Origin of the sequence: Cellulomonas hominis (assembly GCF_901521055.1) — a bacterium.
In the GTDB taxonomy this organism is placed as follows: Bacteria; Actinomycetota; Actinomycetes; order Actinomycetales; family Cellulomonadaceae; genus Cellulomonas; species Cellulomonas endometrii.
On record NZ_CABEGA010000084.1, the window covers coordinates 1 to 57,438 of the forward strand.

Below are 57,438 nucleotides of genomic sequence, written 5' to 3' on the forward strand. Positions count from 1 at the left end.
CCGCACAGAGCCGACGCCGGCGGCGTAAGATGTGAAAAAGAGACGGGGCCGGGGCGACGCCCGCCACCCCGACCGGCGCCGACCAGCGCCGCGGGCTGCTGCGTGAGGGGGAGCGCGTCCAGCTGACGGACCCCCGCGGCCGCCTGCACACGATCACGCTGGCGCCGGGCGCGACGTTCCACACCCACAAGGGCTACTTCCGGCACGACGAGCTGATCGGCGCGCCCGAGGGCACCGTCGTGACGAGCAACGGCGGCGTCGAGTACCTCGCCCTGCGTCCCCTGCTCAGCGACTACACCCTCTCGATGCCGCGCGGCGCCGCGGTGGTCTACCCGAAGGACGCGGGCCAGATCGTCGCGATGGCCGACATCTACCCGGGCGCCCGGGTCGTCGAGGCCGGGGTCGGCTCCGGCGCGCTGACCCTGTCCCTGCTGCGCGCGGTCGGCGACGGCGGCCGGCTGCACTCCATCGAGCGCCGCGAGGACTTCGCCGCGATCGCCCGCGGCAACGTCGAGACGTTCTTCGGCGGCCCCCACCCCGCCTGGCGGCTGTCCGTGGGCGACCTGTCCGACGTGCTGCCCGTCGCGGAGGCCGCCGGCGAGGTCGACCGGGTCGTGCTCGACATGCTGGCGCCGTGGGAGAACCTCGACGCCGTCGCCGCGGCCCTCGCACCGGGCGGCGTGCTCATCGCGTACGTGGCGACCGCCACGCAGCTGTCCCGCCTCGCGGAGGACGTCCGGGCCGACGGCCGGTACACCGAGCCGCAGGCGTGGGAGTCGATGGTGCGCGGCTGGCACCTGGAGGGCCTGGCCGTGCGGCCGCAGCACCGGATGATCGGCCACACCGGGTTCCTGCTCACCACCCGGCGCCTCGCGGACGGCGTCGAGCCGCCGCTGCGCAAGCGCCGCCCCGCCAAGGGGTCGCAGCCGGGGGAGGCCGCGCTGGTCGACGACGCGGGCGACGTCGTCAGCAGCCGCTCGTTCCAGGACGTCCCCGACGCGGAGTGGACGCCGGAGGCCCTCGGCGAGCGCGCCGTGTCCGACAAGAAGGTCCGCCGGGTGCGCCGCGACGTGGGTCAGGGCCCCGAGCAGGTCGGACCGCAGGACTGACCGCAGGAGGAGCCGCGCGCCCGGCGAGGCGCCCGTCCTGCGATTGACACGTGTGGTTAGGGTTCCCCCACGAACACCGCACACCGCCGTGAGGTCGACCCGCGATCGGAGGTACCGCGATGACGGAACCGACAGCACGCGACCTGCAGCGCGAGCTCGCGCTCCTGGCCGCCAAGAACGAGCGCATGTCCGACGCGCTCGTGGCGGCGCGTGACCAGATCATCGAGCTCAAGCGCCAGATCGACGACCTCGCGAAGCCCCCGGGCACGTTCGCCACGTTCCTGACCGCCCGCGAGGACGGCACCGTCGAGGTCGTCTCCTCGGGCCGCAAGATGCACGTCGGTACCAGCCCCGCGATCGACGTCCACCGGCTCCGGCCGGGCCAGGAGGTCATGCTCAACGAGGCCCTGACCGTGGTCGAGGCCGGCGGGTACGAGCAGGTCGGCGAGCTCGTCACCGTCAAGGAGCTCCTGGGGCACGACCGCGCCCTGGTCGTCGGCCGCGGCGACGAGGAGCGGGTGGTCCGCCTCGCGGGGCAGGTGCGCGACGGTTCCGTGCGGGTCGGCGACGCGCTGACCGTCGAGGCCCGCAGCGGGTTCGTGTTCGAGCGGGTGCCGCGCGCCGAGGTCGAGGACCTCGTGCTCGAGGAGGTCCCCGACATCGACTACCGGGACATCGGTGGCCTGGGCCCGCAGATCGAGGCCATCCGGGACGCCGTGGAGCTCCCGTTCCTGCACCCGGAGCTGTTCCGCGAGCACGGGCTCAAGCCGCCGAAGGGCGTCCTGCTGTACGGCCCGCCCGGCTGCGGCAAGACGCTGATCGCCAAGGCGGTCGCGAACTCGCTCGCCGCCACGTCGGCCGCCGCGCGGGGCGAGGAGCTCACCGAGGCGAAGTCGTACTTCCTCAACGTCAAGGGCCCGGAGCTGCTGAACAAGTACGTCGGCGAGACCGAGCGGCACATCCGGCTGATCTTCTCCCGGGCGCGCGAGAAGGCGTCGCAGGGTCACCCCGTGGTCGTGTTCTTCGACGAGATGGAGTCCCTGTTCCGCACCCGCGGCACCGGCGTGTCCAGCGACGTGGAGACGACGATCGTCCCGCAGCTGCTCGCCGAGATCGACGGCGTGGAGCGCCTGGAGAACGTCATCGTCATCGGCGCGTCCAACCGCGAGGACATGATCGACCCCGCGATCCTGCGGCCCGGCCGCCTGGACGTGAAGATCAAGATCGAGCGCCCCGACGCCGAGGGCGCCCGCGAGATCTTCGCGAAGTACCTGACCCCGGACCTGCCGATCCACGCCGACGACCTCGCCGAGCACCACGGTTCCGCGCGCGCGGCCGTCGAGGCGATGATCTCCCGCGCCGTCGAACGGATGTACTCGGAGAACGACGAGAACCGGTTCCTCGAGGTCACCTACGCCAGCGGCGACAAGGAGGTCCTGTTCTTCAAGGACTTCAACTCCGGCGCCATGATCCAGAACGTCGTGGACCGTGCGAAGAAGTCCGCGATCAAGGACCTGCTCGCCACCGGCCAGCGTGGCTTGCGCGTCGAGCACCTGCTGACGGCGTGCGTCGACGAGTTCAAGGAGAACGAGGACCTGCCGAACACCACCAACCCCGACGACTGGGCGCGCATCTCCGGCAAGAAGGGGGAGCGCATCGTGTTCATCCGCACGATCGTCCAGGACAAGAAGGGCGAGGAGGCCTCGCGCCGGATCGAGAACGTCACGAGCACGGGGCAGTACCTCTAGGTCGCCGATCCACACGCGGCCCTGACGCCCCGCACAGGGGCGGCACAGCAGCAGGCGGCTGGATGGTCGTACCCGGTTCACCGGGCGTTCATCCCCGACCCGCGAGGTGCCCATGCCTGCCCCTGCCCTGTTCGCCGCCGACCTCGTCGCCATCGGCGTCCTGACGTTCGCCCTGTACTTCCCGCGCCACCGGAGGCGTGACCTCGTCGTCGCCTTCCTGGGGGTGAACGTCGGCGTCCTGGCCGTCGCGGGGGCGCTGTCGTCCAGCACCGTCGGCGCGGGGCTCGGGCTCGGGCTGTTCGGCGTGCTGTCGATCATCCGGCTGCGGTCCTCCGAGATCGACCAGCGGGAGGTCGCGTACTACTTCGCGGCGCTGGCGCTCGGGCTGATCGGCGGGCTCGGCGGCTCGCTGGGCGTGACCGCCCTGGTGCTGATGGCGCTCGTCCTCGTGGCGCTGCTGGTCGGCGACCACCCGCGGCTGCTGCACCGGTACCGGCAGCAGGTGGTCGTGGTGGACCGGGCGTTCGGCGACCACGCCGCGCTCGTCGCGCACCTGGAGCGGCTGCTCGGCGCCCGGGTGCACAGCGCGACCGTGCAGCGCCTCGACCTGGTGGACGACACGACGGTCGTCGACGTCCGGTACGCCGAGCTGCCGCGCAGCGCCCCGGTCGAGGAGCTCGTCGTCGTGACGCCGTCCGCGCTGTCGGCGGTGTCCCGGTGACCGGCGTGGCCCTCACGCACCTGCGCCCGATCGACCTCGCCGAGCTGCAGGAGACCGCAGCCCTGCAGACCCGCGTCGACCGCAAGTACGTGCTCCCGCTCGCGGCCCTCCCCGCCGTGCTCGACTCCCTCCCGGACGGCACGCGCCGCCTCGTCATCGACGGCCGGGACACCTTCGGGTACGAGTCGGTCTACTTCGACACCCCGGACCTCGACGCCTTCCGCCTCGCCGCCGGACGACGCCGGCGCCGGTTCAAGGTGCGTACCCGCACGTACCGGGACACCGGCGGCTGCTGGCTCGAGGTGAAGACCCGCGGCGCCCGCGGGACCACGGTCAAGGACCGGCGCGAGCACGACCCCGCCTCCCGAGCCAGCGTGGGCGACGCCCTCGGCTTCGTGCTCGACACGCTGCGCCGGCAGGGCGTCGGCCTGCCGGAGATCGACGGTGGGACCGTGCTCCGGCCGACCCTCACCACGCAGTACCGGCGCCGCACCCTGCACCTGCCCGACGGTGCCCGCCTGACCGTCGACACGGGCCTCGAGTGGCTCGGGCCCGACCCGTCCGGGCCGAGCGCCGCCGTCCCCGCGCACGCCGTCGTCGAGACGAAGAGCGTCGCGGGTGCGTCGAGCGCCGACCGGGCGCTGTGGGCGCTCGGGCACCGCCCGTCCCGCATCTCGAAGTACGCGACCGGGCTCGTGGTCCTCGACCCGGCGCTCGGCGGCCGGCCCTGGCGGCGCACGGTGCGCCGCACCCTGGCCGGCTGACCGCCCGCCTCACCCGACTCACCCGCCTCGACCACCCCTGGAGATCCCCGTGCGCCGTCCCCGTCCCGTCCTCGCCGTCCCCGCCGTCCTGCTGAGCCTCCTGCTGACCGGCTGCGCCGCCGACGCAGTCGCCGACACCGTCTCCGGGTCGGGCAGCGCCGGCACCACCGTGGCCGCTGTCCCCGCCGGCACCACCGCCGAGGAGGTGCTCGCCGCGAACACCGACGTGCACGACGTGCAGGACGCGGGCAGCACCACCGCCATCATCTCGCTCGAGGGCGACACCGCCACGACCGACGCGGACGGCGTGACGGTGGACGGCTCGGTCGTCACCATCACCGCCGGCGGCACGTACACGCTCAGCGGCACCCTCGACGACGGGCAGGTCGTGGTCGACGCCGGGGAAGCCGTCGTGCACCTCGTCCTCGACGGGGTCGACCTCACGTCGTCGACCAGCGCGCCGCTGGTGATCAGCAGCGCGGGCTCCGCGGTCGTCGAGCTCGCAGACGGCTCGCAGAACGCCCTCACCGACGCCACCGAGTACGCGTACGCCGAGGGGGAGGACGAGCCGAACGCGGCCCTGTTCAGCGCGGCGGACCTCACGATCACCGGCACGGGGGCGCTCACCGTCACCGGGAACGCGAACGACGGCATCGCGAGCAAGGACGGCCTGGTGGTCGAGTCCGGAGACCTCACGGTCGACGCCGTGGACGACGGGATCCGCGGCAAGGACTACCTGGTGGTCGACGGCGGCACGGTCCGCGTCACCGCCGGCGGCGACGGGCTGAAGTCCGACGACACCGAGGACGCCACCGCGGGCTTCGTCGCCGTCGCGGGCGGTGACGTCACGGTGACCGCGGGCGGCGACGGCGTCGACGCGGCGACCGACGCGGTCGTCACGGGCGGCACGCTGGGCGTCGAGTCGGGCGGTGGCAGCGGCGCGACGGTCGCGGACGACGTCTCCGCGAAGGGGGTGAAGGGCACGGTCGTGGTCGTCGTCGGCGGCGGCACGATCACCGTGGACGCCGCGGACGACGCGATCCACTCCAACGGCGCCGTGTCCGTCACCGACGGGGACCTGACGGTGTCGAGCGGCGACGACGGCCTGCACGGCGACGCGTCCCTCGACATCAGCGGTGGCACCGTCGACGTCGCCACCTCGTACGAGGGGCTCGAGGCCGAGGCGATCACCCTGGCCGGCGGCGAGGTCACCGTGGTCGCGTCCGACGACGGCGTGAACGCCGCGAGCAGCGCGACCGGCTCCACCGAGGACGCCCAGGGCGACTGGGCCGGCCCGCAGGGCGAGTCGGCCGGGACGGCGAGCCTCGCCATCACCGGCGGGACCCTCGACGTCGACGCGGGTGGTGACGGCCTCGACGCCAACGGCACGCTGACGATGAGCGGCGGCACCGTCGTGGTGAACGGCCCGACGAACGACGGCAACGGCGCGATCGACGTCGACGCCACGCCGTCGGTCACCGGCGGCACGCTGGTCGCCGCGGGGTCCTCGGGCATGGCCATGGCGCCGGGCACCGACGGGCAGGGCTGGGTCGCCGCGACCTTCGACGCCACGCAGGCCGCCGGGACGACGCTCGCCGTCGTCGACGCCGACGGCACGGTGGTCGCGACGTTCACGCCGACAAAGGACATCAGCTCGCTGGTCGTCTCGGCGGCCGGCCTCACCCTCGGCGAGACGTACACCGTCGTCGCGGGGGCGACCGACGCGGGCGACGCGTTCGCGGGGTACACCGCGGGCGGCGACGCCTCCGGGGGGACCGAGGTGGCGAGCGTGACCGCGGGTGAGCTCACCGGCGGCGGCACGGGCGGCGGGATGCCGGGCGGCGGCGGGGGCGACCGCGCCCCGGGTGCCCGCCCGGGCGCGGACGCCTGACCCCGCGCGGAGTGGAGCGTCCCGCCGGGCACGCCGGTGCGTGTCCGGCAGGGCGCTCCACTCCGGCGCGCGCCGGCCCGGGGTGCCGGCCGTCGCCCGCCGTAGGGTGGCCCGTGTGACCGTGCGCCGCGTGATGGGGATCGAGACCGAGTACGGCGTGCTGCAGCCCGGCCGCCCGAACGCCAACCCGATGCTGCTGTCCAGCCACGTCGTCGCCGTGCACGCCGCCGCCCGGCAGGGCGGCCGGGCGAAGGCGCGGTGGGACTACGACGACGAGGACCCGCTGCAGGACGCGCGCGGCTTCCACCTCCAGCGCGCCGCGGCCCACCCGTCGCTGCTCACGGACGACCCGCAGCGCCCCGCGCCGTCGGGTGACGCCCCGGGCGGTGCCTCGGCGGACGACCCGGCCGCCGACGGCCCGCAGGAGGTCGCGCGGTCGCTGGTCGAGGAGTACGAGGACCCGGGCGCCGCGAACGTCATCCTGACCAACGGCGCCCGGCTCTACGTGGACCACGCGCACCCCGAGTACTCGTCGCCGGAGGTCACGAACCCCCTCGACGCGGTGCGGTGGGACCGGGCGGGCGAGCTCGTCATGCTGGCGTCCGTCCGCGCGCTGGCGTCCACGCCCGCGATGCCGGACGCCGTGCTCTACAAGAACAACGTCGACGGCAAGGGCGCCACCTACGGCACGCACGAGAACTTCCTCGTCGACCGCGCCGTCCCCTTCGTCGACCTCGCGGCGCGGCTGATGCCGTTCCTGGTCACGCGCCAGGTGTTCACGGGCGCCGGGCGGGTGGGTCTCGGGCAGCGCGGGGAGGAGCCCGGGTTCCAGCTGTCCCAGCGCGCGGACTACATCGAGGCGGAGGTGGGCCTGGAGACCACGCTGCGCCGGCCGATCGTCAACACGCGCGACGAGCCGCACGCCGACCCGGACCGCTGGCGCCGGCTGCACGTCATCATCGGCGACGCGAACCTGCTCGAGGTGCCGACGTACCTCAAGCTCGGCACCACGTCCCTGGTGCTGTGGCTGATCGAGCGCGTCGCGTCGGGGGAGGCCAAGGACCTCGGCGCCACCCTCGACCGGCTGTCGCTCGCCGATCCCGTGCGTGCCGTGCACACCGTCAGCCACGACCTCACGCTCACCGAGCGGCTGCCGCTCGCCGACGGCCGCCGGCTCACCGCGATCGAGGTGCAGCGCGAGTACCTGGCGGCCGTCCGCACGGCGCTCGGCCGCGGAGCCGCCGGCGTCGACCCGCAGACCGCCGACGTGCTGGCCCGGTGGGGATCGCTGCTCGAGCGGCTGGCGACCGACCCGGCGTCCTGCGCGCGGGAGGTCGAGTGGCTCGCGAAGCTGCGCCTGCTGGAGGGCCTGCGCCGCCGGGACCACCTCGAGTGGGACCACCCGCGCCTGGCCGCCGTCGACCTGCAGTGGTCCGACGTCCGCCCCGAGCGGGGGCTCTACCACCGCCTGGTCGGTGCGGGCGCGGTCGAGCGGCTGGTCACGGACGCCGACGTGGCCGCCGCCGTCACCGACCCGCCGGAGGACACCCGGGCGTACTTCCGGGGCCGCACCATCGCCCGGTTCGGCGCGCACGTCTCCGCGGCCAGCTGGGACTCCGTGGTCTTCGACGTCCCCGGGGCGCCCACCCTGCAGCGCGTCCCGATGCGCGACCCCCTGCGCGGCACGAAGGCGCACGTCGCGGGCCTGCTCGACTCCTCGCCCGACGTCCGCAGCCTCCTGGCGGCCCTCGGCTCCTGAGCGGTGGCGGCGCTCCGCCGGCCCGTCAATGGCCGGGCGCCCCGCCGTGCACGCGCGCTCCCGTGATGCGGCGCCGACCAGGGCCTAGGGTGGTGCCACTGCGGGCCGCTGCAGCAGCGGCGGCCCGTGCCCGATCTACCGGCGGAGGTGCACATGGCTGGTCAGGAACGCGCTCGGGACCGTCGCGAGGACGACGAGCCCGTCGACGGGCCGGACGTCGAGCAGGCGACCGCCGCCGCCCAGCAGCGCGACGCCGAGGTCGACGCCCTCCTGGAGGAGATCGACGACGTGCTGGAGACCAACGCGGAGCAGTTCGTCCGCGGCTTCGTGCAGAAGGGCGGTCAGTGACGCGTGCCGACGGATCCGCTGACCTCGGCGGGGCGGCTGCCCGGAGCGTTCACCACGCCCGGGTCGTCGTCCTTCGTCGACTTCCTCGCCCAGCACGCCCCCGACCTGCTGCCCGGTCGGCGGAGCCCGCTCCCCGCGGGTGACGTGACCCGCGCGCCCGCCGCCCCGCACGCGACGACCATCGTCGCGCTCACGTTCGCCGGCGGCGTCGTCATGGCCGGCGACCGGCGGGCGACCATGGGCTCGCAGATCGCGTCCCGGGACATCGAGAAGGTCTTCCCGGCGGACGACTACTCCGCCGTCGGCATCGCCGGGACCGCCGGCCTCGCCGTCGAGCTCGTGCGGCTGTTCCAGCTGGAGCTCGAGCACTACGAGAAGATCGAGGGCACCCTGCTGTCCCTCGACGGCAAGGCGAACCGCCTGTCGACGATGATCCGCGGCAACCTCGGGCTCGCGATGCAGGGCCTGGCCGTCGTGCCGCTGTTCGCGGGGTACGACCTGGATCGCGGCACCGGGCGGATCTTCTCGTACGACGTGACCGGCGGCCGGTACGAGGAGCACCAGCACCACAGCGTCGGGTCCGGCTCGGTGTTCGCGCGCGGCTCGCTGAAGAAGCTCTGGCAGCCCGGCCTCGACGCCGACGCCGCGGTGCGGGTGGCCGTCGAGGCCCTCGTCGACGCCGCCGACGACGACTCCGCGACCGGCGGCCCCGACCAGTCGCGGCAGATCTGGCCGGTCGTCGCGACCGTCACCGGCGCGGGCTACCTCCGCGTCGGGCACGAGGCCCTCGGCGAGGTCGTCGCCGCCGTGGCCGCCGACCGCGCCGCGCAGCACGCCCGCGCCCGGCAGGAGGACACCCCCCGATGAGCATGCCGTTCTACGTCTCGCCCGAGCAGCTGATGAAGGACCGGGCGGACTACGCGCGCAAGGGCATCGCCCGGGGCCGGTCCGTCGTCGTCCTCACCTACGACGACGGCATCGCCTTCGCCACGGAGAACCCGTCCCGCGCCCTGCACAAGGTGTCCGAGATCTACGACCGCATCGCGTTCGCCGCGGTCGGCAAGTACAACGAGTTCGAGAACCTGCGCGTCGCCGGCGTGCGGTACGCGGACCTGCGCGGCTACTCCTACGACCGCCGCGACGTGAACGCGCGCGGCCTCGCGAACGCGTACGCGCAGACCCTCGGCACGGTGTTCACCACGGAGTCCAAGCCCCTGGAGGTCGAGCTCGTCGTCGCCGAGGTCGGCGAGGACGCCGCGACCGACCAGCTCTACCGGCTGTCGTACGACGGCTCGGTGGCGGACGAGCGCGGCTTCGTCGTGATGGGCGGCCAGTCCGACCGGCTCCGCGAGGAGATCGTCGACGGCTGGGTGCCCGGCATGCCGCTCGCCGACGTGCTCGCTCTCGCCGTGCGCGTGCTCGGCGCTCCCGCTCCCGGTGCCGACGAGGACGACCGCCGCGTCATCCCCGCCGCGCAGCTCGAGGTCGCGGTCCTCGACCGCACACGCCCACGCCGGGCGTTCCGACGCCTCTCCGGCGTCGTCCTGGAGGACCTGCTGGGGTCGGCGCACACGTCCGACCTGCCCTAGGGAGAAGCTCATGGACCGACGGATCTTCGGCCTGGAGACCGAGTACGGCGTGACCTGCGCCGCGGACGACGGGCGTGGCCTGTCGGCCGACGAGGTCGCGCGCTACCTGTTCCGCAAGGTCGTGGCGTGGGGCCGGTCGTCCAACGTCTTCCTGCGCAACGGCTCCCGGCTGTACCTCGACGTCGGCTCCCACCCGGAGTACGCCACCGCCGAGTGCGACGACTGGCGCCAGCTCGTCACCCACGACCGGGCGGGGGAGCGGATCCTCGAGGGGCTGGTCGCCGACGCCCAGCAGCGGCTCGAGCACGAGGGGCTGTCCGGCCGGATCCACCTGTTCAAGAACAACACCGACTCGGCGGGCAACTCCTACGGCTGCCACGAGAACTACCTCGTGCGCCGGCAGGGCGACTTCTCGCGGCTGTCCGACGTGCTGGTGCCGTTCCTCATCACCCGGCAGGTGCTCACGGGCGCGGGCAAGGTCCTCGCGACCCCGCGCGGCGCCGTGTTCTGCCTGTCGCAGCGCGCCGACCACATCTGGGAGTCCGTGTCGTCCGCGACCACGCGCTCCCGCCCCATCATCAACACCCGCGACGAGCCGCACGCCGACGCCGAGCACTACCGCCGGCTGCACGTCATCGTCGGCGACTCGTCCATGTCCGAGACCACCACGATGCTCAAGGTCGGCTCCACCGACCTCGTCCTGCGCCTCGTCGAGGCCGGGCTGCCGATGCGGGACCTCACCCTCGAGAACCCCATCCGGGCCATCCGCGAGATCAGCCACGACGTCACCGGCACCCACCCGGTCACCCTGGCGAGCGGCCGGACCGTCACCGCTGTCGACCTGCAGGAGGAGTACCTGGGCCGGGTCCAGGACTGGGTCGCCGCCGAGACCGACACCGGGCCCGACGTCAAGCAGGTCCTGGACCTGTGGGAGCGCGGGCTGCGGGCGCTGCGCACCGGCGACCTGTCCCTCGTCGAGCGGGAGCTCGACTGGGTCATCAAGTACCGGCTCATCGAGCGGTACCGCGCGAAGCACGGCCTCGAGCTCGGGGACGTCCGCGTCGCCCGGATGGACCTGGCGTACCACGACATCTCGCGGACCGAGGGCCTGTACAACCTCATGGCCCAGCGGGGGCTCGTCGAGCGTGTCACCACCGACGTCGAGGTCTTCGAGGCCACCTCCGTGCCGCCGCAGACCACCCGGGCCAAGCTGCGCGGCGAGTTCGTGCAGGCGGCGCAGGACGCCCGCCGCGACTACACCGTCGACTGGGTTCACCTCAAGCTCAACGACCAGGCGCAGCGCACGGTCCTGTGCAAGGACCCGTTCCGGAACGTCGACGACCGCGTCGAGCGGCTCATCGAGTCCATGTGACGACGGCCCCCCGACACCTTCACGAGGCCCGACCGGCCTGACCCGGACGGTCGTCCCGGGGGCGCCCGCGCGCCCCGTACAGTGGGCGCCGACCGTGCAGGACCCTCGGAAGGAACGACGTGCGACGTCTCGTGGCCGCGTGCGCCGCAGCGGCGCTGCTGCTGGTGGGGTGCTCCACCCCGGACCCCGCGCCCCCCGAGGTCGTGGTCTCCGGAGAGGCCGGGCAGGCGCCCACCGTGACCTACCGGACCCCGCTGCGGGTGCCCGAGGCCATGCACGAGACCGTGTGGGAGGGCACCGGTCCCGAGCTCGTCGACGGGCGGCCCGTGCTGCTCGACTTCTGGCTCGAGAACGCCTCCGACGCCTCGCTCGTCAAGGAGTCGTACTCCACCAGCCCCACGCCCCGGCTCCTCACCGAGGAGGACCTCGGCAAGGACCTCTACGCGACCCTCTCCGGGGAGAACGTCGGCGCCCGGCTGCTGCAGATGACCCCCGCGTCCGACGCCAGCGCCTCGTCCTACCCGACCGTCACCGTGCTCGACGTCCTGCCGATCCGTGCCGACGGCGAGCCCGTGGCCCCGCGAGAGGGCATGCCCGCCGTCGCCCTCGACGACGACGGCGCACCGAGCATCACGCCGACCGGCACCGAGCCGCCCGCGGACCTCGTCGTCCAGCCGCTGATCCGCGGCACCGGCGACCAGGTGGCCGAGGGCGACGTCATCACCGTCCAGTACACCGGCTTCGTGTGGGAGACCGGCGCCGCGTTCGAGTCCACCTGGACCAACGGCACCCCCGCCACCTTCTCCCTCGACGACGTCCCCGCCTGGTCCGAGGCGCTCGTCGAGCAGGCCGTCGGGAGCCAGGTGATGGTCGTCGTCCCGCCGTCGTACGCCCTCGGTGCGACGCAGAGCGAGGAGCTCGCCGGGCAGACCATCGTGTTCGTCATCGACCTGCTCGCGACCCGTGCGCCCGTGCGCGAGGACGTCGCCGACCCGGGCGCGACCGCAGCGCCGGAAGGGGAGTGACCCGTGTCCGTCGCGCTGCGGGTGATCCCGTGCCTGGACGTCGACGCCGGCCGCGTCGTCAAGGGCGTGAACTTCGAGAACCTCCGCGACGCCGGTGACCCGGTCGAGCTCGCCCGCCGCTACGACCACGAGGGCGCCGACGAGGTCACGTTCCTCGACGTGTCCGCGTCCTCCGGCGACCGGGAGACGACCTACGACGTGGTGCGGCGCACCGCGGAGCAGGTGTTCGTGCCCCTGACCGTCGGTGGTGGCGTGCGCACCGCCGACGACGTCGACCGCCTGCTGCGCGCCGGCGCCGACAAGGTCGGGGTGAACACCGCGGCGATCGCCCGGCCGGAGCTCATCGCCGAGATCGCCCACCGGTTCGGGAGCCAGGTCCTCACCCTCTCCGTCGACGCCCGGCGCGTCACCGGCGACACCCGCACCGACTCGGGCTACGAGGTCACCACCCACGGCGGCCGCCGCGGCACGGGGCTCGACGCCGTCGCCTGGGCCGCGCGCGCCGCCGAGCTCGGCGCCGGCGAGATCCTGCTCAACTCCATGGACGCCGACGGCACCGAGGGCGGCTTCGACCTCGAGATGCTGCGCGACGTGCGCCGGGAGGTGCGCATCCCGCTGATCGCCAGCGGCGGCGCCGGGACCGTCGAGCACTTCGCGGAGGCCGCCGACGCCGGGGCCGACGCCGTGCTCGCCGCCAGCGTCTTCCACTTCGGCCAGCTCACCGTCGGCCAGGTCAAGGACCACCTGCGCGCCACCGGGCACGTCGTCCGCTGACGCGTGCGCCCGGCCGCGCCGCACGGCACGATGGGGCGATGCAGCGCATCGGACTGACCGGGGGCATCGCGGCGGGCAAGTCCGTCGCCGGGGCACGACTCGCGGAGCGCGGGGCGGTGCTCGTCGACTACGACGTCCTGTCCCGGGAGGCCGTCGCGCCCGGTACCGCAGGGCTCGCCGACGTGGTGGACGCCTTCGGTCCCGGCGTCCTCGCGGCCGACGGCACGCTCGACCGCCCCGGGCTCGCCGCCGTCGTGTTCGCCGACCCCGCCGCCCGGGAGCGGCTGAACGGGATCGTCCACCCCGTGGTGCGTCGCCTCGCCGCCGAGCGCGAGGCCGCGGCAGCCGCCGCCGACCCCGGTGCGGTCGTGGTGCACGACATCCCCCTGCTCGTGGAGTCCGGGTACGCCGACTCGTTCCACCTCGTCGTCGTCGTGCACGCTCCCGCCGTCCTGAGGGTCGAGCGGCTCGTCCGCACCCGCGGCATGGACCGCGCGGAGGCCGAGCGGCGCATCGCCGCGCAGGTGCCCGACGACGACCGGCTGGCCGTCGCCGACGTCCTGCTCGACGGGTCCGGCGACCCCGACGAGCTGCGGGAGCAGGTGGACGAGCTCTGGGACCGGCTCGCAGCCGAGCGGCGCGACGAGCAGGACGTGGACGCATGACGACCACCGACGCGCAGGCACCGACCGCCGGCCCCGCCGCCCACGCCTCCCGTCCCCTGACCGTGCTGCTGACGGGGTTCGAGCCGTTCGAGCAGCAGGAGGTCAACGCGTCGTGGGCGGCCGTGCGCGCGGTGGCGGAGGACTGGGACGAGCCTGCGGAGGGCGCGTCGCTCGTCACCGCCCTGCTGCCCGTCTCGTTCGCCCGGGCGCCGCGCCGGCTCGCCGAGCTGCTGGTGGACACGCGACCGGACCTCGTGGTCTGCGTCGGCGAGGCGGGTGGCAGGTCGGCCGTGGGCGTCGAGCGGGTGGCGGTCAACGTGCAGGACGCGCGGATCGCCGACGAGGACGGCGTCCAGCCGGTCGACGCGCCCGTCGTCCCCGGGGGCGACGTCGCGCACTTCTCGTCGTTGCCGGTGAAGGCGTGCTTCGCGGCGATGGCGACGGCCGGTGTCCCGGCGGAGGTGTCGAACACGGCCGGGACCTTCGTCTGCAACACGGTCGCGTACGCGTTGGCCGACCACCTCGCCGCCGGGCACGCGCCCGGGGCGAGGGGCGGGTTCGTCCACGTGCCGCGACTGCCGGAGCAGGTCCCGGACGGCGCACCGGCGCTCGGCGCGCGGGAGTCCGCGGCGGGACTGCGTGCAATCGTGCGGACGGCGCTGCGGACCACGGAGGACGTGCCCCTGGCCGCCGGCACGCTCGCCTGAGGTCGCCGGCGCGCGGGCCGCGGGTCGTCCCGCTCCTCAGAAGGGTGGTCCGTCGTCCTGGTGCGGCGGGACGGTCAGCTCCCGCACCGCACCGTCCAGACCGGGGACCACGAGGTACTGGTGCCCGGTGGGATCGGTCCAGGCGAAGGTGCCGGGGCTGGTCTGGTGCAGGGTGAAGCCGGTCTCGCTCTTGAGCCGGTGGTGGTACCGGCACACGGGCCCGAGGTTGTCGTGGCTCGTGCCGCCCGGCGGCGTCCCGGTGTCGTCCCCGGGCAGACGGTGGAACTCCCGGGTGTGGTCGAGGTCCGCGCGGTCGGCGGGGACGTGGCAGCCGGGTGCGGAGCAGGTCCTGTCGCGGATGCGGACGTGCTCGTCCAGGGCTGCGGGTGGTCGGTAGCGCGTGCGTCCCACGTCCAGGACGGTGCCGGAGAGGTCGTCCGTGACCAGGCGGCGCCACGTACCCTCCCACGCGAGCGCCCGAGCCTGCACCGCGTCGAGCGGCCCGTACCCGGCGAGCTCGGCGGGGTCGTCGTCCAGGCCCATCAGGGTCGACAGCGGGACGGTCACCAGCACCTGCGTGCGCGGACGCTGCGGCGCTGTCGGGGTGTCGGGCAGCGCGTCATCCGCCGCGCCGACGGCGTCGTCATCGCCGCCCAGCGCCCGCCCGCGGCCCGGGCCCTCAGCGGTCGCCGGAGTCGCGGGGCGTCCGCCGGGTGCGGCGCCGAGCACCAGGTCGCACATCCCGTCGGCGCGGAGCTGGGCGAGGGTGCGGGTGTCACCCGCCGCGCGGGCGGTCCGTGCGGCGGCCTCCAGGACGCAGTCGATCTGCACGGCCTGCACGGCGGGCAGCAGCACCCACAGCCCGGCCATCCCGTCGGGCCGTGCCAGCGGACGGCTCACGTACCGGCCGTCCCGGGCCGCGCGGTGCCGGTCGGTCGCTTCGTCCGGCGCGACCTCGACGAGGGCACGCTCGACGTCGCGGCGGACCTGGTGGGCGGTGCGTCCGCCGGCGCGGGGGAGGACCTCGGCCTGGACGTGTGCCGCGATCTGCGGCATCTGGCCCCACAGCCGGTCGACGACGGCCCGGGCTCGCGGGACGTCGATCGTGCCGGAGGCGAGCGCCGCGCCGGTGTCGGCGAGCGCACCGCCGTAGCTCACGCCCTCTCGCACCAGCGTGTCGGCCTCGCGGGGGGAGCACCTCAGCCGCATCGCGATGGACGCCGCGGTGATGTTCCGCGACACGAGCGCCGTCCCCGGGCGGGGACGCTCGCGGGGCGGGCGCATCGACGCGTGGCGGTCGAGCGCCGCTGCCGCCCGGGCCTTGACGGCGTGCGCCCACGCCTCGAGCCGTGCCGCTGCTGCGACGACCTCCAGCCGTTCGTGGTCGCCGAGGGCGTCGAACCCGTCGCGCTCCAGCGACTCCAGCGCGCCGACCAACGGCGACCCCGTGGGCGTCGCCTCGAGCCGGTCCCGGAAGTCCGCGGCGCGCTCACGGCGCCCCACCTCGGCCCACGGCGCGGTGAGGTGGGTGGGTGGCGAGGCGGGGTGCTCGTCGAGGTCGGCCGGCATGTCGGCACCGTACGAGCCCACACCGGCACCGGGCGTCCCCGGGTGCTGCTCCCTGGGGACGACGCAGCTCGCCGCGACCTGTGGACGACTCGGAGCGCCCCCCCGCTCGCCCTCGGCGAACCCGCGCCCCCGGCCGGCGCGTGTGTCGGACCCTCGTCGTACCGTGGACGCATGCGTCCCGTCACCGATCTGCAGCGCACCGTCGCCCCGTTCGAGGTGGTGTCCGAGTACACCCCCTCGGGCGACCAGCCGACGGCGATCGCCGAGCTCAAGAAGCGCATCCAGGCGGGGGAGAAGGACGTCACCCTGTTGGGCGCGACCGGTACGGGCAAGTCCGCGACCACCGCCTGGCTCATCGAGCAGCTGCAGCGACCGACGCTGGTGATGGCGCCGAACAAGACGCTCGCCGCGCAGCTCGCCAACGAGTTCCGCGAGCTGCTGCCGAACAACGCGGTCGAGTACTTCGTCTCGTACTACGACTACTACCAGCCCGAGGCGTACATCGCGCAGACGGACACGTACATCGAGAAGGACTCGTCGATCAACGACGAGGTCGAGCGCCTGCGGCACTCGGCGACGTCGTCGCTGCTCACCCGGCGCGACGTCGTGGTGGTCGCGTCGGTGTCCTGCATCTACGGCCTGGGGACCCCGCAGGAGTACGTCGACCGCATGGTGACGCTCGACGTCGGGGACCAGGTCGACCGTGACCAGCTGCTCCGGCAGTTCGTGTCGATGCAGTACAGCCGCAACGACATGGCGTTCACCCGCGGCACGTTCCGCGTGCGCGGCGACACCGTCGAGATCATCCCGGTGTACGAGGAGCTCGCCATCCGCATCGAGTTCTTCGGCGACGAGATCGAGGCGATCCAGACGCTGCACCCGCTGACGGGTGAGGTCGTGCGCAACGAGCAGCAGGTGCACGTGTTCCCGGCGACCCACTACGTCGCGGGGCCGGAGCGGATGGAGCGCGCGATCGCCGGCATCGAGCACGAGCTCGAGGAGCGCCTGAAGGACCTGGAGCGCCAGAACAAGCTCCTCGAGGCGCAGCGCCTGCGCATGCGCACCACCTACGACATCGAGATGATGCGGCAGATCGGCTCGTGCTCGGGGATCGAGAACTACTCGCGGCACATCGACGGCCGCGCGCCCGGCACGGCGCCGAACACGCTGCTCGACTACTTCCCCGAGGACTTCCTGCTCGTCATCGACGAGTCGCACGTGACGGTCCCGCAGATCGGCGCGATGTTCGAGGGCGACATGTCCCGCAAGCGGAACCTCGTCGACTTCGGGTTCCGCCTGCCGAGCGCGATGGACAACCGGCCGCTGCGCTGGGAGGAGTTCGTCGACCGCATCGGCCAGACGGTGTACCTGTCCGCGACGCCGGGCGACTACGAGCTCGCGATGTCGGACGGCGTGGTCGAGCAGATCATCCGCCCGACCGGCCTCGTCGACCCGGAGGTCGTCGTGAAGCCGACGAAGGGCCAGATCGACGACCTGTTGGACGAGATCCGCACCCGTGTCGAGAAGGACGAGCGCGTCCTGGTCACGACCCTGACGAAGAAGATGGCGGAGGACCTGACGGACTACTTCCTCGAGAAGGGCGTCCGGGTCCGCTACCTGCACTCGGAGGTCGACACGCTGCGCCGCGTGGAGCTGCTGCGCGAGCTGCGGCTGGGCGAGTACGACGTGCTGGTCGGCATCAACCTGCTCCGTGAGGGCCTCGACCTGCCGGAGGTGTCGCTCGTCGCGATCCTGGACGCCGACAAGGAGGGCTTCCTGCGGTCCGGGAAGTCGCTGATCCAGACGATCGGCCGCGCGGCCCGCAACGTGTCGGGCCAGGTGCACATGTACGCCGACAAGATCACCGCCGCGATGGAGATGGCGATCGAGGAGACCAACCGTCGCCGCGAGAAGCAGGTGGCGTACAACCTGGAGCACGGCGTGGACCCGCAGCCGCTGCGCAAGAAGATCGGTGACATCACCGACCTGCTGGCCCGGGAGGACGCCGACACCGCGGAGCTGCTCGGCGGCGCGGGACGGCAGTCCAGCCGCGGCAAGGCGCCGGTGCCCGGTCTCAGCTCGAAGGCCGGCCCGGCCTCGGAGCGCACCAAGCTGGCCGGTGCGGCGGCGGGGGAGCTGGCCGGGCTCATCCAGGAGCTCAGCGACCAGATGCACGCGGCCGCCGCGGAGCTGCAGTTCGAGCTCGCCGCCCGGCTGCGCGACGAGATCTCGGGGTTGAAGAAGGAGCTGCGGCAGATGCACGCCGCGACGGCCTGACCCGTCGAGGTCCCGACCACTCCCGACCACCCACGACGACGGAGGCCAGCATGGGGCACGGGTTCCAGGTCACGTTCGACGCAGGCTCGCCGCGCGCCCTCGGCGCGTTCTGGGCGGTCGCCCTGGGCTACGTGGAGGAGCCGCCCCCGCCGGGCTTCGACTCGTGGGAGGCGGCCCTGGACGCGTGGGGCGTCGACCCGGGGGACCGCGACGTGGCGTACGCGTTGGTGGACCCGGAGGGCACGGGGCCGCGGGTGTACTTCCAGCGGGTCCCGGAGGGGAAGACCGCGAAGAACCGGGTGCACCTCGACGTGACCTCGCCCGGGGGCGCCGGCGTCGACCGCGAGGACCGCCCGGCGAAGCTCGCCGCCGCCCGGGAGCACGCACGCACCCTGGTCGCGGCGGGTGCCACGGTGCTCCGTGAGTTCGACGACCCCCGTGAGGGCGCGTGGGTGGTCCTGGCGGACCCCGAGGGCAACGAGTTCTGCGTGGTGTGACCGGCCGTCCGCGCGGCCGAGGTCCCTGACGTGTCGTGGGTCATGCTGCCGACCTGGGACTGATGACCTATGCTTGCGCACGCAGTGGAGGGGAGTATCCCGACACGACGCCCCCGTCATCACGGTCGCCTCTGACGCCGGCCCGGGACGTCGGCCCGGTCCACCGGGTGGGAGAGACCTCCGGTACTTCGTCGTCTGTACCGGAGGGTGATCTATGTCTGTCGACCTGTGGGTCTGGATCGTGACGGGTGTCGCGATCGTCGGTCTGATCGTGTTCGACTTCTTCGCGCACGTCCGCACGCCCCACGCGCCGTCGTTCCGTGAGGCCGCGATCTGGTCCACGGTGTACATCGCCCTGGCGATCGTCTTCGGCGTGGGCCTGGGGATGGTGTGGGGCTGGGGCCACGGCACCGAGTACTTCGCCGGGTACGTGACCGAGAAGAGCCTCTCGGTCGACAACCTCTTCGTCTTCCTCATCATCATGACGAAGTTCGCGGTACCCCGGGAGTTCCAGCAAAAGGTGCTCCTGGTCGGCGTCGTGATCGCGCTGGTCCTGCGCACGGTGTTCATCCTCGCGGGGGCCGCGGCCATCGAGCGCTGGTCCTGGGTGTTCTACATCTTCGGCGCGTTCCTGGTGTACACCGGCATCAAGCTCGCCCGGGAGAAGCACGAGCCGGACGAGCTGGAGCACGCGAGCGAGGAGAAGGACGGTCTCGCGGTCCGGCTGCTGAAGAAGGTCGTCCCGACGACGAACGAGTACCACGGCGACCGCCTCACCACGCGCATCGACGGCAAGCGGTTCATCACCCCGATGCTCGTCGTGATGGTGGCGATCGGCTCGACCGACCTGCTCTTCGCGCTCGACTCCATCCCCGCGATCTACGGCCTGACGCAGGAGCCGTACATCGTGTTCACGGCGAACGCCTTCGCGCTGCTCGGGCTGCGCCAGCTGTACTTCCTGATCGGCGGGCTGCTGGAGCGCCTGGTGTACCTGAACAAGGGCCTCGCGTTCATCCTGGCGTTCATCGGCGTGAAGCTGGTGCTGCACGCGATGCACGAGAACGAGCTGCCGTTCATCAACGGCGGCGAGCACATCGAGTGGGCCCCGGAGATCCCGACGTGGCTCTCGCTGCTCGTCATCCTCGGTACGCTGACCGTCGCCACGATCGCGAGCCTGGCCAAGACCCGGCGCGACGACCGCGACGCCGCCCCGGCCGTGACCGCCGCCGAGGAGCCCGCCGTCACCAAGGAGCACTGACCCGCGCATGGACGTCTCGCCGCTCGTCTGGTGCGTGTCCCTCGGCCTCGCCGCCGCCGTCCTGATCGTGGACGTCGCGGTGGTGGGCCGGCGGCCGCACATCCCGTCGACGGCGGAGTGCCTGCGGTACCTCGGTGTGTACATCGGCCTGGCGCTCGCCTTCGCCGTGGTCGTCGCCCTGGTCTGGGGCGCCGACCCGGCGGGGGAGTTCGTCGCCGGGTGGCTGACGGAGTACTCGCTGTCGGTCGACAACCTGTTCGTGTTCCTGCTGATCATGTCCCGGTTCGCCGTGCCGCGGCAGTACCAGCAGACGGCGCTGCTGATCGGCATCATCCTGGCGCTGGTGTTCCGCGGGGTGTTCATCGGGATCGGCGCCGCGGCGATCGCGTCGTTCTCGTGGGTGTTCTACCTGTTCGGCGCGTTCCTGGTGTGGACGGCCGTGAAGGTCGCCCGCGAGGGGGTCGGCGAGGACGCGGACGAGGCGGCCGACGACTACAAGGCGCCGGCGCTGGTCCGGGTGGTGCAGCGGTTCCTGCCCACGACCGACGGGTACCACGGCGTCCGGCTCACGACGCGGGTCGAGGGCCGGCGGCACGTCACCCCGATGCTGCTCGTGCTGGTGGCGATCGGTGCGACGGACCTGCTGTTCGCGTTCGACTCGATCCCCGCGGTGTTCGGCCTCACGCAGGAGCCGTACCTCGTCCTCATGGCGAACGTGTTCGCGCTGATGGGCCTGCGCCAGCTGTACTTCCTGCTCGGCGGGCTGCTCACGCGGCTGCGCTACCTGAACATCGGGCTGGGCGTGCTGCTCGGGTTCATCGGCGTGAAGCTCGTGCTGCAGGCGCTGCACGAGAACACGCTGCCGTTCGTCAACGGCGGCGAGTCCGTCGGGTGGGCGCCCGAGCTGCCGTCGTGGGTGTCGCTCGCGGTGATCGTCGTGACGCTGGCCGTCACCGCGGCCACGAGCGTCGCCGCGTCCCGGCGCGACGAGCGGCGCGCGACGGCCGAGGTCGACGCGCGCTGACGCCGCGCCCGGGCGGCGGGACCGGGGCGTCAGCCCGCCAGGCCGGCCGCCCAGGGGCCGATGACGAGCTTCCACTCGCGGATCTCGACGTCCGCGATGACGCCGGCCCGGGCGAACGGGTCGTCGGCCAGCAGCACCTCGAGCGCGGCGCGGTCGGTCGTCTCGAACGCCAGGAGCGCTCCGGGAGCGCCGTCGGTGAACGGCCCGGAGCCGTGCAGCAGCCCGCGCCCGGCGAGCTCGCCGAGGTACGCGCGGTGCTCGGGGCGGACCTGGTCCTGCAGGTCGGCGCGCTGGTCGTAGGTGTACCGGACGGCGAAGGTGGTCATGCGGTCATCCTGCCGCACGCGCCCGGCCACCCGCGCGGGGGTGCGAGAGTAGCCGTATGAGCCTCACCCCTCCCCAGGTCCCGGTCGTCCCGCTGCGGGACGGCACCTCCATCCCGCAGGTCGGCTTCGGCGTGTTCAAGGTCGACGACGCCGGGGCGGAGGCCGCGGTCGGCCACGCGCTCGCCGCCGGCTACCGCCTGGTCGACACCGCGAAGCTGTACGGCAACGAGGCGGGCGTGGGCCGCGCGGTGCGCGCCTCGGGCCTGCCCCGCGACGAGGTCTACGTCACCACGAAGCTGTGGAACGACGACCAAGGCCGGGACCGCACCCTCGCGGCCTTCGAGGCGTCGGTGGCCCGGCTCGACCTCGGTGTGCCGGACCTGTACCTCATCCACTGGCCGTTCCCGGGGCAGGACCTCTACTCGGAGACCTGGCGCACGCTGGTGGAGCTGCGGGACGCCGGCCGGGTGCGGTCGGTGGGGGTCTCGAACTTCACGCCCGCGCACCTGCGGCGGGTGATCGACGACTCCGGGGAGGTGCCGGTCCTCAACCAGGTCGAGCTGCACCCGTACCTGCAGCAGCGTGAGCTGCGCGCCTTCCACGCGGAGCACGGCATCGCGACGGAGGCCTGGTCGCCGCTGGGCCGGGACACCGGGCTCCTGGACGACCCGGTGATCGTCGACGTGGCCCGCGCGCACGGGGTGACGCCCGCGCAGGCCGTGCTGCGCTGGCACCTGGACCTCGGCACCGTGGTGATCCCGAAGTCGGTGACGCCGGAGCGGATCCGCGCGAACCTCGACGTCCTCGGCTTCTCGCTGACCGCGGAGGACCACGAGCGGATCGCCGGTCTCGACCGGGGCGGACGCATCGGTCCCGACCCCGACGTGCTGGGGGCGTGACGATGACCCGGCCGGCCCCCCGGACGCTGCTGACCGACGACTTGCTCGCCCGGATCGCGGAGCGGGCGCCCGTGCACGACCGCGAGAACACGTTCCCGCACGAGGACCTCGCGGACCTGCGGGCCGCCGGCTACCTCGCGGCGTTCGTCCCGGCCGAGCTCGGGGGCGCCGGCCTCACGCTGGAGGAGGTGGCACGCGAGCAGGCGCGGCTGTCGGGTGCCGCGCCGGCGACGGCCCTGGCCGTGAACATGCACCTCGTGGTGACCGGCATGGCCGCGGTGCTCGCGGCGCGCGGCGACGACTCCCTGGCGTTCGTCCTGCGGGACGCGGCCGAGGGGGAGGTGTTCGCGTTCGGGAACTCGGAGGCCGGCAACGACCTCGTCATGTTCGGCTCCCGGACGCGGGCCGAGCGGCAGGCGGACGGCGGCTACCGGTTCACCGGGACGAAGATCTTCACGTCGCTGTCGCCGGTGTGGACGCGGCTCGCGACGTTCGGGCTGGACGAGGACCACCCGGACGGCCCGCGCCTCGTGCACGCCGTCGTGTCCCGGGAGGACGGCGGCATCCGGACGAAGGACGACTGGGACACGCTCGGCATGCGCGCGACCCAGAGCTGCACCACGGTGCTCGACGCCGCGCCGGCGCGGGCCGAGCGCGTGTTCCGCGCGCTGCCGCCGGGGCCGAGCGCCGACCCGTACGTCTTCGCGCTGTTCGCGGTGTTCGAGGTCCTGCTCGCCGCTGTGTACACGGGGATCGGCCGCCGCGCGCTCGAGCTCGCGGTCGCGGCCGCGCACCGGCGCACGTCCATGAAGAACGACGGCCGCAGCTACGCGCAGGACCCGGACATCCGGTGGCGGGTGGCGGACGCCGCCATCAACCAGGACGGCATCGAGCCGCAGGTGTGGGCGCTCGCGCGGGACGTCGACGAGCAGGTGGACCACGGCGCGCTGTGGTTCGCCCGGCTGGTCGGCCTGAAGGTCCGGGCCACCGAGACGGCTCGCGTGGTGGTGGACCAGGCGATCCGCGTGTCCGGCGGCGGCTCGTACTTCAGCGGCAGCGAGCTCGGGCGGCTGTACCGCGACGTGCTCGCCGGGATCTTCCACCCGTCGGACGACGAGTCGGCGCACGGGACCGTCGCGAACGCGTGGCTCGGGCCGCTCGACCGATAGCGGGACCCCCCCGCACGACGACGGCCCCGGGCGTGCTGCCCGGGGCCGTCGTCGTGCGGGGAGCGGCTGCGTCAGCCGCCGATCTCCGTGGCGCAGCTGGCCGCGAACTCGACGCGGTTGCCGCAGGTGGTCCCGAACTCCTCGTACGCGGAGCCGGACTCCGACTCCCAGTACAGGTCGTCGCACGCGGTGCCGCTGCCGGCCTCGCAGGCGTCCCACAGGGCGTCGAGCGCCGGGTCGTCGCCGTAGGTCTGCGCACCGGAGGTGGTCTCCTCCTCGGGCACGGCCTCCTCGGCGGTGTCGCAGAACTCGGTTCCGTCGGTCAGCCCGCCGCAGGTCGCGCCGAACTCCTCGTAGTCGGACCCCGAGGGGGCGGAGCTGTAGAGCTCGTCGCACGCGGCCGCGTCACCCGACTCGCAGGCGTCCCACAGGGCGTCGAGCGCCTCGTCGTCGCCGTAGGTGAACCGCGTCGGGTCGATCGCCGTGCAGCCCGCGCCGCCCTCGGTGCGGTCGCCGCAGGTCCAGCCGAAGTCCTCGTCGTCGGAGCCGGGGGTCGACTCCTGGTAGAGGTCGTCGCACGCCGCCATCTCGCCGGACTCGCAGTCGGAGCGCAGGTCGTCCATGCGCTCGTTGTGCGCCGAGATGCCGAGGAAGATCGCGACACCGATGGCGATCGACGCGAGGATCGCGAGCGAGCCGAGGACGATGCCCGCGATCGCGAGGCCCTTGCCCTGGGTGCCCTTCTGCTTGGTGCGGCGCAGGCCGATCACGCCGAGGACGATCGGGATGACGCCCAGGCCGAAGATGCCGGTGACCAGGGCGGCGATCGACACGCCGTCGGTGCTGGCGCCCTGCGGGGGGCCGGGGTACTGGCCGGGGGAGTACGGGGACGGGGCCCCCGGGTAGCCGCCACCGGGATAACCGCCGCCGGGGTAGCCGCCCTGCTGCTGGTCGCCCTGCGGGGAACCGGACTGGGGATAACCGCCCTGCGGGTAGCCAGCCTGGGGGTAGCCGCCCTGCTGCTCACCGCCCGGTGCGGACGGACCCTGCGCGGACGAGCCCTGCGGGTACGGCGCCTGCGGGTAGCCCGGCTGGGGGTAGCCGCCCGCGGCGGGGTACGCCTGCGTGGGGCTGGCCGCGGGGTACGCCTGCGTCGGGTCGGCGGCCGGGTAGGCCTGCGTGGGGTCGGCGGCGGGGTACGCCTGCGTCGGGTCGGCGTGACCGGGCGTCTCGCCGGCGCCGGACGTCGCCTCGTAGCCGGACGGGGCCGGCGCGGCCGGCGGTTCGGCGCCCGTACCGGGGCTGGGCCAGCCGCTGCTGTCGGGCTGCTTGCCCGGTTCCGGCGTGGAGGTGCCGTCGTTGGACATGGATATCCCCTCGTTCCTTGTGATGATGCTGTGCGCCACTATGGCAGAACCGGGGGAGACCAGGACGAACGCGTCCGGAAGTTCCGTCGAACGCGGCGGGATCGGACTGCCGCCGCACGGTCACCAGCCGCGCGACCGCCACACGCCCAGCGAGGGCCGCTCCGCGCCGAGCGTCGTGCCGCGCCCGTGCCCGGGGTGCACGCACGTGTCGTCGCCGAACCGCGCGAACACCCGCTGCTCCAGGTCGTCCATCAGCGAGGTGAAGTCCGCCGGGCTCGTGGTCCGGCCCGGCCCGCCCGGGAACAGCGAGTCGCCGGTGAGCAGGTGGACGCGACCGGCGACGGCCCCCTCGTGCCGCGAGACGCCGGGCTCCCGGTAGGCGAGGGCGATCGCGCCGGGCGTGTGCCCGCGCAGGGCGATCACCTCGAGCCGGAGGTCGCCCACGGCCAGGACGTCCCCGTGCCGCAGGGCGCGCGGCGTCGTCGTCCCGGCGGCCGCCGCCACCGCGTGCGCGTCCGCCGCACCCGCGGCGTGCGGCGCCCCGGTGGCCGCGAGCATCGCCGCCAGCGCGCCGAGGTGGTCGGCGTGCCGGTGCGTGGTGACGACCAGGTCGAGCCGCCCGGGCGATCCCGTGCGGACGAGCTCGAGCAGGCGGTCGGGCTCGGCAGCGGCGTCGACCAGCAGCTGCGCGCCGGTCCGCCGGCAGGTGAGGAGGTACGCCTGGTTCTCCATCGGGCCCACGCAGACGGTCCGCAGGACGAGGTCGTCGAGCACGAGCTCGTCCGCCGCGGTCACGGGCGGCCCACCGTCTCGGCGGTGGGCTCGGGGGTCCCCGCCCGGGCCACGGCCTCCTCGTGGCTGTGCACCGCCCGCACGAGCGCGAGGTGCGACAGCGCCTGCGGCAGGTTCCCCGCCATCCGCCCGGTCGCGGGGTCGTGCTGCTCGGCGAGCAGGCCGACGTCCGTCAGCACCCCCGTCAGCACGTCGAGCACGGCCGCCGCCCCCGCGACGTCCCCCTGCCGGGCGAGCGCGTCGGCGAGCCAGCCGGAGCACGCGAGGAACGCGTGCTCCCCGCCGCGCACGCCGTCGTCGGTGCGCTCGGGGCGGTACCGGTGCAGGAGCCCGGGAGCCACCTCGAGCTCGGCGCGCACGGCGGCGATCGTGCCGGCCAGCCGCGGGTCGCCCGGGGGCAGGAAGCCCACCTGCACGAGCTGCAGCAGCGACGCGTCGGTGTGCGTGGCGCCGTAGTACTGCACGAACGTGCCCCGGCCGGCGTCCCAGCCGTGCGCGAGCACGTCGGCGTGCACGGCGTCGCGCTCCTGCCGCCAGCGCCCGACGGGGCCGGGCAGACCGTGGTCCTCGACGGCGCGCACGGCACGGTCGAGCGCGGCCCACGCCATCACCTTCGAGTGCGTGAAGTGCCGGGGCTCGCCGCGGACCTCCCAGATGCCGCTGTCGGGCTGCCGCCACGTCCGGCACAGGTGGTCGACCAGGTGCACCTGGAGCGACCACGAGTCGGTGCTCTCGGCGACGCCCACGGACCGGGCGAGGTGCAGGGCGCACATCACCTCGCCGAGCACGTCGTTCTGCACCTGCCCGACCGCGGCGTTCCCGACACGCACCGGCCGGGAGCCCGCGTACCCGGGCAGGTGGTCGAGGGTCCGCTCCGGCAGCTCCCGGCTGCCGTCCACCGCGTACATGATCTGGACGTCGGCCGGGTCGCCCGCCACGGCGCGCAGCAGCCACTGCCGCCACGCCTGGGCCTCCTCCCGGTAGCCGTGCTCGAGCAGCGCCTCCAGGGTCATCGCCGCGTCCCGCAGCCAGCAGAACCGGTAGTCCCAGTTCCGCTCGCCGCCGAAGTCCTCGGGCAGCGACGTGGTCACCGCGGCGACGATCCCGCCGGTCTCGGAGTCGCTCAGCAGGCGCAGCACGAGCAGCGACCGCACGACGGCGTCCCGGTAGGCGCCGGTGTACCGGCAGGCCTGCGCCCAGCGTCCCCACCGGTGCTCCGTGGCCTCGATGCGGTGCTCCAGGCGCGGGGCGCGCGGGACCGGGAGCCAGGACGGCACCCACGTCGACGACACCTCGACGGACTCCCCGGCCGCGAGCGGGAACTCGTCGACGTGCGCGCGGCGCTCGCCCCGGCCCCGCGGTCGCGGCAGCCGCTCGCCGCGCAGCACCAGGCTGTCCGGTCCGGCGACCGCCTGGATCACCTCGGCGCCGTCCGGGTCGGTCACGCGGTGCACCCAGGGCTCGACCTTGCCGTAGCCGAACCGCACGACCCACTCGTGCCGGACGTCGACCGTCCCGGCGGTCGCGGTGATCCGGCGGACGACGTCGCAGCGCCCGTCCCCGAGCGGCATGGCGTCGAGCATGACCGCCGTGCCCGTCGGGGACTCGAAGGTGGTCTCGAGCACGAAGGAGTCGCCGAGGTACCGGCGCGTGACCCGGGTCGCGTCGGGGACGGTGAGCAGCCACCGGCCGTGCTCGGGGCCGCCGAGCAGGGCGGCGAAGCACGCGGGGGAGTCGAACCGCGGGGCGCAGAGCCAGTCGACCGAGCCGGCCCGTGAGACGAGCGCGGCTGTCCGACCGTCGCCGAGGACGGCGTAGTCGCCGATCGGGGTCGGTGACGCCGGCGCCGCCGCCGTGGGCTGCGTCACGGAGGAGGCGGTGGGGCGCGGGTCGGACATGGCCTCATCATGCGTCCGAGCAGCACGGACGCGCCGCCCGAGCGGTGCGCACCGTTCGAACACATGTGCGTGTGTCGGTGCTGCGCCGTAGCATGGCGCGCGTGAATGATCGACTGGTGGTCCAGGGGGCCCGCGAGCACAACCTGCGCAACGTCGACCTGGATCTCCCGCGTGACCGGCTCATCGTGTTCACGGGGCTGTCCGGCTCGGGGAAGTCCTCGCTGGCCTTCGACACCATCTTCGCGGAGGGGCAGCGGCGGTACGTCGAGTCGCTCTCGGCGTACGCCCGGCAGTTCCTCGGGCAGATGGACAAGCCCGACGTCGACTTCATCGAGGGCCTGTCCCCGGCGGTCTCGATCGACCAGAAGTCGACCAACCGGAACCCGCGGTCGACGGTCGGCACCATCACCGAGGTCTACGACTACCTGCGCCTGCTGTTCGCGCGCGCCGGCACCCAGCACTGCCCGGTGTGCGGCGAGCGCGTGACGGCGCAGACCCCGCAGCAGATCGTCGACCGGCTGCTCGAGCTCCCCGACGGCACGCGGTACCAGGTGCTCGCGCCGGTGATCCGCGGCCGCAAGGGCGAGTACGCCGACCTGTTCAAGGAGCTCCAGGCCAAGGGCTTCGCCCGTGCCCGGGTGGACGGCGAGGTCGTCCAGCTCGCCGAGCCGCCGGCGCTGGAGAAGAAGCTCAAGCACGACATCGAGGTCGTCGTCGACCGCCTGGTCGCGCGAGAGGGCGTGCAGCGCCGGCTGACCGACTCCGTGGAGACCGCCCTCGGCCTGGCCGGCGGCCTGCTCGTCGTCGAGATGGTCGACGCCGACCCGGACGACCCGGAGCGGGAGCGGCGGTTCTCCGAGAACCGCGCGTGCCCGAACGACCACCAGCTCACGCTGGAGGAGATCGAGCCGCGCACGTTCTCGTTCAACGCCCCGTACGGCGCGTGCCCGGAGTGCACCGGCCTCGGCTCCCGGCTGGAGGTCGACCCGGACCTCGTCGTCCCGGACGAGGACCTGTCGCTGCGCGAGGGCGCGATCGCTCCGTGGGCGCAGATCTCCTCGGAGTACTTCGAGCGGGTGCTCGACGCGCTCGCCTCGGACCTCGGCTTCTCGATGGACCAGCCGTGGCGGGCACTGCCCGAGCGCGCCCGCAAGGCGGTGCTCTACGGCGAGAACCACAAGGTGCACGTCAAGTACAAGAACCGCTGGGGCCGCGAGCGGCAGTACTCCACCGGCTTCGAGGGCGTCGTCACGTTCCTGGAGCGCCGGCACGGCGAGACCGAGTCGGAGTGGAGCAAGGAGAAGTACGAGGCGTTCATGCGGGAGACGCCGTGCCCCGTGTGCGACGGCACGCGCCTCAAGCCCGAGGTGCTGGCGGTGCTCGTCGGCGGGAAGTCCATCGCCGACGTGTGCGCCCTGCCGATCCGCGAGGCGCGCGACTTCCTCGACTCCCTGGAGCTCGGGGTCCGCGAGCGGCAGATCGCCGAGCAGGTGCTCAAGGAGATCCAGGCCCGCCTCGGCTTCCTGCTGGACGTCGGCCTCGACTACCTCTCGCTCATGCGGCCCGCGGGCACGCTGTCCGGCGGCGAGGCGCAGCGCATCCGGCTCGCCACGCAGATCGGCTCCGGCCTGGTCGGCGTGCTGTACGTGCTGGACGAGCCGAGCATCGGCCTGCACCAGCGCGACAACCGCCGCCTGATCGACACGCTGACCCGCCTGCGGGACCTCGGCAACACCCTCATCGTCGTCGAGCACGACGAGGACACCATCCGGACGGCCGACTGGATCGTCGACGTCGGCCCCGGCGCGGGCGAGCACGGCGGCCGCGTGGTGCACTCGGGCGACCTGGAGGGCCTGCTGGCGTCGCGCGAGTCGGTGACCGGTGCGTACCTGTCCGGCCGCCGGACCATCCCGATGCCCGCGCAGCGCCGCAAGGTCGACAAGAAGCGTCAGGTCACGGTCGTCGGCGCCCGCGAGCACAACCTGCAGGGGGTCGACGTGTCGTTCCCCCTGGGCACGCTCACGGCGGTGACCGGCGTCTCGGGCTCCGGGAAGTCCACGCTGGTGAACTCGATCCTCTACACGGTGATGGCCAACGAGCTCAACGGCGCCCGCCGCGTCGCGGGCCGGCACAAGCGGGTCACCGGGCTCGACCAGCTCGACAAGGTCGTGCACGTCGACCAGGGCCCGATCGGCCGCACCCCGCGCTCGAACCCGGCGACGTACACCGGCGTGTGGGACCGGATCCGCAAGCTGTTCGCCGAGACCACCGAGGCGAAGGTCCGCGGGTACACCGCCGGCCGGTTCTCGTTCAACGTCAAGGGCGGCCGCTGCGAGGCGTGCTCGGGCGACGGCACGCTGAAGATCGAGATGAACTTCCTGCCGGACGTCTACGTCCCCTGCGAGGTCTGCCACGGCGCCCGGTACAACCGCGAGACGCTCGAGGTGCACTTCAAGGGCAAGACGGTCGCCGAGGTGCTCGACATGCCGATCGAGGAGGCCGCGGAGTTCTTCGCCGCGGTCCCCGCGATCAGCCGGCACCTGCGCACCCTCGTCGACGTCGGGCTCGGCTACGTGCGGCTCGGCCAGCCCGCCCCCACGCTGTCCGGCGGCGAGGCGCAGCGCGTGAAGCTCGCCACCGAGCTGCAGCGCCGGTCCACGGGCCGCACCGCGTACGTCCTGGACGAGCCGACCACCGGCCTGCACTTCGAGGACATCCGCAAGCTGCTGGGCGTCCTGCAGGGCCTGGTCGACAAGGGCAACACCGTGATCGTGATCGAGCACAACCTCGACGTGATCAAGAACGCCGACTGGGTCATCGACATGGGCCCCGAGGGCGGTTCGGGCGGCGGCACGGTCGTCGCCCAGGGCACGCCCGAGCAGGTCGCGCGGGTCGAGGGCAGCCACACCGGGACGTTCCTGGCCGAGGTGCTCGACGACAAGCGCGAGCCCGTCAGCGCCTGACGCGGCTCGACCGGCTCAGCCCGGCGACCCGGTCAGCCCGGGACCGGGTCGGCGTCCGCGGCCTCCAGCACCGCGGGCGCCGGCTCGGTCAGCACCGGGAAGCTCACCGACCGGCTGATGTAGCAGTGCTCGTGCGCCCGGTGGTGCAGGTCGGCCAGCTGGGCGTCCAGCCCGGACGCGTCGTCGCCGGCCGCCGCGACGGCGCCGCCCGGCCGCACGGTCACGAGCGGACGCAGGATCACCTCGGTGAACTGCCCGTGCCCCGCCGCCTCGACCCGCATGGTCCCGGTGGCCCGGTCGCTGTACCCGACGACGACCACGCCGGACGTCGCGGCGAAGTGCAGGAACCAGAGCATGTGGCACTCGGCGAGCGCGGCGACGAGCAGCTCCTCCGGGTTGTGCCGCGTCGGGTCGCCCCGGAACGCCGGGTCCGCGGACCCGAGGATCGTCGGCTTGCCCGCGACCTGCACCTCGTGCTCGCGACCGTAGGACGTGTAGCCGGTCGTCCCGGACGCGCCCGCGCCCGTCCACACGACGTCGGCGGCGTACGTGTGCAGGAGGCTCATGCCTCAGGGTAGGCGCCCGGGTGCCTCCCGCCGGGGCCGGTCCCGCGCAGGATCTGTCGGCGGGTCGAATTAGGCTGTCCCATATGGCTGATCCCGCGACCTACCGCCCCGCGCCGGGGGAGATCCCGGACTCACCCGGGGTGTACCGGTTCCGCGACGAGCACGGCCGGGTCATCTACGTCGGCAAGGCGAAGAGCCTGCGCCAGCGCCTGAGCTCGTACTTCCAGGACGTCGCGAACCTGCACCCCCGCACGCAGACGATGGTCACGACGGCGGCCTCGGTGCAGTGGACCGTCGTCGGCACCGAGGTCGAGGCGCTGGCGCTGGAGTACTCCTGGATCAAGGAGTTCGACCCGCGGTTCAACGTGAAGTACCGGGACGACAAGTCCTACCCGTACCTCGCGGTCACCCTGGCGGACCAGTACCCGCGCGTGCAGGTGATGCGCGGCGCGAAGCGTCCCGGCACCCGGTACTTCGGCCCGTACGCGCACGCCTGGGCGATCCGGGAGACGGTCGACCTGCTGCTGCGGGTGTTCCCGGTGCGCACCTGCTCCGCTGGGGTGTTCAAGCGCGCCCGGCAGCAGGGCCGGCCGTGCCTGCTCGGGTACATCGACAAGTGCTCGGCGCCCTGCGTCGGGAAGATCTCCCAGGAGGACCACCACGTCCTCGCGGAGGAGTTCGCCGACTTCATGGCCGGTGACACCGCCCGGTTCACCAAGCGGCTGACGGCGCGCATGCAGGAGGCGTCGAACGAGCTGGACTTCGAGCGCGCCGCCCGGCTGCGCGACGACATCGCGGCGCTGCAGCGGGCGACCGAGAAGAACGCGGTCGTCCTCGCGGACGGCACGGACGCCGACATCTTCGCCCTGGCCGGCGACGAGCTCGAGGCCGCCGTGCAGGTGTTCCACGTCCGCGGCGGCCGCATCCGCGGTCAGCGCGGCTGGGTGGTCGAGAAGGTCGAGGCGCTCACCGACGCCGACCTGGTCGAGCACCTGCTCCAGCAGGTCTACGGGGACACCCCGGGCGGTGACGCGGCCGCGGGTGCCACCGCCGGCGCGGTCCCGCGCGAGGTGCTCGTCCCGGTGCTGCCCCCGGACCTCGAGCAGGTCGAGGCGTGGCTCTCCGGCCTGCGGGGTAGCCGCGTGCAGGTCCGCGTCGCGCAGCGCGGCGCCAAGCACGAGCTCGCGGAGACGGTCCGGAAGAACGCGGAGCACGCCCTCGCGCTGCACCGCACCCGCCGTGCCGGGGACCTCACGACCCGCAGCCAGGCGCTGCGGGAGATCCAGGAGGCGCTCGCGCTGGAGACGGCGCCGCTGCGCATCGAGTGCTACGACGTCTCGCACAACCAGGGGACGTACCAGGTCGCGTCGATGGTGGTGTTCGAGGACGGGCTGCCCCGCAAGAGCGAGTACCGGACGTTCGGCATCCGCGGCCCGGAGGGCACCGGCGCGCGCGACGACACCGCCGCCATGCACGAGGTGATCACCCGCCGGTTCCGCCGCTACCTCGCGGAGCGGGAGCAGGCCGGTGACCTGGAGCTCGGGCTGGGGGAGGACCAGGTCGCCGAGGCGCTGGCGGACGCGGACGCCGGCCCCCTGCGGTCGGGACCCATCGACGAGACCACCGGGCGCCCGCAGCGGTTCGCGTACCCGCCGAACCTGGTCGTGGTCGACGGCGGCCCGCCCCAGGTGGCCGCCGCGGCCGCCGCGCTGGCGGAGCTCGGCATCGACGACGTGGCGCTCTGCGGCCTCGCGAAGCGGCTGGAGGAGGTGTGGCTGCCGGGGGAGGACTACCCGGTGATCCTCCAGCGGTCGTCCGAGGGGCTGTACCTGCTGCAGCGCGTCCGCGACGAGGCGCACCGGTTCGCGATCACCGCGCACCGCAAGAAGCGCAGCAAGGGCATGACCGTCTCGGCCCTCGACTCCGTGCCCGGCCTCGGCCCGGCGCGGTCCGCGGCGCTGCTCAAGCACTTCGGCTCGCTCAAGCGGCTCAGGGCGGCCTCGGCCGAGGAGATCGCGTCGGTGCCCGGCATGGGGGCGCGCACCGCCGCCGCGGTCGTCGCCGCCCTCGCCGCGCCGTCCCCGGACGCCGCGCCGTCCCCGGACGCCGCGCCGTCCCCGGACGCCGCGCCGTCCCCGGAGCCCGCGCAGCCCGCCCCCGGCACGGCTGGCATGCTGGGCTCATGAGCGACGAGATCTCGCCGATCACGGTGCCGACCGGCATCCCGGCGATCGAGGCCGCCACCGCGGCTCCCCACCTCCAGCAGCCGCACGTCCTGATCATCACCGGCATGTCCGGCGCCGGCCGTACCCGCGCGGGCGCCGTCCTGGAGGACATGGGCTGGTACGTCGTCGACAACCTGCCCGCCCAGATGCTCACCCACCTGGTGGGGATGCTCACGCACGGGGGCCCCCCGAGCGCCGACCTGCGGCTCGCGGCGGTCGTGGACGTGCGCGGCCGGGAGTTCTTCGCCGACCTGCTCGCCGTCCTCGCCCAGCTGCGCGAGTCCGGCGTCGACTACCGCATCCTGTTCCTCGACGCGTCGGACGAGGTGCTGGTCCGCCGCTACGAGCAGGTCCGCCGCCCGCACCCGCTGCAGGGCGAGGGCCGGATCCTCGACGGGATCGCCGCCGAGCGGACCCTGCTGTCCGACATCCGGGAGCGGGCGGACGTGCTGATCGACTCCTCGGAGACGAACGTGCACGAGCTCGGCCGGATCGTCCGCGCGGCGGTGTCGACCTCCGAGCAGGAGGACGCCCTGCGGGTCAACGTCATCTCGTTCGGCTTCAAGTACGGCATCCCGCTCGACGCGGACCACGTGGTGGACGTGCGGTTCCTCGCGAACCCGTACTGGATCACCGAGCTGCGGCACATGTCCGGCCGCGACGCCCCCGTGCGGGACTACGTGCTCGGCCTGCCGGGCGCCCTGCAGTTCGTCGACCGGTACGTCGACGCCCTCGAGCCGGTGCTCGCGGGGTACCTCGCGGAGGAGAAGCGGTACGTCACCGTCGCCGTGGGCTGCACCGGCGGCAAGCACCGGTCCGTCGCCATCAGCGAGGCCATCGCGGAGCGCCTGCGCGCCCGCGGCCAGCGCGTGACCGTGGCGGCGCGCGACCTCGGCAAGGAATGACCTGGTGAGTCCTGTCCGTGACGGGCAGCCCGCGTTCGTCGCGCTCGGCGGCGGGCACGGCCTGTCCGGGACGCTGTCCGCGCTGCGCCGGGTGACGGACCGGCTGACGGCTGTCGTCACCGTGGCCGACGACGGCGGCTCCTCGGGGCGCCTGCGGGACGAGCTCGACGTCCTCCCGCCCGGTGACCTGCGGATGGCGCTGTCGGCGCTGTGCGACGACTCCGACTGGGGCCGCACGTGGCGCGACGTGCTGCAGCACCGGTTCACGTCCAGCGGCGACCTCGACCAGCACGCGGTCGGCAACCTGCTGATCGTGGCGCTGTGGGAGCTGCTCGGCGACACCGTGGACGGCCTGGACTGGGTCGGGCGGCTGCTCGGCGCCCGCGGCCGGGTGCTCCCGATGGCCGCCGTCCCGCTGGCCATCGAGGCCGACGTGGTGCGACCCGACGGGACCGCCGAGCTCGTGCGGGGGCAGAGCCACGTGGCGGTCGCCCGCGGGCGGATCGACCAGGTCCGCCTGGTGCCCGAGCGCCCGCCCGCCCTGCCCGAGGCGGTGGCCGCGGTGCTCGAGGCGGACTGGGTCGTCCTCGGTCCGGGCTCCTGGTACACCTCCGTGATCCCGCACCTGCTGGTGCCGGAGCTCGCCGACGCGCTGCACCGCACCACCGCGCGGCGGATCGTCGTGCTGAACCTCAGCCCGGACGCCGAGACGGCCGGCATGGGCCCGTGCGAGCACCTCGACGCCCTCCGCCAGCACGCGCCCGACCTGCGCCTGGACGCCGTGATCGCCGACCCGGGGTCCGTGGACGACGTCGACGAGCTCGTGGAGCGCACCCAGGGCGCGGGCGGCCGGCTGCTGCTGCGGCAGGTGCGCCGCGGCGACGGCACGCCCCGGCACGACGCGCTCCGGCTCGCCGCCGCGATCAGCGACGTGGTGGACGGGTACCTCGGCGACGTCGGCGGCGCCGGGGGAGCCGACGGCAGCCCGGGCGGGCCTCGCGTCCCGCGCGGGATGGCAGGATGACGGCATGGCTCTGACGGCACAGGTGAAGGACGAGCTTGCGCGGCTCCAGGTCGACAAGACGTCGTGCCGGAAGGCGGAGGTGTCGGCGACCCTCCGGTTCGCGGGCGGCCTGCACATCATCTCGGGGCGCATCGTCATCGAGGCCGAGCTCGACACCGGGGCGGCCGCGCGCCGGCTCCGGACCGCCATCGCCGAGGTCTACGGGCACGCCTCCGACGTGATCGTCGTGTCCGGGGGCGGGCTGCGGCGCGGCAACCGGTACGTCGTCCGCGTGGTGAAGGACGGCGAGTCGCTGGCACGCCAGACGGGCCTCCTCGACAACCGCGGGCGCCCGGTGCGGGGCCTGCCGCCGCAGATCGTCGCCGCCGGCGCGCAGGAGGCCGAGGCCGCCTGGCGCGGGGCGTTCCTGGCGCACGGCTCGCTGACCGAGCCGGGCCGGTCGTCCGCCCTCGAGGTGACGTGCCCCGGCCCGGAGGCCGCGCTCGCGCTCGTCGGCGCCGCCCGCCGGCTGCAGATCCCGGCGAAGGCGCGTGAGGTGCGCGGCATCGACCGCGTGGTCATCCGCGACGGCGACGCGATCGCCGCCATGCTGGCCCGGCTCGGCGCGCACGACACGCTGCTCGTCTGGGAGGAGCGCCGGGTGCGCCGCGAGGTCCGCGGCACCGCGAACCGCCTCGCCAACTTCGACGACGCGAACCTGCGCCGCTCGGCCCGGGCCGCGGTCGCCGCGGGAGCCCGTGTGGAGCGCGCGTTCGAGATCCTGGGTGCCGACGTGCCGGAGCACCTGCGCGAGGCCGGCGAGCTGCGGCTCGCGCACAAGGAGGCGTCGCTCGAGGAGCTCGGCAAGATGGCCGACCCCGTGCTGACCAAGGACGCGGTCGCGGGCCGGATCCGCCGGCTGCTGGCGACCGCCGACAAGCGCGCGGCCGACCTGGGCGTCCCGGACACCGAGGCGGGCCTGAGCCCGGACCTGCTCGACCTGTAGCGACCGGGCGGCGCACCCGCGCGGCACCGGGTGAAACCGGGCCGCGCACCACCCGCGACGCCGCCGGCAGGCAGACCTAGGTCCCTGCGGCACCGGTCGCGCGGGTATAGGCTCTGTGCCATCCGGAGATCACCTGCGGGTCAAGATCGTGTGACCACGGCGTTTCCGGGAGCGCACAGCGGCGTGCGCAGTCCATCACCGCAACAGTGTGTGCCGGCCCCTGCCGGCGCGTGCCGAGGAGGGCAAGTGACCATCAAGGTCGGCATCAACGGCTTCGGCCGCATCGGGCGCAACTTCTACCGGGCCATCGTGGCGTCGGGCGCCGACATCGAGATCGTCGGCGTCAACGACCTGACGGACAACAAGACGCTCGCGCACCTGCTCAAGTACGACACCGTGCTGGGCCGCTTCCCGCTGAGCGTCGGCTTCGACGACGAGAACATCATCGTCGACGGCAAGAACATCCGCGCCCTCGCCGAGCGCGACCCGGCCAACCTCCCCTGGGCCGAGCTCGGTGCGGACATCGTCATCGAGTCCACGGGCTTCTTCACCGACGCGACCAAGGCCAAGGCCCACATCGAGGCCGGCGCCAAGAAGGTCATCATCTCCGCCCCGGCGAAGAACGAGGACGGCACCTTCGTCGTCGGCGTGAACCACGAGCAGTACGACCCGGCGACGCAGCACATCATCTCGAACGCGTCGTGCACCACGAACTGCCTCGCCCCGCTGGCCAAGGCGCTGAACGACTCGATCGGCATCGAGCGTGGCCTCATGACCACGATCCACGCCTACACGGGTGACCAGAACCTGCAGGACGGCCCGCACCGCGACCTGCGTCGCGCCCGCGCCGCCGCGCAGAACATCGTCCCGACCTCGACCGGTGCGGCCAAGGCCGTCTCGCTCGTGCTGCCGGAGCTCAAGGGCAAGCTGGACGGCTACGCGCTCCGCGTCCCGACCATCACCGGCTCGGCCACCGACCTCACCTTCACCGCCTCCCGCGAGGTCACCGTGGACGAGGTCAACGCCGCGGTGAAGGCCGCCGCCGAGGGCCCGCTCAAGGGCGTGCTGTCCTACGTCGAGGACGAGATCGTGTCCTCGGACATCGTCACCGACCCGCACCAGAGCATCTTCGACTCGAAGCTCACCAAGGTGTCGGGCGACCTGGTGAAGGTCGTCTCCTGGTACGACAACGAGTGGGGCTACTCGAACTCCCTCGTCGCCCTCACCAGCTACGTCGGCGAGCGTCTCTGACGCCCACCGCTCGCTAGCGACGGTCATGCGTCCGCGTGCGCCGGGGTCGGTCTCGACCCCGGCGCCCGCGGACGCTGCCATGTAGAGCCAGGGCCACCTCCCGGTCGGCCCGACGGAGCAAGGTAGGAGAGCATGAAGACCATCGAGGACCTCGGCGACCTGCGCGGCAAGCGCGTGCTCGTCCGTTCCGACTTCAACGTGCCGCTGGACGGCACGACGATCACCGACGACGGCCGCATCCGCGCCGCGCTGCCGACCCTCAAGCGCCTGCTCGACGCCGGCGCCCGGGTGGTCGTGACCGCGCACCTCGGACGCCCGAAGGGCGAGCCCGACCCGAAGTACTCCCTGGCGCCCGTCGCCGCCCGCCTGGGCGAGCTGCTCGGCCAGGACGTCACGCTGGCGCAGGACGTCGTCGGCGAGTCCGCCCAGGCCACCGTCGCGGCGCTGCAGGACGGTCAGATCGCCCTGCTCGAGAACATCCGGTTCGACGCCCGCGAGACGTCCAAGGACGACGCCGTGCGCGGCGAGCTCGCCGACGAGCTGGCCCAGCTGGCCGACGCGTTCGTCTCCGACGGCTTCGGCGTCGTGCACCGCAAGCAGGCGTCCGTCTACGACGTGGCCCTGCGCCTGCCGCACGCGGCCGGCACCCTGGTGCTCGCCGAGGTCGAGGCGCTGCGCAAGGCCGTCGAGGACCCGGAGCGCCCCTACGTGGTCGTGCTCGGCGGCTCGAAGGTCTCCGACAAGCTCGGCGTCATCGCGAACCTGCTGACCAAGGCCGACAAGCTGCTCATCGGCGGCGGCATGATGTTCACCTTCCTCAAGGCCCAGGGCCACGAGGTCGGCGCGTCGCTGCTCGAGGAGGACCAGGTCGAGACGGTGAAGGGCTACCTCGCGCAGGCGCAGGAGTCCGGCGTCGAGATCGTCCTTCCCGTCGACGTCGTCGCGGCCGACGGCTTCGCCGCCGACGCCCCGCACGAGACCGTCGACGCCGACAAGATCCCCGCCGGCAAGATGGGCCTGGACATCGGCCCGAGGTCGGGCGAGCTGTTCCGCGAGGCGATCCTCGGCGCGAAGACCATCGCGTGGAACGGCCCGATGGGCGTCTTCGAGTTCGACGCGTTCGCGGCCGGCACGAAGGCCGTCGCGCAGGCGCTCGTCGACACCGACGGCTTCTCGATCGTCGGCGGTGGCGACTCCGCCGCGGCCGTGCGCCGGCTCGGCTTCGACGAGGCCGGCTTCGGCCACATCTCGACCGGCGGCGGCGCGTCGCTGGAGCTCCTCGAGGGCAAGACCCTCCCCGGCATCGCGGTCCTGGAGGCCTGACCCATGGCACGTACCCCCCTCATCGCGGGCAACTGGAAGCTCAACCTCGACCACCACGAGGCCGTGCACCTGGTGCAGAAGCTCGCCTGGACCCTGAAGGACGCGAAGCACGACTTCTCGTCCGCCGAGGTCGTCGTCCTGCCGTCGTTCACCAACCTGCGCTCCGTGCAGACCCTGGTCGACGCCGACAAGCTCGAGATCGGCTACGGCGCCCAGGACGTGTCGCAGCACGCGTCCGGCGCGTACACCGGTGAGGTGTCCGCCGCGCAGCTCGCGAAGCTCGGCGTCACCTACGTGGCCGTCGGCCACTCCGAGCGCCGCGAGTACCACGCCGAGTCCGACGCGGTCGTCGCTGCGAAGGCCGTCGCGGCGTTCGGTGCGGGCATCGTCCCGATCGTGTGCGTCGGCGAGGGCCTCGAGGTCCGCAAGGCCGGCGAGCACGTCGCCTACACGCTGGCGCAGCTCGAGGGCTCGCTCGCGGGCGTCACCCCGGAGCAGGCGAAGTCCGTCGTCATCGCCTACGAGCCCGTCTGGGCCATCGGCACCGGCGAGGTCGCGACCCCCGAGGACGCGCAGGAGGTCTGCGAGGCCGTCCGCGGCAAGCTCGCCGAGCTGTACTCGGCCGAGGTCGCCGACGCGGTCCGCGTCCTGTACGGCGGCTCCGTGAAGTCCGGCAACGCCGCGCAGATCATCGGCAAGCCCGACGTCGACGGCGCGCTCGTCGGCGGCGCGTCGCTGGACGCCGAGGAGTTCGCGAAGATCGCGCGCTTCCAGGAGCACGCGGGCGCCTGAGGCACCCAGGCTGCGGGTGCGGGTGACGGTCACCGACCGCCGCCCGCACCCGCACCTGCGTCACCCGCACGCCCCCGACCGGCCTGTCGTGCTGGATTCCACGGCGCGGCGTCGCCTACCCTGGACCGCGATCCACCTGATGACCCCGACCCACCCCGGGCCGGGCCCCCGAAGCCAAGAGAGTCAGACACCGTCGTGACAGCCCTCACCATCGCCCTCCAGGTCGTCCTGGTGGTCGCGAGCCTGCTGCTCGTCCCCCTCGTCCTGCTGCACAAGGGCAAGGGCGGTGGGCTCTCGGACATGTTCGGCGGTGGCATCACCAGCAGCGCCGGCAGCTCCGGCGTGGCCGAGCGCAACCTGAACCGCATCACCGTGGGCGTCGCCCTGGTGTGGGCGGTCGTCATCATCCTGCTCGGCCTCGTCGAGCGCGTCAGCTGAGGGAGTCGGCGACATGGCGAGCGGAAGTGCGATCCGGGGATCCCGCGTCGGTGCGGGCCCGATGGGCGAGGCCGAGCGGGGCGACGCCGCCCCGCGGGTGTGGATCTCCTACTGGTGCTCCAACGGCCACGAGACCCGGCCGAGCTTCGCCGAGGAGGCCGCCCTCGAGGCCCCCGAGCTGTGGGACTGCCCGCGCTGCGGCTTCCCGGCCGGCCAGGACCAGGCGAACCCCCCGTCCCCCGTCCGGAACGAGCCGTACAAGACGCACCTGGCCTACGTGAAGGAGCGCCGCTCCGCCGAGGACGGCGAGGCGATCCTGGACGAGGCGCTGGCCGCGCTCCGCGCCCGCCGCGGCGGCCGGCTCCGCTGACGCTCGCAGCACCCCCGTACGACCCCGGAAGGGCCCCGCAGCGCGAGCTGCGGGGCCCTTCGGCGTCCCTGGGGTGCGGGGGCGCGGAGTGGAGCGTTCGGCCGGGACCCGCCGGGCGTGTCGGGCCGAACGCTCCACTGCGCCCCGGTTGGCACCCGGGATGTCGCGGCGCGGGCCGACCCGGGACGTGCGAAGGGCCCCGCGGCCGGGTGGCTGCGGGGCCCTTCGGGAGTGCGGGCGGGGTGTCGTCAGGACGCGCCGGGGTCGGCGCCGACCTGGGCGACCGCGGCGGCGTCGACGAGCCACAGCGTCGCCTCGGTGCCGTGCGCACCCGCCGCGGGGGTCTGCTCGACGGGGGAGTCGGCGAGGGCTGACGCGACCGCCCCGGACTTCTCGGTGCCCGCCGCGACGACCCACACCTCGCGGGCCGCGCGGATCGCCTCGAACGTCAGCGACACCCGCTCCGGCGGCGGCTTGGGGGAGCCGTGCACGCCGACGGTCGGGACGCCGGTGGTGCCGACGGCCTCGTGCCCGGGGAACAGCGACGCCACGTGCCCGTCGGGTCCCATGCCGAGCATGAGGACGTCGAACGTCGGCACGTCCGCGCCCTCGGGGGCGAACGCGGCGAGCTCGGCGGCGTAGGCAGCGGCCGAGTCCTCCGGGGTCGCGACCCCCGCGGCGGCGTCGAGCGGCCGCACCGGGTGCACGTTCGCGGCGGGGAGCGCGTCGCCCAGCGCGGAGATCAGGGCATCGCGCGCCTGCGTCTCGTTCCGGTCGGGGTCCCCGTCCGGGAGGAACCGCTCGTCGCCCCACCAGAGGTGCACGCCGGTCCAGTCCACCGCCGCGCACGCCGGCGACGCGGCGACGGCGGCGAGCGTGCGGATGCCCACCGTGCCGCCGGTGAGCACCACGTGCACGGGCGCGGCGGCCGACTGCAGGTCGACCAGCCGGGTGATGAGCCGCGCGGCCGTGGCCTCGGCGAGGACCGTCGCGTCCGGGTGCACCAGGACGGTGCGCGGGGCGCCGGTCACGCGCCGACCTTCGTCAGGCCCTTGCGGATGACCTCGCCGTAGACCTCGTCGGCGTCGAGCCGGCGGAGCTCCTCGGCCAGGCACTCGCGCAGCTGGCGGATCGGCAGGGCGATCCGGTGCTCCGGCTGGTCCGGCTGGCGCAGGGCGGCGGTCTTGCCGTCCGGGCGGTCGAGCACGATCGAGCCGGACTTGCGGTCGAGCCGCACCTGCGTGATCGCCGGGGCGTCGGCCTGCCGCTCGATGTCGACCGGGCAGTTCAGCGCGAGCCCGAGCCAGGCGGCCATGAGGTCGACCGACGGGTGCGTGCTCTCGCCGGACACGACCGCGCGCTGCACCGGCTCGAACGGCGGCTGGTCCAGGGTCGCGGCGATGAGGCCGCGCCACAGCGTCGTCCGGGTCCACGCGAGGTCGGTGTCGCCGTCGGAGTAGGTGGTCGCGAGCTGGTGCAGGGCCTTCGACGGGCTGGTCGCCTCGGTGCTGTCGGTGATCCGGCGGCGCGCGAGCTGGCCCAGCGGGTGCTGGGACGGGTCGGCCGGCACGTCGTACGGCCACCACGCGACGATCGGCGCGTCGGGCAGCAGCAGGGGGAGCACCAGGGTGTCCAGGTGCCGGGCCTGCGCGGCCGACGGGTGCAGGAGCACGACCTCGGAGGCGCCGGCGTCCCCGCCGAGGCGGATCTGCGCGTCGAGCTCGGAGTCGGCGCCGGGGCCCTCCTCGGTGAGCACGATGACGCGGCACGGGTGCTCGCGGCTCGCGTCGTTCGCCGCCTCGATGGCGTCCTCGGGGTCGTGGGCGCCGACGTCGATGATGAGCGTCAGCACGCGCCCGAGGGCGACCGCGCCGCCCTCGTCGCGCTCCTGGACCAGCCGCTTGTTGATGTCCCGCGTGGTGGTCTTCGGCAGGTCGATGATCACGGTCGCCTCCAGGCTCGTCCGTCGCGCTCCATCATGCGGTCGGCCGACTCCGGCCCCCAGGTCCCCGCCCGGTACGGCTCGGGCTTGCCCTTGCTCGCCCAGTAGGACGTGATGGGGTCGAGGATCTTCCAGGAGAGCTCGACCTCCTCGTGCCGCGGGAACAGCGGCGGGTCGCCCAGCAGGACGTCGAGGATCAGGCGCTCGTAGGCCTCGGGGGACGACTCGGTGAAGGCGTGGCCGTAGCCGAAGTCCATCGTGACGTCGCGGACCTCCATGGCGGTGCCCGGCACCTTGGCGCCGAACCGCAGCGTGACGCCCTCGTCCGGCTGGACGCGGATGACGAGCGCGTTCTTGCCGAGCTCCTCCGTCGCGGTGGACTCGAAGGGCAGGTGCGGCGCCTTCTTGAACACGACGGCGATCTCGGTGACGCGGCGGCCGAGGCGCTTGCCGGTCCGGAGGTAGAACGGGACGCCGGCCCAGCGGCGGGTGTCCACGTCCACGCGGATGGCGGCGAAGGTCTCGGTGGTCGAGTTCGGGTCGAAGCCGCCCTCGTCCAGGTACCCGACGACGCGCTCGCCGCCCTGCCACCCCGCGGCGTACTGCCCGCGGGCGGTGTGCTTGCCGATGTCCTTCGGCACGCGCACGGCCGAGAGGACCTTGATCTTCTCGGCGGTGAGGTCGTGCGCGTCGAACGTGACCGGCTCCTCCATCGCCGTGAGGGCGAGCAGCTGGAGCAGGTGGTTCTGGATGACGTCGCGCGCCGCGCCGATGCCGTCGTAGTACCCGGCGCGGCCGCCGACGCCGATGTCCTCGGCCATCGTGATCTGCACGTGGTCGACGTAGTTGGCGTTCCAGATCGGCTCGAACAGCTGGTTCGCGAAGCGCAGCGCCAGCAGGTTCTGCACCGTCTCCTTGCCGAGGTAGTGGTCGATGCGGAAGACGTCGTCCGGGTGGAACACCGAGGACACGACCTCGTTGAGCTCGCGCGCCGACTGCAGGTCGTGCCCGAACGGCTTCTCGATCACCACGCGGCGCCAGGCGTCCTCGACGGACTCGGACAGGCCGGAGCGGGCGAGTTGCTTGCACACGACCGGGAACGCGCTCGGCGGCACCGACAGGTAGAACGCGTGGTTGCCGCCCGTGCCGCGGGAGACGTCGAGGTCCTCGACGGTCTGGCGCAGGCGGTCGAACGCGTCGTCGTCGTCGAAGGTGCCCTGGACGAACCGGATGCCCTCCGACAGCTGGCGCCACGTGGCCTCGCGGAACGGCGTGCGCGCGTGCTCCTTGACGGAGTCGTGCACGATCTGCGCGAAGTCCTGGTCCTCCCAGTCGCGCCGGGCGAACCCGGTGAGCGCGAAGCCGGGGGGCAGCAGGCCGCGGTTGGTGAGGTCGTACACCGCGGGCATGAGCTTCTTGCGGGCGAGGTCGCCGGTCACCCCGAAGATCACGAGGCCCGAGGGCCCGGCGATGCGGGGGAGCCGGCGGTCGCGCGGGTCGCGGAGGGGGTTGTGCTCCGCGGTGACCTTCGCGGGCCTCACTCGGTCACCTGGTCCAGGCCGCCGGTGACGGTGTCGAGCAGCTCGGTCCAGCTGGCCTCGAACTTCTCGACGCCCTCGCGCTCGAGCTGGTCGGTGACCTCGTCGATCTCGATGCCGAGCGCCGCCAGGCCGTCGATGACCTGCTGCGCCTCGGCCTGCGTGCCCGTGACCGTGTCGCCGCGGAACTGGCCGTGGTCGGCCACCGCCTGCAGGGTCGCCTCGGGCATGGTGTTGACGACTCCGGCGACGACGAGCTCGTCGACGTAGCGGGTGTCGGGGTACGCCTTGTCCTTCACGCCGGTGGACGCCCAGAGCGGACGCTGCGGCTTCGCGCCGGCCGCCGCGAGGGCCTGCCAGCGCTCGCCGGCGACGACCTCCTCGTAGACGCCGTAGGCGAGGCGGGCGTTCGCGATGGCGGCCTTGCCGCGCAGCTCGGCGGCCTCGGGGGAGCCGATCGCGTCGAGCCGGGGGTCGATCGCGGCGTCGACGCGCGACACGAAGAAGGACGCCACGGAGGCGATCGGCGCGAGGTCGTGGCCGTTGGCCTTCGCCCGCTCGAGGCCCTCGACGAACGCGTCGAGCACCAGGCGGTAGCGCTCGAGCGAGAAGATCAGCGTGACGTTGACGCTGATGCCGTCGGCGAGCACCTGCGTGATCGCGGACAGGCCCTCGCGCGTCGCGGGGATCTTGATGAAGAGGTTCGGGCGGTCGACCGTCGACCACAGCGCGCGGGCCGAGTCCACGGTGCCCTGGGTGTCGTGCGCCAGGCGCGGGTCGACCTCGATCGACACGCGGCCGTCCACGCCGTCGGTCGCGTCGTAGACGGGCCGGAGCACGTCGGCGGCCTCCCGGACGTCGTCGGTGGTGATCGCGAAGACCGCCCCGTCGACGTCGGTGCCCTGGGCGGCGAGCTGCTTGAGCTGCTCGTCGTACGACTCGCCCTTCGCCAGCGCGCTCGCGAAGATCGTCGGGTTGGTCGTGACGCCGACCACGCGGCGCTGGGCCACGAGGTCCTTCAGGTTCCCGGTGCGCAGGCGCTCCCGGGACAGGTCGTCCAGCCAGACCGCGACGCCCGCGTCGGCCACCTGGTCGAGCGGCGTGGTGCCCTCAGTCATCGTTCTTCCACCTCACTCCCGCCCCGGCCACGGACCGGGACGTCGACGGACGGGTGCCCGGTCGGGGGGCCGGGCGCCGCTCACGCCCGGCCCCCGAAGAAGCAGAGCCGAGCGTGCTCTTCGAGCGTAGACCCGCTGCTGGGGCTGTGCCGGTCGGTCCACAGGCCGACGCGCCACGGGGCGACGGACGTCACACCCCTGGGACCGAGGTCCCAGGCGCTGCGGAGCGCCCTCTGCCCGTGAAAGGCACGTACGATGGCTCAGATGATCCGCGGGGCCTCGGTCCGCGCGGGACGACGACGGGCGGAGGACCGGAGCGTGCGCACGATGAGCCCAGCGGCTCCCGCCGGTGCCTCCTCCCGACCCCAGGCCCGTCCCGGCGACGCCGCGCAGGGCCGCACCCTGCGCCGCCGCGTCGGTGCCTACGTCGCGCTGACCAAGCCGCGCGTCATCGAGCTCCTGCTGGTCACCACGCTGCCGACGATGATCCTCGCGCACGGCGGCTTCCCGTCGGTGGGCCTCGTGCTCGCCACGCTGGTCGGCGGCGCTGCCGCGGCCGGGTCGGCGAACGTCCTCAACTGCTACCTCGACCGCGACATCGACCAGGTGATGAACCGGACCAAGCGCCGGCCGCTGGTCACCGGGGAGATCACGCCGCGGGCCGCGCTGCTGTTCGGTCTGCTGCTCGGCGTCGCCTCGCTCGCCTGGTTGGCGCTGGTGGTCAACGTGGCGTCCTCGCTGCTGACCGGGGCCGCGATCCTCATCTACGTCGTCGGCTACACGATGATCCTCAAGCGGCGCACGCCGCAGAACATCGTGTGGGGCGGCGCGGCGGGCTGCATGCCGGTCCTCATCGGCTGGTCGTCGGTGACCGGCGGGGTCTCCTGGGCGGCGGTGCTGCTGTTCGGGGTCATCTTCTTCTGGACGCCGCCGCACTACTGGCCGCTGTCGATGAAGTTCCGCAAGGACTACGCCGCCGCCGGGGTGCCGATGCTGCCGGTCGTCGCCGCCGAGTCGAAGGTCGCGAAGGAGATGATCGCCTACACGCTGGCGATGATCGCCTGCTCGCTCCTGCTCGTGCCCGTCGCGGGGATGACCTGGGTGTACGCGGTCGTCGCGACGGTGCTCGGCGTGTGGTTCCTCTGGTCGTGCATCGGCCTGTACCGTCGCGCCCAGGACCCGTCCCGCGGCAAGCTGCGCGCGATGTCGGTGTTCCACGGGTCGATCACGTACCTGTCGCTGCTGTCGGTCGCGGTGGCGGTCGACGTGTTCCTCCCGTTCTGACGCAGGAGGAACCGGGGAGGTCGGCGGCATGGCGGACGGCCCCGCGAGCCCCGAGGCGCCCGCCGTGCCCGTCGCTCCCGCCCTGCGCGCCGCCCTCGACGGCTACCTCGCGCACCTGACGGTCGAGCGCGGGCTCTCCGTCAACACCCTCGGCGCGTACCGCCGCGACCTCACGCGCTACGTCGAGCACCTGGAGCGCAGCGGCCGGTCGGCGGTGGCCGACGTCGCCGAGGCGGACGTGGAGGACTTCCTCACCGCGGTGCGGACCGGCGCCGACGGCCGGGCCGTGCTGTCCGCGTCGTCGGCCGCCCGCGCGGTGGTCGCCGTCCGCGGCTGGCACCGGTTCTGCGTGCTGGAGGGCCTGAGCGCCGCCGACCCGGCCCGCGCGGTGCGCCCCCCGCAGCAGCCCCAGCGGCTGCCCAAGGCCATCTCGACGCACGACGTCGAGCGGCTCCTGGAGGCCGCGTCGCTCGGCGACGGGCCGGTGCCGCTGCGCGACCGGGCGCTGCTGGAGCTCGTGTACTCGACGGGCGCGCGGATCTCCGAGGCGGTCGGGCTCGACGTCGACGACCTGGACCTCACCGAGGGGCGCGCCTCCGTCCGGCTGTTCGGCAAGGGCAGCAAGGAGCGGGTCGTCCCGGTCGGCGCCTACGCCGTCGAGGCCGTGGAGGCCTACCTGGTGCGCGCGCGCCCGGCGCTGGCCGCGTCCGGGCAGATGAGCCGCAGCGGCGGTGCCGTGTTCCTCAACACCCGCGGCGCCCGGCTGTCCCGGCAGAGCGCGTGGGCGGTCCTGCGCACCGCGGCGGAGCGGGCGGGCCTCGACGGCGCCGCGCACGTCTCGCCGCACACCCTCCGGCACTCGTTCGCCACCCACCTGCTGGCCGGCGGGGCGGACGTCCGCGTCGTGCAGGAGCTGCTGGGGCACGCGTCCGTCACCACGACGCAGATCTACACGAAGGTGACGCCCGACACCCTGCGCGAGGTGTACGCGACGAGCCACCCGCGCGCCAGGCGGGGGAGCGCCACCGGAACCGCGACGCAGCGCGCCGCCACCGGCGCGGGGAGCCGCTGACCCGGGTCGCGCTCCGGTAAGTTGTGCGGGTGGCACGCGAGGAGACGACCGAGACCGTTCTCGACCCGGTGGGCAGGGCACTGCCCGACTTCCCCGTCCCCGCCCCCCTCGCCGCGCACGGCCCCGCCCGCGTGATCGCGATGTGCAACCAGAAGGGCGGCGTCGGCAAGACCACGACGACCATCAACCTGGCAGCCGCCCTCGCGGAGTACGGCCGGCGGGTGCTCGTCGTCGACTTCGACCCGCAGGGCGCCGCGTCCGTCGGCATGGGCGCGAACCCGCACGAGCTCGACCGGACCGTGTACGACCTGCTGGTCGACCGGCACGTGCAGATCGCCGACCTGATCCTGCCGACGTCGACCCCCGGCGTCGACCTGCTCCCGGCGAACATCGACCTGTCCGCCGCCGAGGTGCAGCTGGTCAGCGAGGTCGCCCGCGAGTCGATCCTGTCCCGCGTGCTGCGGCCGGTGCTGGACGACTACGACGTGGTGCTCGTCGACTGCCAGCCGTCCCTGGGCCTGCTGACGGTGAACGCCCTGACCGCCGCGCACGGCGTGCTCATCCCGTTGGAGTGCGAGTTCTTCGCGCTGCGCGGCGTCGCCCTCCTGGTCGAGACCATCGAGAAGGTCCGCGACCGGCTCAACCCGCGCCTCGAGGTCGACGGCATCCTCGCGACCATGTACGACCCGCGCACGCTGCACGCCCGCGAGGTCGTGGCCCGCGTGTACGAGGCGTTCGGCGACACCCTGCTGCACACCGTCATCGGCCGGACCGTGAAGTTCCCCGACGCCTCGGTGGCCGCCGAGCCGATCACGACCTACGCGCCGACGCACGCCGGGGCGCACGCGTACCGGCAGCTGGCCCGGGAGCTCGTCGCCCGTGGCGACGCCGCCTGACACGGCCGCGCCGGCGGCCCCCGCCGCACCAGCCGAGCAGCCCGCCGCGCCGGTCGGCTCCAGCGCCTTCGAGGTGCACCTGGAGAACTTCTCCGGGCCGTTCGACCTGCTGCTGGGGCTGATCTCCAAGCACAAGCTCGACATCACCGAGGTGGCACTGGCCGCCGTGACGGACGAGTTCATCGCCTACATCCGGGCCGCCGAGCGGTCCGTGCCGGGCGGCGGGCGCACCTGGGACCTCGGGCAGGCGAGCGAGTTCCTGCTCGTGGCGGCGACGTTGCTCGACCTCAAGGCCGCGCGGCTGCTGCCCGCGGGGGACGTCGAGGACGCCGAGGACCTCGAGCTGCTGGAGGCCCGGGACCTGCTGTTCGCGCGGCTGCTGCAGTACCGGGCGTACAAGGTCGTCGCCGCGGACATCGGCGCGCGCCTCACCGAGCAGGGCAAGCGGTACCCACGCACCGTGCAGCTGGAGCCGCACCTCGCCGCGATGCTGCCGGAGCTCGTGTGGAAGATCGGGCCCGCGGAGCTCGCCGCGCTGGCCGCGAAGGCGCTCGCGCCGCCGCCCCCGCCGCCGGGTGTCGACATCAGCCACCTGCACGCGCCGGCCGTGAGCGTCCGGGACCAGGCGGCGCTGCTGGCCGACCGCCTGCGGCACGGCGGGGCCACCACGTTCCGCGCGCTCACCGCGGACGCCGGCTCCACGCTCGTCGTCGTCGCGCGGTTCCTGGCGCTGCTCGAGCTGTTCCGGGAGGGCGCCGTCGGGTTCGAGCAGGTGACGCCCCTCGGCGAGCTGACCGTCCGGTGGACGGCGACGGGCGAGGGGGACGTGGCGGTGACGACGGACTTCGACGAGGGCGACGACGGGCCGGCCGCCGACACCGGCGACGCGGGCACCGGGGGACCGGACGAGGGGACGGACGCATGACCGAGGACGCGACCGCGGTGGACGAGATGCGGGCGGAGGCGACCGCGCCGGACGCCGAGCGCGAGCCGGGCGCCGAGCCTGCCCGCGCCGGCGAGGCGCCGCGCCCCGACGAGCCCGTGCCGGACGTCGAGGACCTGCCCGGCGGCGCGCTCGCCGCGCTGGAGGCCGTGCTCATGGTCGCCGACGAGCCGGTCCCGGCCGTCCGGCTCGCGACCGTGCTGGGGCTGCCGACGCCGGACGTCGAGGGGCTGCTGGCGACGCTCGCCGCCGAGTACCGCGGGGAGCACGGCGGCCGGGCCCGCGGGTTCGAGCTGCGGCAGGTCGGCGACGGCTGGCGGATCTACTCCGCGCCGGTGTACCACCAGGTGGTAGGGCGGTTCGTGCTCGACGGGCAGTCCGCCCGGCTGACGCAGGCGGCGCTGGAGACCCTGGCCGTCATCGCCTACCGTCAGCCGGTCACGCGCGGGCAGGTCTCGGGGGTCCGCGGGGTCAACGTCGACGGCGTCGTGCGGACGCTGACGGCGCGCGGGCTGGTCGCCGAGGCGGGGACGGATCCGACCACTGGTGCGGTCCTGTACCGGACCACGGGATACTTCTTGGAGCGGATGGGCCTCACGGACCTCGAGGAGCTGCCCCCGCTCGCCCCGTACCTGCCCGACATCGATGCGTTCGAGGGCCTGGACGGGGCCGACGGTACGACAGGAGACGTGTGATGAGTGCAGCAGGACAGGGCGGCCGGGGCCGTGGCGGAGCGGGCGGCGGAGGCGGCGCGCGCGGAGCCGGTGGCGGTGCGGCGGGCCGGTCCGGAGGATCCGGCCGGCCGGGTGCCGGCGGACGCCCCGGCGGTGGCGGCGCGGGCCGCCCGTCGGGTGGTCGGCCGGGCGCCGGTGGCGCGGGGGGCGCGGGTCGCTCCGGCGGTGCGGGCGGCGCGGGTCGCTCGGGCGGTGCGGGCGGCGCAGGTCGCTCCGGCGCGCCGGGGGGCCGGGTCGCCGGTGAGCGGCGCGGCGGCCCCGGCCAGGGCGGCTGGCAGGGCGGCGGTCCCGGCGGCGGCTCGGGCCAGGGGCGCAGCGGCGGCCAGGCCGGCGGCCAGGGCGGCTGGCAGGGCGGCGGCTCCGGCGGCGGCTCGGGTCAGGGGCGCAGCGGTGGCCAGGGCGGCGGGCGTCCCGGCGGCGACCGGCGCAGCCCCGCGGGCGGCATCGGCCGTCCCGGCTCCAAGTGGCCCTCCCGCCCGTCGCGCCCGGCGGCACCCCGCCGCCGGTCGGAGCCGACGGTCGACGTGCACGACCCCGAGGGCGTCCGGCTGCAGAAGGTGCTCGCGCAGGCGGGCCTCGGTTCGCGCCGCGCGTGCGAGGAGCTGATCTCGGCCGGCCGCGTGTCGGTGGACGACCAGGTCGTGACGGAGCTCGGTGTGCGCGTCGACCCGCTCACGTCGGTCATCCACGTGGACGGCCTGCGCCTGCAGCTCGACCAGTCGATGATCACCATCGCGCTGAACAAGCCGCTGGGCGTGGTCTCGACGATGCACGACCCGGAGGGGCGCCCGTCGCTCGCCCAGTTCGTGCAGGGCCGTGAGGAGCGGCTGTTCCACGTGGGCCGGCTCGACGCCGACTCCGAGGGCTTGATCCTGCTGACGAACGACGGCGAGCTGGCGAACCGCCTGTCGCACCCGTCGCACGGCGTCACCAAGACGTACCTCGCGACGGTCGACGGCCGGGTGTCCGGCGGCATCGGCGCGCGGCTGCGCAAGGGCATCGAGCTCGAGGACGGCGTCGTCGCGGTCGACGACTTCCGGCTGATCGACCAGACGCCGCAGGCGAGCCTGGTGGAGATCGTGCTGCACGAGGGCCGCAACCGCGTGGTCCGCCGCCTGCTCGAGGAGGTCGGGTACCCCGTGACCCGGCTGCTGCGCGTCCAGATCGGCCCCATCAAGCTCGGCGACCTGCCCCCGGGCCGCACCCGCGTGCTCGGGAAGGCGGAGGTGGGCTCGCTGATGACCTCGGTGGGCATGTGACGGCGGCGAACGGCGGGGTCGCGACCCGCGGCCCCGTCCGCGTCGTGGGCACCGGCCTGCTGGGCGCGTCCGTCGGGCTCGCGCTGACCACCCGCGGCGTCGACGTGACGCTGCACGACCCGTCCCGCACGGCGCTGGCCCTCGCGCGCGACGTCGGCGCGGGCCGGCCGGCCGGCGACGGCGACCCGGAGCCCGCGCTCGTCGTGGTCGCGGCGCCGCCGGACGTCACGGCCGACGTGGTGCGGGCCGAGCTCGCCGCGCACCCGGACGCCGTCGTCACGGACGTGGCGAGCGTCAAGGGCTACGTGCTGGCCGAGCTGCGGGCCGCCGGCGCGGACCTCACGCGCTACGTGGGGTCGCACCCGATGGCGGGGCGGGAGCGCTCCGGCCCGGCCGCGGCGGTGCCGGACCTGTTCGTGGGGCGGCCGTGGGTCGTCGTCGGCTCGGGCGAGTCCCGGCCCGAGGCGCTGCTGGCGGTGCGGGCGCTCGCCACCGACCTGGGCGGGGTGCCCGTCACGATGGACGCCGACGCGCACGACGCCGCGGTCGCCGTGGTGTCGCACGTGCCGCAGGTCGCGGCGAGCCTGGTCGCGGCGCGGCTGCGGGGCGCGGAGCCGGACGCCCTCGGGCTGGCCGGCCAGGGGCTGCGGGACGTCACGCGCATCGCGTCGTCGGACCCGGCCCTGTGGACGTCGATCCTCGCGGCGAACGCCGAGGCCGTGCGGGACGTGCTCACCGGCCTGCGGGCGGACCTGGACGAGGTGCTGGCCGCCCTGGGCAGCGCCGCGCAGGCCTCCGGGCCGGAAGACGTCGAGCTCGGGGCCCTCGCGCGGATCGCGCGGCTGCTCGCGGACGGCAACGCCGGGGTCGGCCTGGTGCCCGGCAAGCACGGCGGCGCACCGCGCCGGTACGCGGTGGTCACGGCGCTGGTCCCGGACCAGCCCGGAGAGCTCGCCCGCCTGCTGACGGACGTCGGCGCGGCGGGTGTGAACCTGGAGGAGCTGCAGCTCGAGCACGCGGCGGGACGGCCCGTCGGCATGGCGTCGGTGTCCGTGGACCCCGCGCGCTCGGCGCACCTGGAGGCGGAGCTGACGGCCCGCGGATGGAGGTTGGTCCGGTGACGCGCGACGACGCGGCGACGGAGACGGGCGCCCGGCGCCCGGTGGTGGTGGCGATCGACGGGCCGTCCGGCTCGGGGAAGTCGACGGTGTCCCGGATGGTCGCCGAGCGGCTCGGGCTCGCGTACCTCGACACGGGCGCGATGTACCGGGCGGCGACCTGGTGGGCGCTGCACCGCGGTGTGCCGCTGACGGACACCGACGCGGTGGCCGAGCTGGTCCGCGGGATGCCGCTCGTGATGGGTGTCGACCCGCGGCAGCCCGGCGTGCACGTCGACGGGCACGACGTCGGCGAGGCGATCCGCGAGACGGCGATCTCCGCCGCGGTGAGCGCCGTCGCGACGAACCTGGAGGTCCGGGCGGAGCTCGGGCGCCGGCAGCGGGACGAGATCGCGGCGCAGGCGGCGTCCTCGTCGTTCTCCGGCGGGCGCGGCGTCGTCGCCGAGGGCCGGGACATCACCACGGTGATCGCTCCCGACGCCGACGTGCGGCTGCTGCTCACCGCCAGCGAGGAGGCCCGGCTCGCCCGGCGCGCCCGCGAGGTGCACGGCACGGCGGACGCCGCCGCGGTGGAGGCCACCCGCGACCAGGTGGTCCGCCGGGACGCGGACGACTCGACCGTCTCGCAGTTCCTCGTGGCCGCGGACGGCGTCGTCACCGTCGACTCCTCGGAGCTCGACCTGGAGCAGACCGTGCAGGCCGTGCTCGACGTCGTGGCCCGCACCGCGGACCTGCACGCGTGACCGGAGGCGAGCCCGTCCGGGACATGCCGGCGTGGGCGCGGGGGATCGGCCGGGTCCTCGCGCACGGGGTGTGGGACGCGCGCGTCGTCGGGGCGGAGCACGTGCCGGCCGAGGGGCCGGTGCTGTTCGCGGCCAACCACACGAGCGTGGTGGACGGTCCGATCCTCGCCGGTGTCGTGCCGCGGCCCGTGCACATCCTCGTCAAGGAGGAGATGTTCCGCGGCCCGATCGGCGCGGTCCTGCGCGCGTCGGGGCAGATCCCGGTGGACCGCACCGGCGGCGGGCGAGCGGCGCTGACCGCCGCGCTGGGGGTGCTGCAGCGCGGCGGCGCGGTCGGGGTGTTCCCGGAGGGCAACCGCGGGCGCGGCGACGCGGCCAGCGCCCGGGCCGGGGTGGCGTGGCTCGCGGTGAACGGGCACGCGCCGGTGATCCCCGTCGCGATGCTCGGCACCCGGCGCACGGGGGAGTCCGTCGGGCACATCCCGGGGCTGCGCCGGCGGCTGCACGTCGAGCTGGGCGCGCCGGTCCACGTCGAGCGCCGTCCGGGGATGTCCCGCCGGGACGTGACCGCGGCGGCGATCGAGGAGATCCGCGACGCCCTCTCGGCCCTGGTGGCCGACGCCTCGGCCCGAGCCCGGTTCGAGCTCCCCACGGACTGAGCGGGGCGCGGTTCGTCGCCGGGCGCGCGGTCAGGGACAATGGTGCCCATGCGTGACAGCGAGCCGGCCCAGCCGACCACCAGCGGACCCGTCGAGGACGAGATCGTCGACCTCGACGAGCAGGTCGCCGGGGACCCCGGCGGCGCCGAGCCGATCGACGCCGAGCCGATCGACGCCGAGCCGTTCGACGGCACCGACGTGACGACCGAGGCCGACGACGACGCCGCGCGGGAACGGGCGCTGCGGGCCGGCCTCGCCGACTACGACCTCGAGGACGAGGACGTCGCGCTGCTGTCCGGCGAGGGCGGCGAGCTCGACGAGGACGGCGCCTACCAGGTGCTGCCCGTGCTCGCGGTCGTCGGGCGGCCGAACGTCGGCAAGTCCACCCTGGTCAACCGCATCCTCGGGCGCCGGGAGGCCGTCGTCGAGGACAAGCCGGGTGTCACGCGGGACCGCGTGTCGTACCCGGCGGAGTGGTCCGGCCGCCGGTTCACCCTGGTCGACACGGGCGGCTGGGAGGTCGACGTCGCGGGCATCGAGGCGCGCGTCGCCGAGCAGGCCGAGGTCGCGATCTCGCTGGCCGACGCCGTGCTGTTCGTCGTCGACGCGACCGTCGGGCCCACCGCCACCGACGAGCGCGTCGTCCGCCTGCTCCGCAAGTCCGGCAAGCCGGTCGTGCTCTGCGCCAACAAGGTCGACGGCCCGCGGGTCGAGGCCGACGCCGCCGAGCTGTGGAGCCTCGGCCTCGGCGAGCCGCACCCCGTCTCGGCGCTGCACGGCCGCGGCACGGGCGACCTGCTCGACGCCGCGATGGCCGCGCTGCCCACGGTGTCCCAGCACGGGACCGCCCGCCCCGGCGGCCCGCGGCGCGTCGCGCTGGTCGGCCGGCCGAACGTCGGCAAGTCCTCGCTGCTGAACAAGGTGCTCGGCACCGACCGCGTGGTCGTCGACGACGTCGCCGGCACCACGCGCGACCCGGTCGACGAGCTCGTCGAGCTCAAGGGCGTCCCGTACTGGTTCGTCGACACCGCGGGCATCCGCCGCCGCGTGCACCAGACGTCCGGCGCCGACTTCTACGCCTCGTTGCGCACGCAGGCCGCCATCGAGAAGGCCGAGGTCGCGGTCGTGCTGCTCGACGCGTCGCAGCCGCTCACCGAGCAGGACACGCGCGTCATCCAGCAGGTCATCGACGCCGGGCGCGCCCTCGTGATCGCGTACAACAAGTGGGACCTCATGGACGAGGACCGCCGGCCGTACCTGGAGCGCGAGATCGAGAAGGAGCTCGTGCAGATCCAGTGGGCGCCGCGGGTGAACCTCTCTGCGCGCACCGGCTGGCACACGGACCGCCTGGTCCCCGCGCTGACGAAGTCCCTGGAGTCGTGGGACACCCGCGTGCCCACCGGCAAGCTCAACGCGTTCCTGGGCGAGCTCGTCGCCGCGCACCCGCACCCGCTGCGCGGCGGCAAGCAGCCCCGCATCCTGTTCGCCACGCAGGCGTCGACCCGCCCGCCGCGGTTCGTCATCTTCGCCAGCGGGTTCCTCGAGGCCGGCTACCGCCGGTTCATCGAGCGCCGCCTGCGCGAGACCTTCGGGTTCGAGGGCTCGCCGATCTCCATCTCGGTCCGGGTGCGGGAGAAGCGCAAGCGGTGACCCGCGCGGCCCGCGGTGCGGGTGAGCAGCTCGAGCGGGCGGGCGCGCCGGGGACCGGCGTGGCCGCCCACCGGCCGCTGCTCGCCGGCCGCTCGCCGGTCCTCGTGCTGGGCCTGCCGCGCGACCCGGCCGGGCCGCGGCACGTCGCCGGGTTCCTGGCCGTCACCGTCCTGACCGTGCTGGTCACGCGGGGCGCGCTGGCCCTCACCGGGTTCCCGCAGCTGGGCGGCGGTGGGCTGCACATCGCGCACGTCCTGTGGGGCGGGCTGCTGATGGCCGTCGCCGTGGTCGCCGTGCTGTCGTGGGCGGGACCCGTCGTGCGGCCTCTGGCGGCGCTGGTCGGGGGCATCGGGTTCGGGCTGTTCATCGACGAGATCGGCAAGTTCGTCACGTCGGACAACGACTACTTCTACGAGCCGACCGCGTCGCTGATCTACGTCGTCGTCGTCCTGCTCGTGCTGGTGGGTGAGACGATCCACGGGCGCCGGGCGCGCGACCCGCACGAGACCCTCGCCGCCGCGGCGGACCTCGCGGTGGCCGGGCTGGCGGGTGGCTTCTCGCACCGGGCGCGCCGGCAGGCCCGCGAGCTCGCCGACGCGGCGGGCGACGTGCGCGGCGCCGCCGAGGTGCGGGCGCTGCTCGACGCCGTCGAGGACGACGCGCGGGAGCTGCCCGACCCGATCAGCGCGGTGTCCCGGGCGGTCGTCGCCACGTCGCGGCGGATCGTGCGCGTGCGCTGGCTGCCGCGGGTCACCGTCGGCGTGCTGGCGGTCGCCACCCTGTACACCGTCGGACGGGGCGTCGTGCTCGTCGCGTCCGGCGTCGACCTGCCGTGGTGGGCGCTCGTCGGGATGCTCGCCAGCGGTGCGGCTTCCCTCGTGTGCTCCGCCGTCGGGCTGCGCCTGGTCGGGCGGGACCGACGGCGCGGGTACGAGTGGTTCCGGCGCGCCGTGCTGGTGAACCTGCTGCTGACGCAGATCTTCCTGTTCCGGGTCGACCAGTGGAGCGCCGTCACGGGGCTCGTCATCGACCTCGTGCTGCTCGGGGTGGTCGCCGCCGAGCTGGACGTGCTGCGGGGCCGCACCGGCGGGGACGGCAGCGCGGCGGACGCCGCGGCCCGGGACACCCGCACCGCCGGCACCGCCGGCACCGCCGGCACCCCTCGCGCCGCCCGCTGAGGCGTGGCCGTCCGCCGTCCACGCCTCGGACGTGCTTCGCATCAGAGATGCAAAAGAGATACATGTAAGAACCATGCAGTCGCCTCCCGCCGTCCCCGCCGCCGACCTCGCGTACCGCCACGTCAAGGACGCGCTCCTGTCCGGGCGGCTCCCGGCGGGGGAGATGGTCAGCGAGGGGGACGTCGCCGCCGAGCTGGCGATGAGCCGCACGCCGGTGCGGGAGGCGTTCCTGCGGCTGTCGACGGAGGGGTGGCTGCGGCTGTTCCCGAAGCGCGGCGCCCTCGTGGTGCCGGTGGCGCCGGGGGAGGCGGAGGCGGTCGTCGACGCGCGGGTGCTGCTCGAGTCGCACGCCGTCGACGTGGTCGTGGGGTCGGACGCGGCACGGGACCGGCTCGTCGCCGAGCTGCGGGGGCTGGTCGACGCGCAGCGCGCGGCCCTCGCCGCGGGCGACCTGGACGCGTACGCGACGCACGACGCGGCGTTCCACCTGGCGGTCGTCGCGGCCGGCGGCAACCCGGTGCTGACGGACTTCTCCGTCACGCTCCGCGAGCGGCAGCGCCGGATGGTGGCGCTGTCCGTGGGCGCGCGCGGTGAGCGGGCGCCGGAGTTCGTCGCCGGGCACGAGGGGCTCGTCGCGGCGATCGAGGCCGGGGACGCCGCAGTGTTCCGCGACCGGCTGCGGGCCCACCTGCACGAGGCGCACCTGCAGCGCGCCGGTGCGGGCCCGGACCGGGCGGAGGTGGCCCGGTGACCGCGCCGGGTACGACCTCGGACCTCGCTCCGGCCACGGCGTCGACCACGGCCCGGGTGGTCGGCGGCGGCACGGGCGTGGCCGCCCGCACCTGGCTGCGCGTCGGGGCGCTGATGTTCGCGGTCGCGTGGGGCGGCAACGAGTTCACGCCGCTGCTCGTCAT

General features: G+C 74.1%; 53 protein-coding genes (1 of these 53 only partly in view). 43 read left to right on the forward strand and 10 right to left on the reverse strand.

The features are described from left to right. The first annotated feature begins 95 nt into the window (after positions 1-95). From KJP73_RS17725 to pcp, 14 genes are all read left to right on the forward strand, one after another. Complete coding sequence (locus KJP73_RS17725) at positions 96-1,109, forward strand: tRNA (adenine-N1)-methyltransferase (RefSeq protein WP_213284273.1); 1,014 nt, start codon at positions 96-98, stop codon at positions 1,107-1,109. A 119-nt stretch (positions 1,110-1,228) separates the two neighbouring features. Next, positions 1,229-2,857 (forward strand): proteasome ATPase, encoded by a 1,629-nt coding sequence (gene arc, locus KJP73_RS17730; protein ID WP_213284206.1) that lies wholly within the window; start codon positions 1,229-1,231, stop codon positions 2,855-2,857. Between the two features lie 112 nt (positions 2,858-2,969). Then, positions 2,970-3,578 carry a DUF4956 domain-containing protein gene (locus KJP73_RS17735; protein ID WP_213284207.1) on the forward strand — a complete coding sequence of 203 codons (609 nt, stop codon included), beginning with the start codon at positions 2,970-2,972 and terminating at the stop codon, positions 3,576-3,578. Next, complete coding sequence (locus KJP73_RS17740) at positions 3,575-4,342, forward strand: polyphosphate polymerase domain-containing protein (RefSeq protein WP_249669514.1); 768 nt, start codon at positions 3,575-3,577, stop codon at positions 4,340-4,342. Before KJP73_RS17735 ends, KJP73_RS17740 begins: the two co-directional genes overlap by 4 nt. Positions 4,343-4,391: 49 nt before the next feature. Beyond that, positions 4,392-6,233: a carbohydrate-binding domain-containing protein gene (locus tag KJP73_RS17745; protein WP_213284208.1), complete on the forward strand. Its 1,842-nt coding sequence runs from the start codon at positions 4,392-4,394 to the stop codon at positions 6,231-6,233. A gap of 115 nt (positions 6,234-6,348) precedes the next feature. Continuing rightward, positions 6,349-7,992 carry a depupylase/deamidase Dop gene (gene dop, locus KJP73_RS17750; protein WP_213284209.1) on the forward strand — a complete coding sequence of 548 codons (1,644 nt, stop codon included), beginning with the start codon at positions 6,349-6,351 and terminating at the stop codon, positions 7,990-7,992. Between the two features lie 153 nt (positions 7,993-8,145). Beyond that, positions 8,146-8,340, forward strand: a complete 195-nt coding sequence (locus tag KJP73_RS17755) for a ubiquitin-like protein Pup (protein WP_146837158.1) — start codon at positions 8,146-8,148, stop codon at positions 8,338-8,340. Positions 8,341-8,358: 18 nt separating this feature from the next. Continuing rightward, on the forward strand, positions 8,359-9,207 hold the full coding sequence (gene prcB, locus KJP73_RS17760) for a proteasome subunit beta (RefSeq protein WP_213284275.1): 849 nt from the start codon (positions 8,359-8,361) through the stop codon (positions 9,205-9,207). Continuing rightward, a complete protein-coding gene (gene prcA, locus KJP73_RS17765; protein ID WP_213284210.1) occupies positions 9,204-9,929 on the forward strand; it encodes a proteasome subunit alpha in 726 nt (241 codons plus the stop codon). The genes prcB and prcA overlap by 4 nt, the downstream gene beginning before the upstream one ends. Before the next feature lie 10 nt (positions 9,930-9,939). After that, the gene (pafA, locus tag KJP73_RS17770) at positions 9,940-11,301 is read left to right on the forward strand and encodes a Pup--protein ligase (protein ID WP_213284211.1); all 1,362 of its coding nucleotides are present in this window, start codon (positions 9,940-9,942) and stop codon (positions 11,299-11,301) included. 119 nt (positions 11,302-11,420) lie between these two features. Next, positions 11,421-12,326, forward strand: a complete 906-nt coding sequence (locus KJP73_RS17775; protein ID WP_213284212.1) for an FKBP-type peptidyl-prolyl cis-trans isomerase — start codon at positions 11,421-11,423, stop codon at positions 12,324-12,326. 3 nt (positions 12,327-12,329) lie between these two features. After that, a complete protein-coding gene (hisF, locus tag KJP73_RS17780) occupies positions 12,330-13,100 on the forward strand; it encodes an imidazole glycerol phosphate synthase subunit HisF (RefSeq protein WP_213284213.1) in 771 nt (256 codons plus the stop codon). Between the two features lie 38 nt (positions 13,101-13,138). Then, a complete protein-coding gene (coaE, locus tag KJP73_RS17785) occupies positions 13,139-13,765 on the forward strand; it encodes a dephospho-CoA kinase (protein WP_213284214.1) in 627 nt (208 codons plus the stop codon). Beyond that, positions 13,762-14,472, forward strand: a complete 711-nt coding sequence (pcp, locus tag KJP73_RS17790; protein WP_213284215.1) for a pyroglutamyl-peptidase I — start codon at positions 13,762-13,764, stop codon at positions 14,470-14,472. The genes coaE and pcp overlap by 4 nt, the downstream gene beginning before the upstream one ends. 36 nt (positions 14,473-14,508) lie before the next feature. Here pcp and KJP73_RS17795 read toward each other — a convergent pair whose 3' ends face one another. Continuing rightward, complete coding sequence (locus tag KJP73_RS17795) at positions 14,509-16,041, reverse strand: HNH endonuclease signature motif containing protein (protein WP_213284216.1); 1,533 nt, start codon at positions 16,039-16,041, stop codon at positions 14,509-14,511. 171 nt (positions 16,042-16,212) lie between these two features. On the opposite strand from KJP73_RS17795, the gene uvrB reads away from it, so the two are divergent. The 4 genes from uvrB to KJP73_RS17815 all read left to right on the forward strand — a co-directional run bounded on the left by uvrB (position 16,213) and on the right by KJP73_RS17815 (position 21,097). Then, positions 16,213-18,318 (forward strand): excinuclease ABC subunit UvrB, encoded by a 2,106-nt coding sequence (gene uvrB / locus KJP73_RS17800; protein WP_213284217.1) that lies wholly within the window; start codon positions 16,213-16,215, stop codon positions 18,316-18,318. 50 nt (positions 18,319-18,368) lie between these two features. Further along, the gene (locus KJP73_RS17805; RefSeq protein WP_213284218.1) at positions 18,369-18,815 is read left to right on the forward strand and encodes a VOC family protein; all 447 of its coding nucleotides are present in this window, start codon (positions 18,369-18,371) and stop codon (positions 18,813-18,815) included. 214 nt (positions 18,816-19,029) lie between these two features. Then, positions 19,030-20,073, forward strand: coding sequence for a TerC family protein (locus KJP73_RS17810; protein WP_213284219.1), 1,044 nt, complete (start codon positions 19,030-19,032; stop codon positions 20,071-20,073). A 7-nt stretch (positions 20,074-20,080) separates the two neighbouring features. Next, complete coding sequence (locus tag KJP73_RS17815) at positions 20,081-21,097, forward strand: TerC/Alx family metal homeostasis membrane protein (protein ID WP_213284220.1); 1,017 nt, start codon at positions 20,081-20,083, stop codon at positions 21,095-21,097. Between the two features lie 29 nt (positions 21,098-21,126). On the opposite strand, the gene KJP73_RS17820 is transcribed toward KJP73_RS17815, so the two are convergent. Next, positions 21,127-21,423, reverse strand: a complete 297-nt coding sequence (locus KJP73_RS17820; protein WP_213284221.1) for a YciI family protein — start codon at positions 21,421-21,423, stop codon at positions 21,127-21,129. Positions 21,424-21,479: 56 nt separating this feature from the next. Here KJP73_RS17820 and KJP73_RS17825 point away from each other — a divergent pair, with 56 nt between their 5' ends. Beyond that, entirely contained in the window at positions 21,480-22,322 is an 843-nt protein-coding gene (locus tag KJP73_RS17825; protein ID WP_213284222.1) for an aldo/keto reductase, read from the forward strand. A gap of 2 nt (positions 22,323-22,324) precedes the next feature. Further along, positions 22,325-23,491: an acyl-CoA dehydrogenase family protein gene (locus tag KJP73_RS17830; RefSeq protein ID WP_213284276.1), complete on the forward strand. Its 1,167-nt coding sequence runs from the start codon at positions 22,325-22,327 to the stop codon at positions 23,489-23,491. Between the two features lie 71 nt (positions 23,492-23,562). On the opposite strand, the gene KJP73_RS17835 is transcribed toward KJP73_RS17830, so the two are convergent. The 3 genes from KJP73_RS17835 to KJP73_RS17845 all read right to left on the reverse strand — a co-directional run bounded on the left by KJP73_RS17835 (position 23,563) and on the right by KJP73_RS17845 (position 27,548). Further along, on the reverse strand, positions 23,563-24,858 hold the full coding sequence (locus tag KJP73_RS17835) for a DUF4190 domain-containing protein (protein WP_213284223.1): 1,296 nt from the start codon (positions 24,856-24,858) through the stop codon (positions 23,563-23,565). A gap of 120 nt (positions 24,859-24,978) precedes the next feature. After that, positions 24,979-25,653 (reverse strand): MBL fold metallo-hydrolase, encoded by a 675-nt coding sequence (locus KJP73_RS17840; RefSeq protein WP_249669515.1) that lies wholly within the window; start codon positions 25,651-25,653, stop codon positions 24,979-24,981. Beyond that, the gene (locus tag KJP73_RS17845) at positions 25,650-27,548 is read right to left on the reverse strand and encodes a glycoside hydrolase family 15 protein (RefSeq protein WP_213284224.1); all 1,899 of its coding nucleotides are present in this window, start codon (positions 27,546-27,548) and stop codon (positions 25,650-25,652) included. Before KJP73_RS17845 ends, KJP73_RS17840 begins: the two co-directional genes overlap by 4 nt. Before the next feature lie 92 nt (positions 27,549-27,640). Here KJP73_RS17845 and uvrA point away from each other — a divergent pair, with 92 nt between their 5' ends. Next, positions 27,641-30,511 (forward strand): excinuclease ABC subunit UvrA, encoded by a 2,871-nt coding sequence (uvrA, locus tag KJP73_RS17850; protein WP_249669525.1) that lies wholly within the window; start codon positions 27,641-27,643, stop codon positions 30,509-30,511. 32 nt (positions 30,512-30,543) lie between these two features. Here the strand turns inward: uvrA and KJP73_RS17855 are convergent, their stop codons facing one another. Continuing rightward, the gene (locus tag KJP73_RS17855; RefSeq protein ID WP_213284226.1) at positions 30,544-31,077 is read right to left on the reverse strand and encodes an OsmC family protein; all 534 of its coding nucleotides are present in this window, start codon (positions 31,075-31,077) and stop codon (positions 30,544-30,546) included. An 83-nt stretch (positions 31,078-31,160) separates the two neighbouring features. Between KJP73_RS17855 and uvrC the strand changes: the two genes are divergently transcribed. From uvrC to KJP73_RS17900, 9 genes are all read left to right on the forward strand, one after another. Then, positions 31,161-33,263, forward strand: coding sequence for an excinuclease ABC subunit UvrC (gene uvrC / locus KJP73_RS17860; RefSeq protein ID WP_213284227.1), 2,103 nt, complete (start codon positions 31,161-31,163; stop codon positions 33,261-33,263). Continuing rightward, a complete protein-coding gene (rapZ, locus tag KJP73_RS17865) occupies positions 33,260-34,207 on the forward strand; it encodes an RNase adapter RapZ (protein ID WP_213284228.1) in 948 nt (315 codons plus the stop codon). The genes uvrC and rapZ overlap by 4 nt, the downstream gene beginning before the upstream one ends. Before the next feature lie 4 nt (positions 34,208-34,211). Further along, positions 34,212-35,231, forward strand: a complete 1,020-nt coding sequence (locus KJP73_RS17870) for a gluconeogenesis factor YvcK family protein (RefSeq protein ID WP_249669516.1) — start codon at positions 34,212-34,214, stop codon at positions 35,229-35,231. Between the two features lie 4 nt (positions 35,232-35,235). Further along, on the forward strand, positions 35,236-36,216 hold the full coding sequence (gene whiA / locus KJP73_RS17875; protein WP_213284229.1) for a DNA-binding protein WhiA: 981 nt from the start codon (positions 35,236-35,238) through the stop codon (positions 36,214-36,216). A 246-nt stretch (positions 36,217-36,462) separates the two neighbouring features. Beyond that, the gene (gap, locus tag KJP73_RS17880; RefSeq protein WP_213284230.1) at positions 36,463-37,467 is read left to right on the forward strand and encodes a type I glyceraldehyde-3-phosphate dehydrogenase; all 1,005 of its coding nucleotides are present in this window, start codon (positions 36,463-36,465) and stop codon (positions 37,465-37,467) included. Between the two features lie 132 nt (positions 37,468-37,599). Continuing rightward, complete coding sequence (locus tag KJP73_RS17885) at positions 37,600-38,790, forward strand: phosphoglycerate kinase (RefSeq protein WP_213284231.1); 1,191 nt, start codon at positions 37,600-37,602, stop codon at positions 38,788-38,790. 3 nt (positions 38,791-38,793) lie between these two features. Beyond that, on the forward strand, positions 38,794-39,582 hold the full coding sequence (gene tpiA / locus KJP73_RS17890) for a triose-phosphate isomerase (RefSeq protein WP_213284232.1): 789 nt from the start codon (positions 38,794-38,796) through the stop codon (positions 39,580-39,582). Between the two features lie 195 nt (positions 39,583-39,777). Further along, positions 39,778-40,020, forward strand: coding sequence for a preprotein translocase subunit SecG (secG, locus tag KJP73_RS17895; protein ID WP_213284233.1), 243 nt, complete (start codon positions 39,778-39,780; stop codon positions 40,018-40,020). Between the two features lie 13 nt (positions 40,021-40,033). Beyond that, positions 40,034-40,390: an RNA polymerase-binding protein RbpA gene (locus KJP73_RS17900; RefSeq protein ID WP_213284234.1), complete on the forward strand. Its 357-nt coding sequence runs from the start codon at positions 40,034-40,036 to the stop codon at positions 40,388-40,390. 248 nt (positions 40,391-40,638) lie between these two features. Here KJP73_RS17900 and pgl read toward each other — a convergent pair whose 3' ends face one another. From pgl to tal, 4 genes are read right to left on the reverse strand one after another with little or no spacing between them, the layout of a single operon-like run. Next, entirely contained in the window at positions 40,639-41,421 is a 783-nt protein-coding gene (gene pgl, locus KJP73_RS17905; RefSeq protein WP_213284235.1) for a 6-phosphogluconolactonase, read from the reverse strand. Further along, positions 41,418-42,335, reverse strand: a complete 918-nt coding sequence (locus tag KJP73_RS17910) for a glucose-6-phosphate dehydrogenase assembly protein OpcA (protein ID WP_213284236.1) — start codon at positions 42,333-42,335, stop codon at positions 41,418-41,420. Before KJP73_RS17910 ends, pgl begins: the two co-directional genes overlap by 4 nt. Next, entirely contained in the window at positions 42,332-43,873 is a 1,542-nt protein-coding gene (gene zwf, locus KJP73_RS17915) for a glucose-6-phosphate dehydrogenase (RefSeq protein WP_213284237.1), read from the reverse strand. The genes KJP73_RS17910 and zwf overlap by 4 nt, the downstream gene beginning before the upstream one ends. Then, complete coding sequence (gene tal / locus KJP73_RS17920; protein WP_213284238.1) at positions 43,870-44,988, reverse strand: transaldolase; 1,119 nt, start codon at positions 44,986-44,988, stop codon at positions 43,870-43,872. Before tal ends, zwf begins: the two co-directional genes overlap by 4 nt. A 327-nt stretch (positions 44,989-45,315) precedes the next feature. On the opposite strand from tal, the gene KJP73_RS17925 reads away from it, so the two are divergent. From KJP73_RS17925 to KJP73_RS17985, 13 genes are all read left to right on the forward strand, one after another. Continuing rightward, positions 45,316-46,272: a heme o synthase gene (locus KJP73_RS17925; protein ID WP_213284239.1), complete on the forward strand. Its 957-nt coding sequence runs from the start codon at positions 45,316-45,318 to the stop codon at positions 46,270-46,272. A gap of 28 nt (positions 46,273-46,300) precedes the next feature. Then, positions 46,301-47,344 (forward strand): site-specific tyrosine recombinase XerD, encoded by a 1,044-nt coding sequence (gene xerD, locus KJP73_RS17930; RefSeq protein ID WP_213284240.1) that lies wholly within the window; start codon positions 46,301-46,303, stop codon positions 47,342-47,344. A 29-nt stretch (positions 47,345-47,373) separates the two neighbouring features. After that, entirely contained in the window at positions 47,374-48,240 is an 867-nt protein-coding gene (locus tag KJP73_RS17935; protein ID WP_213284241.1) for a ParA family protein, read from the forward strand. Further along, complete coding sequence (locus KJP73_RS17940) at positions 48,224-49,165, forward strand: segregation and condensation protein A (protein ID WP_213284242.1); 942 nt, start codon at positions 48,224-48,226, stop codon at positions 49,163-49,165. Before KJP73_RS17935 ends, KJP73_RS17940 begins: the two co-directional genes overlap by 17 nt. Continuing rightward, the gene (scpB, locus tag KJP73_RS17945) at positions 49,162-49,878 is read left to right on the forward strand and encodes an SMC-Scp complex subunit ScpB (protein WP_249669517.1); all 717 of its coding nucleotides are present in this window, start codon (positions 49,162-49,164) and stop codon (positions 49,876-49,878) included. Before KJP73_RS17940 ends, scpB begins: the two co-directional genes overlap by 4 nt. Positions 49,879-50,441: 563 nt before the next feature. After that, positions 50,442-51,176, forward strand: coding sequence for a pseudouridine synthase (locus KJP73_RS19410; RefSeq protein WP_249669519.1), 735 nt, complete (start codon positions 50,442-50,444; stop codon positions 51,174-51,176). Then, positions 51,173-52,297 (forward strand): prephenate dehydrogenase, encoded by a 1,125-nt coding sequence (locus tag KJP73_RS17955; protein WP_213284244.1) that lies wholly within the window; start codon positions 51,173-51,175, stop codon positions 52,295-52,297. Before KJP73_RS19410 ends, KJP73_RS17955 begins: the two co-directional genes overlap by 4 nt. Beyond that, complete coding sequence (gene cmk / locus KJP73_RS17960; RefSeq protein WP_213284245.1) at positions 52,279-53,037, forward strand: (d)CMP kinase; 759 nt, start codon at positions 52,279-52,281, stop codon at positions 53,035-53,037. Before KJP73_RS17955 ends, cmk begins: the two co-directional genes overlap by 19 nt. After that, entirely contained in the window at positions 53,034-53,696 is a 663-nt protein-coding gene (locus KJP73_RS17965) for a lysophospholipid acyltransferase family protein (protein ID WP_249669520.1), read from the forward strand. The genes cmk and KJP73_RS17965 overlap by 4 nt, the downstream gene beginning before the upstream one ends. Positions 53,697-53,744: 48 nt before the next feature. After that, a complete protein-coding gene (der, locus tag KJP73_RS17970; protein ID WP_213284246.1) occupies positions 53,745-55,346 on the forward strand; it encodes a ribosome biogenesis GTPase Der in 1,602 nt (533 codons plus the stop codon). Then, positions 55,343-56,524: a hypothetical protein gene (locus KJP73_RS17975; RefSeq protein ID WP_213284247.1), complete on the forward strand. Its 1,182-nt coding sequence runs from the start codon at positions 55,343-55,345 to the stop codon at positions 56,522-56,524. Before der ends, KJP73_RS17975 begins: the two co-directional genes overlap by 4 nt. A 73-nt stretch (positions 56,525-56,597) precedes the next feature. Continuing rightward, positions 56,598-57,275, forward strand: coding sequence for a GntR family transcriptional regulator (locus tag KJP73_RS17980; RefSeq protein ID WP_213284248.1), 678 nt, complete (start codon positions 56,598-56,600; stop codon positions 57,273-57,275). Next, on the forward strand, positions 57,272-57,438 hold the 5' end (the start) of the coding sequence (locus KJP73_RS17985) for an MFS transporter (protein WP_249669521.1). 1,126 nt of this gene lie beyond the right edge of the window; the window shows 167 of its 1,293 coding nt (coding positions 1-167); it begins with the start codon at positions 57,272-57,274; the stop codon falls past the right edge of the window. The genes KJP73_RS17980 and KJP73_RS17985 overlap by 4 nt, the downstream gene beginning before the upstream one ends.

Excerpts from the sequence above, each read along its gene's own strand:
- arc (WP_213284206.1), top strand. The coding sequence starts at position 1,229 with ATGACGGAACCGACAGCACGCGACCTGCAGCGCGAGCTCGCGCTCCTG.
- KJP73_RS17735 (WP_213284207.1), top strand. The coding sequence starts at position 2,970 with ATGCCTGCCCCTGCCCTGTTCGCCGCCGACCTCGTCGCCATCGGCGTC.
- KJP73_RS17755 (WP_146837158.1), top strand. The coding sequence starts at position 8,146 with ATGGCTGGTCAGGAACGCGCTCGGGACCGTCGCGAGGACGACGAGCCC.
- prcA (WP_213284210.1), top strand. The coding sequence starts at position 9,204 with ATGAGCATGCCGTTCTACGTCTCGCCCGAGCAGCTGATGAAGGACCGG.
- pafA (WP_213284211.1), top strand. The coding sequence starts at position 9,940 with ATGGACCGACGGATCTTCGGCCTGGAGACCGAGTACGGCGTGACCTGC.
- coaE (WP_213284214.1), top strand. The coding sequence starts at position 13,139 with ATGCAGCGCATCGGACTGACCGGGGGCATCGCGGCGGGCAAGTCCGTC.
- pcp (WP_213284215.1), top strand. The coding sequence starts at position 13,762 with ATGACGACCACCGACGCGCAGGCACCGACCGCCGGCCCCGCCGCCCAC.
- KJP73_RS17795 (WP_213284216.1), bottom strand. The coding sequence starts at position 16,041 with ATGCCGGCCGACCTCGACGAGCACCCCGCCTCGCCACCCACCCACCTC.
- uvrB (WP_213284217.1), top strand. The coding sequence starts at position 16,213 with ATGCGTCCCGTCACCGATCTGCAGCGCACCGTCGCCCCGTTCGAGGTG.
- KJP73_RS17805 (WP_213284218.1), top strand. The coding sequence starts at position 18,369 with ATGGGGCACGGGTTCCAGGTCACGTTCGACGCAGGCTCGCCGCGCGCC.
- KJP73_RS17810 (WP_213284219.1), top strand. The coding sequence starts at position 19,030 with ATGTCTGTCGACCTGTGGGTCTGGATCGTGACGGGTGTCGCGATCGTC.
- KJP73_RS17815 (WP_213284220.1), top strand. The coding sequence starts at position 20,081 with ATGGACGTCTCGCCGCTCGTCTGGTGCGTGTCCCTCGGCCTCGCCGCC.
- KJP73_RS17820 (WP_213284221.1), bottom strand. The coding sequence starts at position 21,423 with ATGACCACCTTCGCCGTCCGGTACACCTACGACCAGCGCGCCGACCTG.
- KJP73_RS17825 (WP_213284222.1), top strand. The coding sequence starts at position 21,480 with ATGAGCCTCACCCCTCCCCAGGTCCCGGTCGTCCCGCTGCGGGACGGC.
- KJP73_RS17830 (WP_213284276.1), top strand. The coding sequence starts at position 22,325 with ATGACCCGGCCGGCCCCCCGGACGCTGCTGACCGACGACTTGCTCGCC.
- KJP73_RS17835 (WP_213284223.1), bottom strand. The coding sequence starts at position 24,858 with ATGTCCAACGACGGCACCTCCACGCCGGAACCGGGCAAGCAGCCCGAC.
- KJP73_RS17845 (WP_213284224.1), bottom strand. The coding sequence starts at position 27,548 with ATGTCCGACCCGCGCCCCACCGCCTCCTCCGTGACGCAGCCCACGGCG.
- uvrA (WP_249669525.1), top strand. The coding sequence starts at position 27,641 with ATGGCGCGCGTGAATGATCGACTGGTGGTCCAGGGGGCCCGCGAGCAC.
- KJP73_RS17855 (WP_213284226.1), bottom strand. The coding sequence starts at position 31,077 with ATGAGCCTCCTGCACACGTACGCCGCCGACGTCGTGTGGACGGGCGCG.
- uvrC (WP_213284227.1), top strand. The coding sequence starts at position 31,161 with ATGGCTGATCCCGCGACCTACCGCCCCGCGCCGGGGGAGATCCCGGAC.
- rapZ (WP_213284228.1), top strand. The coding sequence starts at position 33,260 with ATGAGCGACGAGATCTCGCCGATCACGGTGCCGACCGGCATCCCGGCG.
- whiA (WP_213284229.1), top strand. The coding sequence starts at position 35,236 with ATGGCTCTGACGGCACAGGTGAAGGACGAGCTTGCGCGGCTCCAGGTC.
- KJP73_RS17885 (WP_213284231.1), top strand. The coding sequence starts at position 37,600 with ATGAAGACCATCGAGGACCTCGGCGACCTGCGCGGCAAGCGCGTGCTC.
- tpiA (WP_213284232.1), top strand. The coding sequence starts at position 38,794 with ATGGCACGTACCCCCCTCATCGCGGGCAACTGGAAGCTCAACCTCGAC.
- KJP73_RS17900 (WP_213284234.1), top strand. The coding sequence starts at position 40,034 with ATGGCGAGCGGAAGTGCGATCCGGGGATCCCGCGTCGGTGCGGGCCCG.
- tal (WP_213284238.1), bottom strand. The coding sequence starts at position 44,988 with ATGACTGAGGGCACCACGCCGCTCGACCAGGTGGCCGACGCGGGCGTC.
- KJP73_RS17925 (WP_213284239.1), top strand. The coding sequence starts at position 45,316 with ATGAGCCCAGCGGCTCCCGCCGGTGCCTCCTCCCGACCCCAGGCCCGT.
- xerD (WP_213284240.1), top strand. The coding sequence starts at position 46,301 with ATGGCGGACGGCCCCGCGAGCCCCGAGGCGCCCGCCGTGCCCGTCGCT.
- scpB (WP_249669517.1), top strand. The coding sequence starts at position 49,162 with ATGACCGAGGACGCGACCGCGGTGGACGAGATGCGGGCGGAGGCGACC.
- cmk (WP_213284245.1), top strand. The coding sequence starts at position 52,279 with ATGGAGGTTGGTCCGGTGACGCGCGACGACGCGGCGACGGAGACGGGC.
- der (WP_213284246.1), top strand. The coding sequence starts at position 53,745 with ATGCGTGACAGCGAGCCGGCCCAGCCGACCACCAGCGGACCCGTCGAG.
- KJP73_RS17980 (WP_213284248.1), top strand. The coding sequence starts at position 56,598 with ATGCAGTCGCCTCCCGCCGTCCCCGCCGCCGACCTCGCGTACCGCCAC.